General features: G+C 71.5%; 31 protein-coding genes and 1 tRNA gene (1 of these 32 cut by a window edge). 19 read left to right on the forward strand and 13 right to left on the reverse strand.

What is annotated here, in order from left to right; genetic code table 11:
* The 3 genes from AB0M83_RS21530 to AB0M83_RS21540 all read right to left on the reverse strand — a co-directional run.
* Window positions 1-238: the start of an ABC transporter substrate-binding protein gene (locus AB0M83_RS21530; RefSeq protein ID WP_364519580.1), read on the reverse strand. The gene continues 788 nt to the left of window position 1, outside the view; only the first 238 of its 1,026 coding nucleotides appear in the window; it begins with the start codon at window positions 236-238; its stop codon lies off the left edge, out of view.
* 97 nt (window positions 239-335) lie between these two features.
* The gene (gene panD, locus AB0M83_RS21535) at window positions 336-746 is read right to left on the reverse strand and encodes an aspartate 1-decarboxylase (protein ID WP_285478569.1); all 411 of its coding nucleotides are present in this window, start codon (window positions 744-746) and stop codon (window positions 336-338) included.
* Window positions 746-18,916 (reverse strand): amino acid adenylation domain-containing protein, encoded by an 18,171-nt coding sequence (locus AB0M83_RS21540; RefSeq protein ID WP_364519582.1) that lies wholly within the window; start codon window positions 18,914-18,916, stop codon window positions 746-748. Before AB0M83_RS21540 ends, panD begins: the two co-directional genes overlap by 1 nt.
* 136 nt (window positions 18,917-19,052) lie before the next feature.
* Here AB0M83_RS21540 and AB0M83_RS21545 point away from each other — a divergent pair, with 136 nt between their 5' ends.
* The 4 genes from AB0M83_RS21545 to AB0M83_RS21560 all read left to right on the forward strand — a co-directional run bounded on the left by AB0M83_RS21545 (window position 19,053) and on the right by AB0M83_RS21560 (window position 22,514).
* Window positions 19,053-20,090 (forward strand): iron chelate uptake ABC transporter family permease subunit, encoded by a 1,038-nt coding sequence (locus AB0M83_RS21545; protein ID WP_364519584.1) that lies wholly within the window; start codon window positions 19,053-19,055, stop codon window positions 20,088-20,090.
* 1 nt (window position 20,091) lies between these two features.
* Window positions 20,092-21,144, forward strand: a complete 1,053-nt coding sequence (locus AB0M83_RS21550; protein WP_364519586.1) for an iron chelate uptake ABC transporter family permease subunit — start codon at window positions 20,092-20,094, stop codon at window positions 21,142-21,144.
* 5 nt (window positions 21,145-21,149) lie between these two features.
* Window positions 21,150-21,953, forward strand: coding sequence for an ABC transporter ATP-binding protein (locus AB0M83_RS21555; RefSeq protein ID WP_364519588.1), 804 nt, complete (start codon window positions 21,150-21,152; stop codon window positions 21,951-21,953).
* Between the two features lie 75 nt (window positions 21,954-22,028).
* Window positions 22,029-22,514, forward strand: coding sequence for a DinB family protein (locus tag AB0M83_RS21560; RefSeq protein WP_364519590.1), 486 nt, complete (start codon window positions 22,029-22,031; stop codon window positions 22,512-22,514).
* Here the strand turns inward: AB0M83_RS21560 and AB0M83_RS21565 are convergent.
* Window positions 22,501-23,811: a lysine N(6)-hydroxylase/L-ornithine N(5)-oxygenase family protein gene (locus AB0M83_RS21565; RefSeq protein ID WP_364519592.1), complete on the reverse strand. Its 1,311-nt coding sequence runs from the start codon at window positions 23,809-23,811 to the stop codon at window positions 22,501-22,503. The two genes, AB0M83_RS21560 and AB0M83_RS21565, sit on opposite strands and share 14 nt — an antisense overlap.
* A 113-nt stretch (window positions 23,812-23,924) precedes the next feature.
* Between AB0M83_RS21565 and AB0M83_RS21570 the strand changes: the two genes are divergently transcribed.
* Window positions 23,925-24,869, forward strand: a complete 945-nt coding sequence (locus AB0M83_RS21570) for a methionyl-tRNA formyltransferase (RefSeq protein WP_364519636.1) — start codon at window positions 23,925-23,927, stop codon at window positions 24,867-24,869.
* Window position 24,870: 1 nt separating this feature from the next.
* Here the strand turns inward: AB0M83_RS21570 and AB0M83_RS21575 are convergent, their stop codons facing one another.
* The 3 genes from AB0M83_RS21575 to AB0M83_RS21585 all read right to left on the reverse strand — a co-directional run bounded on the left by AB0M83_RS21575 (window position 24,871) and on the right by AB0M83_RS21585 (window position 28,241).
* Window positions 24,871-25,935, reverse strand: coding sequence for a hypothetical protein (locus AB0M83_RS21575; RefSeq protein ID WP_364519594.1), 1,065 nt, complete (start codon window positions 25,933-25,935; stop codon window positions 24,871-24,873).
* 165 nt (window positions 25,936-26,100) lie between these two features.
* Window positions 26,101-26,607 (reverse strand): GNAT family N-acetyltransferase, encoded by a 507-nt coding sequence (locus AB0M83_RS21580; protein ID WP_364519596.1) that lies wholly within the window; start codon window positions 26,605-26,607, stop codon window positions 26,101-26,103.
* A complete protein-coding gene (locus AB0M83_RS21585; protein WP_364519598.1) occupies window positions 26,604-28,241 on the reverse strand; it encodes an ABC-F family ATP-binding cassette domain-containing protein in 1,638 nt (545 codons plus the stop codon). The genes AB0M83_RS21580 and AB0M83_RS21585 overlap by 4 nt, the downstream gene beginning before the upstream one ends.
* A gap of 143 nt (window positions 28,242-28,384) precedes the next feature.
* Here AB0M83_RS21585 and AB0M83_RS21590 point away from each other — a divergent pair, with 143 nt between their 5' ends.
* From AB0M83_RS21590 to AB0M83_RS21625, 8 genes are all read left to right on the forward strand, one after another.
* Complete coding sequence (locus AB0M83_RS21590) at window positions 28,385-29,296, forward strand: PaaX family transcriptional regulator C-terminal domain-containing protein (RefSeq protein WP_364519600.1); 912 nt, start codon at window positions 28,385-28,387, stop codon at window positions 29,294-29,296.
* A 2-nt stretch (window positions 29,297-29,298) separates the two neighbouring features.
* A complete protein-coding gene (locus AB0M83_RS21595; RefSeq protein WP_364519602.1) occupies window positions 29,299-30,078 on the forward strand; it encodes an enoyl-CoA hydratase/isomerase family protein in 780 nt (259 codons plus the stop codon).
* Between the two features lie 121 nt (window positions 30,079-30,199).
* Entirely contained in the window at window positions 30,200-32,455 is a 2,256-nt protein-coding gene (locus AB0M83_RS21600; protein ID WP_364519604.1) for a glycosyl hydrolase family 18 protein, read from the forward strand.
* A gap of 169 nt (window positions 32,456-32,624) precedes the next feature.
* Entirely contained in the window at window positions 32,625-33,797 is a 1,173-nt protein-coding gene (locus AB0M83_RS21605; protein WP_364519606.1) for an alginate lyase family protein, read from the forward strand.
* A 117-nt stretch (window positions 33,798-33,914) separates the two neighbouring features.
* A tRNA-Pro gene (locus AB0M83_RS21610) sits at window positions 33,915-33,988 on the forward strand.
* Window positions 33,989-34,396: 408 nt separating this feature from the next.
* Window positions 34,397-34,573, forward strand: coding sequence for a hypothetical protein (locus AB0M83_RS21615; protein WP_364519608.1), 177 nt, complete (start codon window positions 34,397-34,399; stop codon window positions 34,571-34,573).
* A 61-nt stretch (window positions 34,574-34,634) separates the two neighbouring features.
* Window positions 34,635-35,531, forward strand: coding sequence for a class I SAM-dependent methyltransferase (locus AB0M83_RS21620; RefSeq protein WP_364519610.1), 897 nt, complete (start codon window positions 34,635-34,637; stop codon window positions 35,529-35,531).
* Between the two features lie 73 nt (window positions 35,532-35,604).
* A complete protein-coding gene (locus tag AB0M83_RS21625; protein ID WP_364519612.1) occupies window positions 35,605-36,408 on the forward strand; it encodes an SAM-dependent methyltransferase in 804 nt (267 codons plus the stop codon).
* Here AB0M83_RS21625 and AB0M83_RS21630 read toward each other — a convergent pair.
* The 3 genes from AB0M83_RS21630 to AB0M83_RS21640 form a co-directional block, all read right to left on the reverse strand.
* Entirely contained in the window at window positions 36,405-36,749 is a 345-nt protein-coding gene (locus tag AB0M83_RS21630) for a ClpX C4-type zinc finger protein (RefSeq protein WP_364519638.1), read from the reverse strand. The genes AB0M83_RS21625 and AB0M83_RS21630 overlap by 4 nt on opposite strands.
* A gap of 31 nt (window positions 36,750-36,780) precedes the next feature.
* Window positions 36,781-37,170 carry a hypothetical protein gene (locus tag AB0M83_RS21635; protein ID WP_364519640.1) on the reverse strand — a complete coding sequence of 130 codons (390 nt, stop codon included), beginning with the start codon at window positions 37,168-37,170 and terminating at the stop codon, window positions 36,781-36,783.
* 91 nt (window positions 37,171-37,261) lie between these two features.
* A complete protein-coding gene (locus AB0M83_RS21640; RefSeq protein ID WP_364519614.1) occupies window positions 37,262-38,461 on the reverse strand; it encodes a GDSL-type esterase/lipase family protein in 1,200 nt (399 codons plus the stop codon).
* 187 nt (window positions 38,462-38,648) lie between these two features.
* Between AB0M83_RS21640 and AB0M83_RS21645 the strand changes: the two genes are divergently transcribed.
* On the forward strand, window positions 38,649-38,972 hold the full coding sequence (locus AB0M83_RS21645; RefSeq protein ID WP_364519616.1) for a hypothetical protein: 324 nt from the start codon (window positions 38,649-38,651) through the stop codon (window positions 38,970-38,972).
* Here the strand turns inward: AB0M83_RS21645 and AB0M83_RS21650 are convergent.
* The 3 genes from AB0M83_RS21650 to AB0M83_RS21660 all read right to left on the reverse strand — a co-directional run bounded on the left by AB0M83_RS21650 (window position 38,921) and on the right by AB0M83_RS21660 (window position 43,879).
* Window positions 38,921-39,760: a GH25 family lysozyme gene (locus AB0M83_RS21650; RefSeq protein ID WP_364519618.1), complete on the reverse strand. Its 840-nt coding sequence runs from the start codon at window positions 39,758-39,760 to the stop codon at window positions 38,921-38,923. The two genes, AB0M83_RS21645 and AB0M83_RS21650, sit on opposite strands and share 52 nt — an antisense overlap.
* A gap of 91 nt (window positions 39,761-39,851) precedes the next feature.
* Complete coding sequence (locus AB0M83_RS21655; RefSeq protein WP_364519620.1) at window positions 39,852-41,300, reverse strand: radical SAM protein; 1,449 nt, start codon at window positions 41,298-41,300, stop codon at window positions 39,852-39,854.
* Window positions 41,300-43,879 (reverse strand): glycosyltransferase, encoded by a 2,580-nt coding sequence (locus AB0M83_RS21660; protein WP_364519622.1) that lies wholly within the window; start codon window positions 43,877-43,879, stop codon window positions 41,300-41,302. The genes AB0M83_RS21655 and AB0M83_RS21660 overlap by 1 nt, the downstream gene beginning before the upstream one ends.
* Window positions 43,880-43,994: 115 nt before the next feature.
* Between AB0M83_RS21660 and AB0M83_RS21665 the strand changes: the two genes are divergently transcribed.
* The 5 genes from AB0M83_RS21665 (at window position 43,995) to AB0M83_RS21685 (ending at window position 51,314) form a co-directional block, all read left to right on the forward strand.
* The gene (locus AB0M83_RS21665) at window positions 43,995-45,077 is read left to right on the forward strand and encodes a sensor histidine kinase (protein WP_364519624.1); all 1,083 of its coding nucleotides are present in this window, start codon (window positions 43,995-43,997) and stop codon (window positions 45,075-45,077) included.
* Entirely contained in the window at window positions 45,074-45,718 is a 645-nt protein-coding gene (locus AB0M83_RS21670; protein ID WP_364519626.1) for a response regulator transcription factor, read from the forward strand. The genes AB0M83_RS21665 and AB0M83_RS21670 overlap by 4 nt, the downstream gene beginning before the upstream one ends.
* Window positions 45,719-45,817: 99 nt before the next feature.
* Window positions 45,818-46,210 carry a hypothetical protein gene (locus tag AB0M83_RS21675; protein WP_364519628.1) on the forward strand — a complete coding sequence of 131 codons (393 nt, stop codon included), beginning with the start codon at window positions 45,818-45,820 and terminating at the stop codon, window positions 46,208-46,210.
* Window position 46,211: 1 nt separating this feature from the next.
* Window positions 46,212-47,507, forward strand: coding sequence for a DJ-1/PfpI family protein (locus tag AB0M83_RS21680; RefSeq protein WP_364519630.1), 1,296 nt, complete (start codon window positions 46,212-46,214; stop codon window positions 47,505-47,507).
* Between the two features lie 153 nt (window positions 47,508-47,660).
* Window positions 47,661-51,314 (forward strand): family 78 glycoside hydrolase catalytic domain, encoded by a 3,654-nt coding sequence (locus tag AB0M83_RS21685; RefSeq protein ID WP_364519632.1) that lies wholly within the window; start codon window positions 47,661-47,663, stop codon window positions 51,312-51,314.
* Window positions 51,315-51,395 lie beyond the last annotated feature (81 nt).

A 51,395-nucleotide genomic window follows, 5' to 3' on the forward strand; every position in this document is an offset into this window, starting at 1 on the left:
CGCCGTAGTCCCACAGCGCGGCCGCGGAGCTGACGTAGGCCACGACGCGGGACGGGCGCTGGTCGCGAGAGGCTTTCTGCCCGCGGTCGTCGGTGAACTCCCACGGACCGGACGCGGCGGCGGGCTTCTCGCCGCCGCCGCTGCCGCACGCGGTGAGCGCCGCGGCCGCGACGAGACCGCCGGTGCCGATCAGGAATCCACGCCGGCTGAGCCCGGCACCGCCTTGAAACACGGACATGAGAACCTCTCGCCGAACTTTAGGATAGGCACACCTTATTTAGGTGAGGCTGCCGAAAGCAACCACTGCGACCTACCTGTGTCCACCCCCACCTGCGTCAATTCCTGCCCGACAACTGCGCCTCCGCGCCGGGAACCGGCTCGGCCGGGTCGTGGCCCAGGTGGACCTGGCGGTTGTCCGCGTCCACGTGCACCACGCGCGGCCGGTGCCCGGCGCGCTCGGCCTCGTCGACCTGGGCGTAGGTGATGATGATGACGAGGTCGCCCGGGTGCACCAGATGCGCGGCCGCGCCGTTGATGCCGATCACGCCGGTCCCGGGCTCACCGGTGATCGCGTAGGTCTCCAGCCGCGCGCCGTTGGTGATGTCGACGATCTGGACCTGCTCGCCTTCGACGATGTCCGCGGCGGCCATCAGGTCGGCGTCGATGGTCAGGGACCCGACGTAGTGCAGGTCGGCCTGGGTCACCGTGGCGCGGTGGATCTTGGCGTTCATCAGGGTGCGCTGCATCAGTTTCCTCGGGTTTCGGTCAGCAGGGCGGCGAGCCCGGCCGCGGTCGGGGTGCGGAAGAACTCGGCGATCGGGAGCTCGCTCCCGGTCCGTTCGGTGATCCGGTTGCGCAGGACCACCAGCAGCATCGAATGCCCGCCGAGGGTGAACAGGTCGTCGTCGGCACCCACGGTGCCCACGTCCAGGACCTCCGCGAAGATTTCGCAGAGGGTCTTCTCCAAGGGTGTTTCGGGTGCCCGGCCCCGCGTCTCGAACCCGGGTACCGGCAGGGCGGCCTTGTCGAGCTTCCCGTTGGGCGTCACCGGGAACGCGTCCAGGGGCACGATCGCCGCCGGCACCATGTACTCCGGCAGCGACCGGGCGGCGAACTCCCGCAGCCGCGCGGGATCCGCGGTCGCCGGAGTCGTGTAGGCGACGAGGCGCTTGTCCCGGTCCTCGCGGACGACGACGAGCGCCTGCTCGACGTCGTCGTGGCGGGCCAGGGCCGTCTCGATCTCGCCCGGTTCGATCCGGAAGCCGCGGATCTTGACCTGGTCGTCGGTGCGGCCGAGGTACTCGAGCTGCCCGTCGGGCCGCCACCGCACCAGGTCGCCGGTGCGGTACATCCGCTCCCCCGCCGGCCCGAACGGGTCGGCGACGAACCGGTCGGCGGTGAGCGCGGGACGCCCGTGGTAACCGCGCGCCAGCCCGGCGCCGGCCAGGTACAGCTCGCCGGGCACGCCGGCCGGGACCGGGGTCAGGCCATCGTCGAGGACGTACGCGCGGGCGTTGTGCACCGGGCGGCCGATCACCGGCCGGTCGGCGTCGCGGAAGCGGCCGACCAGGGCGTCCACTGTGGCCTCAGTGGGCCCGTAGAGGTTGTACGCCTCGGTGCCGGGCATCGACCGCAGCGTCTCCCACAGCGTCTGGGACACGGCTTCACCGCCGACCCCGACGACGCCGAGGGCGCACTCACCGTCTTCGACCACCCCGGCCGCGGCGAGCTGCGCGAAGTGCGACGGCGTCAGCTCCAGGAAGTCGAGCCCGCGGTCGCGCACCACCGCGGCCAGCCGGTCGGGGTCGCGGCGCGTGTCGTCGTCGACGACGTGCACCTCGTGCCCGTCGAGCAGCCACAGCTGCGGCTGCCAGGAGGCGTCGAAGAAGAACGCCCACGCGTGCCCGACCCGCAGCCGGCGCCCGCCCGCGGCCGCGACCGCCGGGCGGTACAGCGTCTCGCGGTGGCTGTGGAACAGGTTCACCAGCCCGGAGTGCGGGATCACCACGCCCTTCGGCTTGCCCGTGGAGCCGGAGGTGTACAGCACGTACGCCGGGTTCGCGGGTGACGGCGGTGTCAGCGCCATCCCAGTGTCCACAATGTCCTCGACGAACAGAGCCCCCGGAACCGGCGAAGCCAGCGCGCGGCTGGTCAGCACCAGCGCGGCACCGGCGTCCTCGAGGATCGCCGAGATCCGGTCGGCCGGCTGGTCCGGATCCACGGGCAGGTAGGCCGCGCCCGCCTTGAGCACGCCGAAGATCGCCTCGACGACCGCCGCGGACCGGGGCAGCACGAGCGCGACCACCTTCTCGGGTCCGGCACCGCGCGAAGTCAGCCAGCGGGCGAGGCGGTCGGTCCGCATCGCGAATTCGGCGAAGGTGACGCTGCTGGACGCGTCGCTCAGCGCAGTAGCGCCCGGCGTCGCCGCCACCTGCGCGGCCAGCCGGTCGACGACCGTCGGCGCGGACGTCGTCAGCGGCTCGCCACGCCCCCACCCGGCGACGATCCGGTGCCGTTCGGCCGCGTCCAGGACGTCGATCCGGCTCACCGGCCGGTCCGGGTCGGCGACGACGGCCGCCATCAGCCGCACCAGGCGCTCGGTGAGGGTCCGGGCGGTCGGCTCGTCGAAGAGGTCGAGGCTGAACTCGAGGTCGCCTTCGAGGCCACCGGGGGTTTCGACCAGGTCGAAGGACAGGTCGAACTTCGCCTGCCGCAGCCCGGTGTCCCGGTAGGACGCGTCGAGGCCGAGCAGCCGCTCCGGCTCCGAACCCGAGTGGTAGACCGCGAGCATGACCTGGAACAGCGGGTGCCGGGCCAGGGACCGGGCCGGGTTGAGCAGCTCGACGAGGTGCTCGAACGGCAGGTCCTGGTGGGCGTACGCCGCCAGGTCGGCCTCGCGGACGCGGTCCAGGAGCTCCCGGAACGTCGGGTCGCCGCCGGTGTCGGTGCGCAGGACCAGCGTGTTGACGAAGAACCCGGCGAGGTCCTCCAGCGCTTGGTCGGTGCGCCCGGCGACCGGTGTGCCGAGCGGGATGTCGGTGCCCGCGCCGAGCCGGGTGAGCAGGGCCGCGAGGGCCGCCTGCAGCACCATGAACGTGCTGGTGTCGCTGCCGTGGGCCAGCTCGCGCAGGCCGCGGTGGACGTCGGCGGGCACGGTGAACGGCACGGCGGCGCCGCGGTTGGTCGCCCGCGCCGGGCGTGGCCGGTCCGCAGGGAGCGCCAGCTCGTCCGGGATCCCGGCGAGGGTGTCTCGCCAGAACGCCGCCTGGCGGCCGAGAAGGCTGTCCGGATCGTCGGCGCGGCCGAACATCTCCCGCTGCCACAGCGTGTAGTCCGCGTACTGCACCGGCAGCGACGTCCACTGTGGACTCTCACCGCGGAGGCGTGCGGCGTAGGCGGTGTCGAGGTCGCGCTTCAGCGGCGGCAGCGACCAGCCGTCGCCGGCGATGTGGTGCACCAGCAGCACGAACACGTGCCGCTCGGGCCCGGCCGACACGAGCGCGGCGCGCACCGGGATCTCGGCGTCGAGGGTGAAGCAGTACGACGCCGCGGCGGTGACGCTCTCGTCGAGGTCGGTCGCCGGCACGGACTCGGTGACCAGCACCGGGTGCGCGCGGTCCAGCACGACCTGCCGCGGCGTGCCCTGCTCTTCGACCAGCAGCGTCCGGAGGACCTCGTGGCGCGCCACGACATCGTCCAGCGCGGCCTGCAGTGCGCCGGTGTCGACCGGACCGGTCAGCTCCCACGCCCACGGGATGTTGTAGGTCGCGGACCGTCCATCCAGGCGGTCGAGGAACCACAGCCGCTGCTGCGCGAACGACAGCGGCAGGACGTCCGGCCGCTCGGCCGGGACCAGCGCCGGACGGCGGCCCCGGCCCGGGTCCAGCGCTTCGGCGAGCCGGGCCGGGGTGGGCGCGTCGAACACCGCCCGGATCGGCACTTCGACGCCGAGCAGCGCGCGGATCCGGCTGACCAGCCGGGTCGCCAGCAGCGAGTGGCCGCCGAGGGCGAAGAACCCGTCGTCCGGGCCAACCCGCGGCACGCCCAAGACGTCGGCGAACAGGTCGCCCAGCGCCTGTTCGGCCGGAGTCCGCGCGATCCGGCCTGAAGTCCGGATCCCGGGGTCGGGCAGGGCGGCGCGGTCGAGCTTGCCGTTGGCGTTCGCCGGCAGCTCCGGCAGCACCACCACCGCCGACGGCACGAGATACTCCGGCAGCCGCGCGGCGAGCAGCGCCCGCAAGGCGACCGGGTCACCCGACGGCGCCACGTAAGCGATGAGCCGGTTGTCGCGGGCTATCACGGCCGCGCGCGCCACCGAGGGGTCCGCGGTCAGCACGGCTTCGGCCTCGCCGGGTTCGACGCGGAAGCCGCGGATCTTGATCTGCTGGTCGGCGCGGCCGAGGAACTCCAGGGCTCCGTCGGCGCGGCGGCGGACGAGGTCGCCGGTCCGGTACATCCGCTCCCCCGGCTCGAACGGCGAGGCGACGAACCGTTCGGCGGTGAGCGCCGCCCTGCCGAGGTAGCCCCGCGCGAGCCCGGCGCCGGCCAGGTACAGCTCACCGCGGACGCCCGGCGGCACCGGCCGCAGGCCTGCGTCGAGGACGTACGCGCGGGTGTTCGCGATCGGCCGGCCGATCGCGACCGGCCCGCAGACCTGGGCGAGGCTGTCGCCCGCGACCTCGGAGCAGCCGTAGAGGTTGACCAGCTTCGCCGACGGCCACCGCCGGGCCACCTTCTCGGCGAGGGCGGCGGAAAGCGGCTCACCACTGGTGATCCAGGTCGTCACGGTGGCGAAGGCGTCGGCCGGGGCGTCCTCGGCGAAACTGTCGAGGAGACTCGGGACGACGGTCAGCACCTGGGCACCGGACGTTCGCACGAGTTCGGCGAGCGCGTGCGGGTCGGTGGCCGTCGCGTCGTCGGCGAGGACCACCGGGTCGCCCGCGACGAGGCCGCCGAGCAGTTCCGTCGAGCCGTCGATGAACGTCAGCGCGCTCTTGGCCACGCGCACGCCTTCGGCGAGGTCCCGGCCCCAGTGCAGCCGGTTGGCCAGCGCGCGCTGGGTCCCGGCAACGGCCTTCGGGCGGCCGGTGGAGCCGGACGTGAAGATGACGTACGCCGGGTTGTCCGGGCTGATCGCCGGCCACGCCGTTTCGGGACCGGTGTCGCCGGGTCGCACCAGCCGATCCCCGAAGCCTTCCTCGGCGACGACCAGGTGCGGGGCGGCATCGGTGAGCATCAGCTCAACGCGCTCGGCCGGGTGGTTCAGGTCCAGCGGCAGGTAGGCGGCGCCGGTCTTGAGCACCGCCAGCAGGGCGACGACCAGCTCGGCCGACCGCGGCAGCGCCACGGCCACCACGCGTTCGGGCCCCGGGCCCCGAGCGAGCAAGGCCCGGGCGAGAATCGTGGCTCGCGCGTCGAGTTCCGCGTAGGTGAGACGCTCGGAGCCGAACACCAGCGCGGGAGCGTCCGGGGTCCGCGCGACCTGGGCGGAAAACAGCTCGGCGGCCGTCTCCGCGGGAAGCGGCGTCGCGGGGGCGGCGGCGAGCTGGCCGTGCTCGGCGTCGGTCAGCAGGTCGACCGCGCCGATCCGCGTGTCCGGATCGGCGACGACGGCCCGCAGCAGCGTCCGGAGCCGGTCGAGGATGGTCTCGACACTCGCGCGGTCGAAGACGTCGCTGTTGTACTCGGCCGTGCCGCGGATCCCGGCCCGGCTGCCGGGCCGCTCGCCGACGAAGAACGTCAGATCGGCGCGGGCGGTGCCGGTGCGGACCGGTTCCTCCGCGACGGTCAGGCCAGGCAGCGCGAGGTCGGCGACGGCGTTGTTCTGCCAGGCCAGCATCGTCTGGAACAGCGGGTGGTACGCGAGCGAGCGCACCGGGTTCAGCGCTTCGACCAGCCGCTCGAACGGCACGTCCTGGTGGGCGTAGGCGTCCAGGCTGCGGTCCCGCACGCGGGCGACGAGGTCCCGGAACGACGGGTCGCCCCCGGTGTCGACGCGCAGCACCAAGGTGTTGACGAAGAAGCCGACGAGGTCGTCGAGCGCCTGGTCGGTCCGGCCGGCGATGGAGGTGCCGAGCGGGATGTCGGTGCCCGCGCCGAGCCGGGTGAGCACGGCGGTGAGCCCGGCGTGCACGACCATGAACACGCTGGCCCCGCAAGCCCGGGCCAGCTCGACGAGTCCACTGTGGAGCTCCGCGTCCCAGCCGAACGCGAACTGCTCGCCCCGGTAGGACGCCTCGGCCGGGTGCGGCCGGTCGGTCGGCAGCTCGATCCGCTCGGGCAGATCCGCCAGAGCCGCACGCCAGTAGGCCAGCTGCGGTTCGATGACCGGCTCGCCGAGGACGTCGCGCTGCCACAGCGTGTAGTCCGCGTACTGCACCGGCAACGGCGTCCATTGCGGAACCTCCCCGGCCTGCCGGGCGGTGTAGGCCGTCGCGAGGTCGCGCCACAGGGGCGCGGTCGACCAGCCGTCCGACGCGATGTGGTGGAACACCAGCACCAGGACGTGCTCACGAGCGCCCAGCCGCAGCAGTTCCGCTCGCAGGGGGATTTCGGACTCCAGCTCGAACACCGTGCGGGCCGCTTCCGACACGGCGTCCGCGAGCGTGGTCTCGGTGACCGTGCGGGTCGGCAGCGGGATCGTGACGTCGTCGAGGACCAGCTGCCGGGCCTCGCCGTCGATCTCGGGGAAGACCGTGCGCAGGGCCTCGTGGCGGCCGACCACATCGGACAGGGCGAGCTTCAGCGCGGAGACGTCGAGCTCGCCGGTCAGCCGGACCGCGGTCGGCATGTTGTAGGTGGCCGACGGGCCCTCCAGGCGGTGGAGGAACCACAGCCGCTGCTGGGCGAACGACAGCGGCAGCACGTCCGGCCGCGGTTCGACCCGCCCCAGCGCGGGCCGGGCGGCGGAGGCATCTGAAGTGGACAGCAACGCGGCCAAGCCGGCGACCGTCGGCGTCTCGAACACCGACCGCACCTGCAGCTCGACACCGAACACCGCGCGCAGCCGCGCGACCAGGCGCGTCGCCATGAGCGAGTGCCCGCCCAGGGCGAAGAAGTCGTCGTCGACGCCGGCCGACGCGGTGTCGAGGACTTCGGCGAAGAGTCCGCAAAGGACTTCTTCGACCGGCGTGCGCGGCGCCCGGCCGGCCGGGACCGCCTGCTGGTCCGGGCTGGGCAGGGCCCGGCGGTCGAGCTTGCCGGACGCGAGCAGCGGCAGCCGGTCCAGGACCACGAACGCCGAGGGCACCATGTACTGCGGCAACCGGTCGCGGACGTGGGCCCGCAGGGCCGACACCAGCGCGCTCGTGTCCCGCTGCCCCGCCGGGTGGTTCCCCAGCGCTTCCAGGGCGGCCCGGGCCGGCCGGGCGCGGTGGACCCGCACCGGCTCGCCGGTGGTGAACACGACTTCGAGGAAGCCCGCGTCCCCCGGCGCCGAATACACGCGGTAACCCCCGCGTTCGCCGAGTTCCCGCAGCTCTTCCGGATCCACTCCGGACGGCTGGGCGGCCAAAGCGGACAGTGCCGCTTCCGCGTCGCCGTCGGCCAATGCGGCGACGGCGGCGAGTTCACCGGACAGGCGGGCGTCCGGCACGCCGGTCACCCGCAGCCGGCCCGGACGGTCGCCGAGGAGACGTTCCAGCTGGGCCCGAGACTCGAACGCGACGACGTCTTCCTCGACCGGCCCGGGCTTCGGGGCCTTCCGCAGGACGACGTCGTACCGGTGGCGGGTCAGCTCGTTGTGCGCCTGGCCGCGCTTCACCCACAGGTCGACGTCGTCGAAGCCGTCCAGCTGCCGGGCCAGCGCGGTGAAGAAGTCCGGATCCAGCACGAGTTCACCTTCACGCGCGATGGCCTGATCGACCGCGGCGACGTCACGGCGGCCGTGGCTCAGCTCGGTCGCCGTCCGGAACGCGCGCAGCGAGCGCAGGTTCCGGATGTCGCCCAGGAAGATCACGCCACCCGGGCGGACCCGCGTCGCGGCCGTGCGGACGACCTCGGCGAGGTAGCCGACGCTCGGGAAGTACTGCGCGACCGAGTTGATGATCACCGTGTCGAAGTCCGGCAGTTCACCCAGATCGTGCGCCGGGCGCGCGGCGAGGTGGACCTTGTCCGCGTACGGTGTCGCCGCGAGTTCCCGCCGGAGGTTGGCGATCGCCTTCTCGGACAGGTCGACGCCCCAGTACTCCTCGGCGTCCGGCGCGATCCGGGACAGGATCAGTCCCGACCCGACACCGATCTCCAACACCCGCTTCGGCCGCAGCGACCGGATCCGCTCGATCGTGGCCGCGTGCCACTCCCGCATCTCGTCGAGGGGGATTTCCGAGCCGTCGTAGCTGGAGTTCCAGCCGGTGAAGTTTTCCTCCAGCCCGCCGGACGCGGCTTCGGCGAAGACGTTCTCGTGCAGCTCCCGCCACTCGCCGACGTGGTCCAGCTCCGCCTCTTCGTCCCGGCCTGCCACCGGGACGGCGTAGGCGATGAGCCGGCCGTCCTGAGCGACGACGACCGACTGCCCGACCGCCGGGTGCTCGGTGAGCACGGCTTCGATCTCGCCCGGCTCGATGCGGTAGCCGCGGATCTTGACCTGGTCGTCCGCCCGGCCGAGGAACACCAGCCGCCCGTCCGGCAGCCACTTCACCAGGTCGCCGGTGCGGTAGAGCCGGCCACCCGAACCGAACGGGTCGGCCACGAACCGCTCCGCCGTCAGCCCCGGCCGCCCGAGATAGCCACGCGCGAGGCCCGAGCCGGCCAGGTACAGCTCCCCCACCACCCCCGGCGGGACCGGCCGCAGCCCGGCGTCGAGCACGTACGCCCGGGTGCCCGGGTCCGGGATGCCGATCGGGACGACGGTCGCGTCCGCCAGCTCGACCGGGTCGCTTTCGCCGAGCGTCGAGTTGGTGGTCGCCTCGGTCGGGCCGTACGCGTTGAACATGCGGCGTCCGGGCGCCCACCGCCGGACCAGCTCCGGCGACACGCGCTCGGTGCCGGCCAGCAGCACGCTGTCGCGCGGGAGGTCGCAGTCCGCCGGCATGGCGTCGAGCAGCGCGGGCGGGAGGATCATGAAGTCCACGCCGTGCTGGTGCGCGTACTCGGTCAGCGCGGGCCCGGCCACCCGGCGCTCGGCCGGGACCACGACGAGGCGGCCGCCGGAGAGCAGGCCGAGGCACAGGTCCCAGAACGCGACGTCGAAGCTCGGCGACGCGAACTGCAGCACCCGGCTGTGCGGGCCGATCCCGAACCGCCCGACCTGGGTGGCGACCAGCTTCGCGACGCCGGAGTGCTGGAGGACGACGCCCTTCGGCCGCCCGGACGAGCCGGACGTGTAGATCACGTAGGCCGCGTTCTCCGGCTTCACCACGACCGCCGGGTCCGCTGTGGACATCCCGTCGAGCCCCGGGTCGTCGAGGAGCACGCGAGGAACGTCCGCCGGGAGTTTCGCGTCGATCTCGCGGGTCGTCACGACGCAGACCGGGCGCGTGTCCTCGACCATGTAGGTGATCCGGTCGCCGGGGTAGTCGACGTCGATCGGCAGGTACGCGGCGCCGGCCTTGAGCACCGCCAGCTCCGCGACGATCATGTCGACCGACCGCGGCACGGCCAGCGCGACCACGCGCTCCGGCCCGGCGCCCCGCTCGGCGAGCAGGTGGGCGAGCCGGTTGGCGCGCGCGTTCACCTCGGCGTACGTCAGTTCGACGTCCTCGAAGACGAGCGCCACGGCGTCCGGTGCTTCGGCCACACGGCGGGCGAACAGGCCGGGGAACGTCTCGGTGCCCGCGGGTTCGAGCGACCCGGCCCACTCGGTCAGGACGCGCTCGCGCTCATCGCCTGCCAGGAGGTCCAGGGCGGTGACCGGGCGGTCCGGCTCGGCCAGTGCGGCGCGCAGCAGCACTTCGAGGCGGCGCAGGATCGCGTTCGCGCCCGGGTGGTCGAAGACGTCGGCGTTGAACTCGAGCACGCCCGCGATCCCGGCGTCGCGCTCGGTCAGCGAAATCGAGAGGTCGAACTTCGACGTCCCGGTGGTCACCGGGATCTCGGTGACGGTCAGGCCGGGCAGGGTGACCTCGGCGCGAGTGTTGTTCTGCCCGGCGAGCATCACCTGGAACAGCGGGTGGTACGAGAGCGACCGCGCCGGGTTGAGCACCTCGACGAGCCGCTCGAACGGGACGTCCTGGTGGGCGTACGCGTCGAGGTTGCGCTCGCGGACGCGCGCCACGAGGTCGCGGAACGACGGCTCGCCACCGGTGTCGACGCGCAGCACCAGGGTGTTGACGAAGAACCCGACGAGGTCGTCGAGGGCCTGGTCCGTGCGGCCGGCGATGGGTGAGCCGATGGGCACGTCGGTGCCCGCACCGAGCCGGGTGAGCAGGGCGGCGAGGGCCGCGTGGACGACCATGAACACACTGGCGCCGGATTCGCGCGCCAGCTCGGTCAGGCGCGTGTGGAGATCCGCGTCCCAGGTGAAGGTGTGCAGCTCGCCGCGAAAGGTCGCGGTGACCGGGTGCGGACGGTCGAGGGGCAGCTCGATGCGGTCGGGCAGGCCGTCCAGGGTGTCGCGCCAGTAGTCCAGCTGCGTGCTCAGCACGCTGTCCGGGTCGTCTTCGCTGCCGAGCAGATCCCGCTGCCACAGCGTGTAGTCCGCGTACTGCACCGGCAGCGGTGTCCACTGTAGATCTTCTCCGGCGCGACGGGCCGCGTAGGCCGTTGCGATGTCGCGCCACAGCGGAGCCATCGACCAGCCGTCGGAGGCGATGTGGTGGAACACCATCGCCAGGACGTGCTCGCGGTCGCCCAGCCGCAGCAACTCCACCCGCATCGGCGCCTGCCGCTCGAGGTCGAACGAGCCGCGGACCAGCCCGGTCAGCGCGGCGTCGAGATCATCGACGTCCCGCACCGGCAGGGCGATCTCGCCGGCCGGGAGGATGTCCTGGTACGGAACGCCGTCGTGCTGCGGGAAGCGGGTCCGCAGTGCCTCGTGGCGGGCGACCACATCGGACAGTGCGGTGCGCAGCGCCTCGACGTCGACCTCGCCTTCCAGGCGCATGATCAGCGGGACGTTGTAGGTGGCCGACGGGCCTTCGAGGTGGTGCAGGAACCACAGCCGCTGCTGCGCGCCGGACAGGGGCACGAGCGCGGGCCGGGCCATCGGGACCAGTTCGGGTCGCGCGGTCCCGGTGCCGGCACCGACCAGCGCGGCGAGGCCGGCGGCGGTGGGCGTCTCGAACACCGACCGGACTTCCAGCTCGGCGTTCAGCGTCGTGCGGATGCGGGCGATCAGCCGGGTGGCGAGCAGCGAGTGGCCGCCGAGGGCGAAGAAGCTGTCGTCCGGGCCGACCCGCGGCAGGCCGAGGACGTCGGCGAACAGTTCGCACAGCTGCCGTTCGACGGGGGTGCGCGGCTCACGGTCGGACGTCGGCGCGGCGGGATCGGGTGAGGGCAGGGCGCGGCGGTCGAGCTTGCCGTTGGCTGTCACCGGGAGCGCGTCGAGGACGACGATCGCCGAGGGCACCATGTGCTCCGGCAGCCGGTCGGCGGCGAGGGTACGCAGGTCCGCGGTCAACGTGCTGATCCGGCGGAAGCGGCCGGGGTTGCCGGTGTACGAGAGCAGCGGGTCAGGGCCGGGCCGGAACGCGCCCGCGGTCTCGCCGGTCGTGAACACGACATCGACGGAGCCGTCGCCCTCGGCGGACCAGGTGACGACCGTGCGGTAGCCGTGCGCGTCCCCGAATGCGTACCAGTCTTCGGGGTTCACCCCGCCCGGCGCGGTGCGGCCGTTCGGAACCCGTTCGATCCTGCTCGGACCGGTGACCTCGTCCACAGTGGAGAGATCGGTGCCCCACACGAGGACGGGGACCTCGGGTGCCACGGCCGAGCCGGGGCGCAGGATCACGTCGTAGCGGTACTGGGTCAGCTCGTTGACCGCCCGGCCGCGCTTGACCCGGATGTCCGCGGTGACCCCGTCGAGCCCGGCGAAGAGTTCGGGCGCGACCAGGAGTTCTTTCTCCCGCAGGAGGTTCTGCTCGACGTCACCCCCGCGCGCTTCGGCCACCGCCGTGTGGAAGGCGCGGACCTGGCGCAGGTCGCGGACGTCGCCGACGAACAGTGACCCACCCGGCACGAGGAGCCCGAGGGCCTTGCGCAGCACCTCCAGCAAGTACGTCCCGCTCGGGAAGTACTGGACGACCGAGTTGAGCACGATCGTGTCGAAGTACCCGGACGGCAGGCCGGTGACGTCGGCGGCGTCGCCGGTGCGCAGTTCGACGCGCCCGGCCAGCGCCGGGTCGGCGGCGACCCGCTCGCCCAGTGCGGCGATGACCTCGGCGGAGAAGTCCGTGCCCCAGTAGGACTCGCAGTCCGGGGCCAGCTCGGTCAGCAGCAGGCCGGTACCGACGCCGATCTCCAGCACCCGCTTCGGCTTCAGCGACCGGATCCGCGTGACGATCGCGTCCCGCCACTCGCGCATCTCCGCGCGTGGGATCGGCTCGCCCGTGTAGCTGGAATTCCAGCCGGCGAACTCGTCCTCGGCAGCCGAGTACATCGAGTCGTACAACTCGCGCCACTCGCCGACCTGCTCGGACTCCTCGGCCGGCGACGCGGAGGTGTCGGCGGGGACGACGTACCCGACCAGGCGGACGTCGCCCGGCCGGTCCTCCCGGGCCACGACCACGGCGTGGGCGACGTCGTCGTGCGTCGCGAGGGTCGCGGCGATCTCGCCGGGCTCGACGCGGAAGCCGCGGATCTTGATCTGCTCGTCGCCGCGGCCGAGGAACTCCAGGACACCGTCGGGGCGGAAGCGGGCGAGGTCGCCGGTGCGGTACATCCGCTCCCCCGGCTCGAACGGCGAAGCGACGAACCGTTCAGCGGTCAGCCCGGCCCGGCCCAGGTAGCCGCGGGCGAGCTGGACGCCGGCGAGGTACAGCTCGCCGGCGGTGCCGGGCGGTACCGGGCGCAGGGCGGCGTCGAGGACGTAGGTCCGGGTGTTCCACACCGGACGTCCGATCGGGACAGCGGGGTCCTCGACGGACGTCCGGTGTGAGGTGACGTCGACCGAGGCTTCGGTGGGACCGTAGAGGTTGTGCAGCTCGGCGTCCAGGACCTGGCCGAACTGGACGACGGCGTCGGTGGGCAGGGCTTCACCGCTGCACAGGACCCGGCGCAGGCTCGTGCACTCCCCCGCGGCCGGCTCCTGCAGGAAGACCTGGAGCATCGACGGGACGAAGTGGACGGTCGTGACCCCGCGGTCGCGAATCAGCCGGGCGAGGTAGGCCGGGTCCTTGTGGCCGTCCGGCCGGGCAAGGACCTCGGTGGCCCCGGTGATCAGCGGCCAGAGGAACTCCCACACGGACACGTCGAAGCTGGACGGCGTCTTCTGCAGCACGCGGTCGTCGCCGGTCAGGCCGTACTCGTCCTGCATCCACAGCAGCCGGTTGACGATGCCTTCGTGCGGCACGACGACGCCCTTGGGGCGGCCCGTCGAACCCGAGGTGTAGATGACGTACGCGGGGTTCTCCGGCCGGAGTGCGACGTCGAGCGGAGCGTCCGGAACTCCGTCGAGGAGGTCCGGGTCGTCCACGCGAACTGCGTGCGGCAGGTCATCGCCGGTCGCCAGCACGAGTGCCGGTGCGGCGTCGCCGAGCATGAACGCGATGCGCTCGGCCGGGTAGCCGGGGTCGAGCGGCAGGTAGGCCGCGCCGGTCTTGAGCACGGCGAGGATGGCGGTGACCAGGTGCGTCGAGCGCGGCAGGGCCAGGGCGACGACGCGCTCGGGCCCGGCGCCCCGATCGGCCAGCACGCGGGCGAGGCGGTTCGAGACGGCGTCCAGCTCGGCGTAGGTCAGCTCTTCGTCTTCGAAGACGAGCGCCGTGGCGTCCGGGGTCCGCGCGACCTGGGCGGCGAACAGCTCGGGCACGGTGACCGCGGGGACGTCTTCGACGGCTCCCGACCAGACCGCGGGCAGGGCGTCGCGTTCCGCCGGGGTGAGCACGTCGAGGCCGCCGAGCCGGCGGTCCGGCGCGGAGACGACCTGGCGCAGCAGGACTTCGAGGCGGTCGAGCAGACCGGTGACGGTCGTGTGGTCGAAGACCTCGGCGTTGAACTCGGCCTGGCCGTGGATGCCGTCGGCGCGCTGGGTGAAGGAGAACCAGAGGTCGAACTTGGCCGTGCCGGTGCCGACGGGCCGTTCGGTGACGGTCAGCCCGGGCAGCTCGACGCCGGCGCCGGGGGTGTTCTGCCACGCGAGCATGGTCTGGAACAGCGGGTGGTGCGCGAGCGACCGTGCCGGGTTGAGCGCTTCGACGAGGCGCTCGAACGGCACGTCCTGGTGGGCGTAGGCGTCGAGGCTGCGGTCCCGCACGCGAGCCACGAGGTCGCGGAACGACGGGTCGCCGCCGGTGTCGACGCGCAGGACGAGCGTGTTGACGAAGAAGCCGACGAGGTCGTCGAGCGCCGGGTCGGTCCGGCCGGCGATCGGGGTGCCGATCGGGATGTCGGTGCCACCGCCCAGCCGCGACAGCAGGGCGGTCAGGCCCGCGTGCACGACCATGAACGGGCTCGCTCCACACGCCCGTGCGAGGTCGGTGAGCCCGGCCTTCAGGCCGGCGTCCCAGGCGAAGGTGAAGAACTCGCCGCGGTAGGCCGACACCGCCGGGTGCGGCCGGTCGAGCGGGAGCGGGATGCGTTCGGGCAGGCCCTCAAGGGCAGTGCGCCAGTAGTCGAGCTGGCCGATCTCCTCGGTTGCGAGGAGTTCACGCTGCCAGAGCGTGTAGTCCGCGTACTGCACCGGAAGCGGCGTCCATTGTGGAGCTTCGCCGCGCAACCGGGCGCGATAGGCCGTGGCGATGTCCCGCCAGAGCGGAGCGAGCGACCAGCCGTCGGCGGCGATGTGGTGCACGACCAGGACCAGCACGTGCCGGCGCGGGTCGACGGTCAGCAGCGCGGCCCGCACCGGCACCCCGGCACCGAGGTCGAACACGCCGCGGACCAGCCCGTCCACAGTGGAGTCCACTTCGGACTCCGGTGTCTCGCGGACGGTCAGCTCCACCGCGGCTTCGGTCAGGACCTGCTGGTACGGCACGCCGTCGGCGGTCGGGAACACCGTCCGCAGCGCCTCGTGCCGGTCGAGGACGTCGTGCAACGCCGCCCGCAGCGCCTCGACGTCCAGCTCGCCCGCGAGCCGCATGACGAGCGGGACGTTGTAGGTCGCCGACCCGCCTTCCAGGCCGTGCAGGAACCAGAGCCGCTGCTGCGCGAACGACAGCGGCAGCCGCTCCGGTCGCTCGGCGACGCGGGTGAGCGGGCGCCGCTCGGTGCCGGCCACCGCCCCGGCCAGCAGCTCCGCCAGCGCGGCCGGGGTCGGCGCGTCGAACACCGCCCGCACCGGCACCTCGGCGCCGACCGCCGCGCGGATGCGCTGGATCAGCCGTGTCGCCAGCAGCGAATGCCCGCCGAGGGCGAAGAAGTCGTCGTCGGGGCCGACTGTGTGGATTGCCCCATCCCCACCCCATCCGAGGACGTCGGCGAACATCTCGCACACCAGCTGCTCGACGGGGTTGCGCGGCGCGCGTCCCGGCCCGGCGGCGAACCGCTCCGGGCTCGGCAGGGCCTTGCGGTCGAGCTTGCCCGAGGCGAGCACGGGCAGCTTGTCCAGCACGACGAACGCCGAAGGCACCATGTACAGCGGCAGCCGGTCGCGCACGTGCGCGCGCAGCGACGCCACCAGCGCGCCGGTCTCCCGCCGGGCCGCCGGGTTGTTCGCGTACGACGCGGGCGTGCCGGTCTGCCGCCCCGGGCGATAGGCGGGGGCGCCGCCGGCCGAGCGCCCCAATGTGGCATTGGGTGCGTCCAACGCACCGAACGCCACATTGGGTGCGTCAGACGCACCGAACGCCACATTGGGGCGCAGGAAGACGGCCTCGAGCGCACCACTCTCGGCGGCCCAGGTCACCGCCACGCGGTACCCGGTGCGGTCGCCGAGCCGGTGCAGAACTTCGACGTCGACGCCGTCACGGCGGTCGAGGGCGGCCAGCGCCGCCTCGGCGTCGCCCTCGTCCAAGGCGCGCACCGCCGCCAGCTCCCCGGCCAGCCGGGCGTCCGGGATCCCGGTCACGCGCAGCCGGCCGGGCGTCTCGGCGGTCAGGAACCGTTCCACCGAACCGAGATCGCCGAATGCGACGACCTGCTCGTCGACCGCGGCCGGCTTCGGCGCCTTCCGCAGGACGACGTCGTAGCGGTGCCGGGTCAGCTCGTTGTGCGCCTGCCCGCGCTTGACCCACAGGTCGACGTCGGCGAAGCCGTCCAGGCCGCGGGCCAGGGCCGGGAAGAAGTCGGGGTCGAGCACCAGCTCGCCCTCGCGCGCGATGGCCTGGTCGACCGCCGCGACGTCGGCCCGGCCGTGCCGCAGCTCGACCGCGGTGCGGAACGCCCGCAGCGAACGGAGGTTGCGGATGTCGCCGAGGAAGATCGTGCCGCCGGGGCGCACCAGGGCCGCCACGGTCCGGACGACCTCGGCGAGGTACTCGGCGCTCGGGAAGTACTGCGCGACCGAGTTGATGATCACGGTGTCGAACGGCTCGTCCGGCAGCTCGCCGAGGTCGTGCGCGGGGCGGGCGGCGAGGTGCACCCGGTCGGCGAACGGCGTCGCGGCGACCTCGCGCCGGACGTTCTCGATCGCGCTCTCGGAGAGGTCGACGCCCCAGTACGCCTCGGCGTCCGGCGCGATCCGGGAGAGGATGAGCCCGCTGCCGACGCCGATCTCCAGGACGCGCTTCGGCTCGAGCGAACGGATCCGCTCGGTGGTCGCCGCGTGCCACTCCCGCATCTCGGCGAGGGGGATGTCCGAGCCGTCGTAGCTGGAGTTCCAGCCGGCGAAGTTCTCTTCGATGCCGGTCGATCCGGCGAGCATCTCCTCGTGGACGGCGTGCCACTCTTCGACGTGGCCCTGCTCGGCCGCCTGGTCGCGGTCGGGCACCGGCACCGCGTAGGCGATCAGCTGCCCGTCCTGCGCGACGACGACCGACTGGCCGACGCGCGGGTGCTCGGCGAGCACCGACTCGATCTCGCCGAGTTCGATGCGGTAGCCACGGATCTTCACCTGGTCGTCGGCGCGGCCGAGGAACACCAGCCGCCCGTCCGGCAGCCACTTCACCAGGTCGCCGGTGCGGTAGAGCCGGCCACCCGCACCGAACGGGTCGGCCACGAACCGCTCCGCCGTCAGCCCCGACCGCCCGAGATAGCCACGCGCCAAGCCGGACCCGGCGAGGTACAGCTCGCCGACGACGCCGACCGGGACCGGCGCGAGGGACGCGTCGAGGACGTACGCGCGGGTGCCCGGGTCCGGAACGCCGATCGGCACGGCCGAGCCGGGCGCGATCTGCGGGTCGCAGAGTCCGAGTGTCGAGTTGGTCGTGGCCTCGGTCGGGCCGTAGGCGTTGAACATCCGGCGGCCGGGCGCCCACCGGCGCACCAGCTCCGGCGACACGCGCTCGGTGCCGGCCAGCAGCACGCTGTCGCGCGGGAGGTCGCAGTCGTCGGGGAACTCGGCGAGCAGCGCGGGCGGCAGGATCATGAAGTCGACGCCCTTGGCGTGCGCGTACTCAGCCAGCTCCGGGCCGGGAACGCGCCGCTCGGCGGGGACGATCACCAGGCGCCCGCCGGAAAGCAGGCCGAGGCACAGGTCCCAGAACGCGACGTCGAAGCTCGGCGACGCGAACTGCAGCACCCGGCTGTGCGGGCCCACCCCGAACCGCTGCGACTGCGTCGCGACGAGCTTCGTGACGCCGGCGTGCGACACCACGACGCCCTTGGGCCGGCCGGTGGAGCCGGAGGTGTAGATGACGTAGGCCGCGTTCGCCGGGACGATCGCCGCGGCCGGATCCGTGTCCGGCGCGGCACCGAGGTCGAGTTCGTCGAGGAGCACGACGTCGCCGTCGAAGCGGCCGGCGAGGTCGTTCGTGGTCAGCACGCACACCGGGCGGGCGTCGGTGACCATGAACGCGAGGCGCTCGGCGGGGTAGTCCGGGTCCAGCGGAAGGTAGGCGGCGCCGGCCTTGAGCACGGCCAGCTCGGCCACGATCATGTCCGGGGACCGGGGCACGGCGAGCGCGACCACCCGTTCCGGCCCGGCTCCGTGCCCGATCAGGACGTGGGCGAGCCGGTTCGCCCGCGCGTCCAGCTCGGCGTAGGTCAGTTCCTCGTCCTCGAAGACGAGCGCCACCGCGTCCGGGGCCTCCCGCACGCGGGCGGCGAACAGCTCCGGCAGGGTCGACAACGGCGTGTCGAGGCCGGTGTCGTTCCATTCTTCGAGGATCCGGCGCAGTTCCGGACCCGGCACCAGGTCCAGGCGCTCGACCGGCCACTGTGGACGGCTCAGGGCGTCGGCCAGGAGGTGCTCCAGATGATCGAGCATCCGATCCACTGTGGACTCGTCGAGGACGTCCGCGCGGTAGTCCGCGACGAGCGTGTCGCCGTCGACGGTCAGGTTCAGGTCCAGCGGCAGATCCGTCTCGGCGCCGAAACCGACGTTGACGACCACCGATCCCCCGCGACCGGGCTCCGGCCGCACTTCGGCGACCAGATCGTCGAAGGGGACTTCATGGGCGAAGGCCTCTTCGCGCGCCTCGCGCACGCGCGCGTCGACGTCCGCGAACCCGGGCGAGCCACCGAGGTCGACCCGCAGGGGCACCAGCGAGCCGAGGCCGAGGACGACGTCGGCGGTTCCCGCGTACCGGGACAGCAGCACCGCGAAGGCCGCGAGGAGGGCCGGCTCGTCGGCCGGCGGCAGCGGCCGGGTCAGCCGGGCCGGGACAGGCTCGGCGGAGTACGGCCGGTCGACCGGCAGGGCGAGCTCCTTCGGCGCCGAGGCGAGGCGGGTACGCCAGAAACCGAGCTCCGCCACCTGCTGCACAGCGTCACCGTTGCTCACCGGGAGACCAGCCTCCTGCTGCTCAAGACACCCTGAACCGGGTGTGGACTTAGGGCAACCTAACAAACCGAGGGTGAGAACGCACTGCTGTACCATCGGTTAGCCTTACCTAAAATGAGTACCAGTCGGAGGTGCGGTGCGAACAGACCCCGGAGGGATCGCTCTCACGCGACGCCCGCCACACACGGGCCGTGCGCTCGGCCTCTTGGCCGCCTTCGGTGTCCTGGTCCTCCTCTGCCTGCTGAGCGTCTGGCTGGGCTCCAAGGAGATCTCGTTCGGCGCCGTCTGGCAGGTGCTGTGGCACGACGACGGCTCCGCGGACGCCGTGATCATCCACAGTGTCCGGATGCCGCGGACGCTGCTCGCGGTCCTCGTGGGTGCCGGCCTCGGGCTCGCCGGCACGGTGATGCAGGCGCTGACCCGCAACCCGCTCGCCGACCCGGGCCTGCTCGGCGTCAGCGCCGGGGCCGCGTTCGCGATCGTCTTCTCGATCACCGTGCTGGGGATCAGCTCGCTCTACGGCTACATCTGGTTCGCCTTCGCCGGCGCACTCCTCGCCACCGCCGTCGTCTACTACCTAGGCACGCGCGGGCGGGCCGGGTCGAGTCCGGTCAAGCTCGCGCTCGCGGGCGCCGCCGTGACGGCCCTGCTCTCGTCCTTCACCAGCGCGATGGTGCTGTCGGACCCGGTGGCGCTCAACCGCTACCGCTTCTGGTCGGCCGGCTCGCTCTCCGGCGTGGACGCGACCGCGTTGCTGCAGATCCTGCCGTTCCTCGTGGTCGGCGTGGTGCTCGCGATCGCGAGCGGCCCGGCGCTCAACAGCCTGGCCCTCGGTGACGACGTCGCGATCGCGCTCGGCCGCAAGCTCGGCCCGCTGCGGCTGCGCGGCGCGCTGGCGATCACCCTGCTGACCGGCGCCGCGGTCGCCGTCGCCGGGCCGATCGTGTTCCTCGGCCTGATCGTCCCGCACGCGGTGCGGTTCGTGGTCGGGCCGGACCACCGCTGGCTGCTGCCCTACACCGCGATCCTCGCGCCGTGCCTGCTGCTCGCCGCCGACATCCTCGGCCGGGTCATGGCGCGGCCGAGCGAGATCCGGGCCGGCGTCATCGTCGCGTTCCTCGGCGCGCCGTTCTTCATCTACCTGGTCCGCCGCCGCAAGCTCGTGGAGTCCTGACATGAGCCTGCTGCAGGTGCGGCGCGACCGCGTCACCTTCCGCGTCGGTGCGGTGTCCGGCCGGGTCCGGCCCCGGCTGCTGCTCGTTTCCGTGGTCCTCGCGGTGCTCGCCTTCGTGCTGTTCTGCGTGGGCATGACCATCGGCGACGTCCCGATGACGGTGTCCGACGTGCTGTCCGGCCTGTTCGGCGGCAGCGACGGCGGAAACGGCTACATCGTGCAGGAACTGCGCCTGCCCCGGGCGCTGACCGGCCTGCTGGCCGGGCTCGCGTTCGGCGCGTCGGGCGCGGTGTTCCAGACGATCACCCGCAACCCGCTGGCCAGCCCGGACATGATCGGCATCAACGCGGGCGCGGCGACGGCCGTGGTCGCCGGGATCGCGTTCGGCTTCGGCGGCGGCCTCGGCACCACCACGCTGGGCCTGCTCGGCGGGCTGTGCACGGCGCTGCTGGTGTACGCGCTGGCGTGGCGGCGCGGGACCACCGGGTACCGGATCCTGCTGGTGGGCATCGGCATCTTCGCGATGTGCACCAGCCTCACCGACTACCTGCTCAGCAAGGCGCAGATCACCGAGGCGCAGGCGTCGATCGGCTGGCTGGTCGGCAACCTCGCCAACCGCGGCTGGGAACACGTCGTGCCGCTGTTCGCCGCGCTCGTCGTGCTGTTCCCGGTGGTGCTGGCGCTGTCCCGCTGGATGCAGACGCTGCTGCTCGGCGACGACGTCGCCGCCGGGCTCGGCACGCCGGTGCAGCCGGTCCGGCTCGGCCTGCTGCTGGCCGGGGCCGGCCTGGTCGCGTTCGCGACGGCGTCGGCGGGCCCGATCTCGTTCGTCGCGCTGACCGCGCCGCAGATCGCGCAACGGCTCGCCCGGCTCTCCTCGCCGCCGATCACGGCGTCCGCGCTCACCGGCGCGGTCGTGGTGCTGGGCAGCGACATCATCGCGCGCTCGCTGACGGCGTCGGCGCTCCCGGTCGGCATCGTGACCGGCGTGCTCGGCGCCCCGCTGCTGCTCTGGCTGCTGGCCAGGGCCAACCGATCCGGCTCCGGAGGCTGACCGAGATGACACCGTCCTTGCGGGTGCAGGACCTCCGCGTCGCCTACGACGACCGGGTCGTCATCGACGGCCTCGACCTCGACATCCCCCCGGAGCAGATCACGGCGATCGTCGGGCCGAACGCGTGCGGGAAGTCGACCCTGCTGCGCACGCTCGCCCGGCTGCTCACGCCGAAGTCGGGCGGGGTGTACCTCGACGGCCGCTCGATCCACGACCTGCCGACCCGCCAGGTCGCCCAGCAGCTCGGGATCCTGCCGCAGTCCCCGGTGGCGCCGGAGGGCATGACGGTGGCCGACCTGGTCGGCCGCGGCCGCGCCCCGCACCAGAGCTGGTGGCGGCAATGGTCCACATCGGACGAAGGCGCGGTCGCGTCGGCACTGGAGGCCACGGAGCTGACCGACCTCGCCGACCGCCCGGTGGACGAGCTCTCCGGCGGCCAGCGGCAGCGGGCGTGGATCGCGATGGCGGTCGCGCAGGACACCCCGGTGCTGCTGCTCGACGAGCCGACGACGTACCTCGACCTGGCCCACCAGATCGACGTGCTGGACCTGGTCGTCGACCTCAACCGCGGCGAAGGCCGGACGGTGGTCATGGTGCTGCACGACCTGCCGCAGGCGTGCCGCTACGCCGACCACGTGATCGCGATGAAGTCCGGGCGGATCGTGGCGTCGGGCAAGCCGGTGGAGGTCATCACGGAGGAGCTCGTGGACGAGGTCTTCGACGTGCGCTGCCAGGTGACCCCGGACCCGGTGAGCGGGACGCCGATGGTGATCCCGATCAGCCGCCACCACCCGGCACCGGTCGACTAGCGCTATCCTGGGCGTGGCCCGCCTCGTGCCGTTCCGAGGTCCGTCCGGCCACCACCCCACTCCTGGAGCTGACCTGTGTTCGTGCTGCCCGAAACCACCACCGGATCCGAGCGTCTCCTGCTGGAGGCGACGATGGACCGCCAGCGCCGCGCGGTCGCCGACACCGCGCGCGGCCTGCCCGAAACCGACGTCCGGCAGCGCCTGGTCCCGTCCCTGACCACGCCGATCGGCCTCGTCAAGCACGCCGCGATGGCCGAACGCCGCTGGTTCCAGCTCCTTCTGCTCGGCCTCGCCGAGTCCGAGTGCGACGGGCCGACGACCCCGGGCGACGCCAGTTTCGTCGTCGCCGAAAGCGAAAGCCTCGCCGACGTGCTCGCCGAGTTCGAGCGGGCGAGCGCGCGCTCACGCGAGATCGCGGCCCGCTTCGAACTCGACGACACGTGGACGCACGACGTCCTCGGCGAGGTCAGCCTCCGGTTCGTCTACCTGCTCCTGATCGAGGACTTCGCCCGGCACGCCGGGCACGGCGACATCCTCCGGGAGCAGCTCACCGCGCGCTGACCGCGTACTCGCCTTCGGGTGCGGCGACCACCCGGCGGTCCACAATGGACTGCAGGATCTCCCCCACCCGCACCGCGGTGTTCGACAGCAGCGACGACGTGATCCCGTGCGTGTGCTCGGTGCCGCCCTGCAGGTAGATCCCGCCGCGCAGGGGCGGCTCCGTCGTGAGCCGGTAGTCGCGCTCGACGCGGAGGCGGCCTTCGTCGTCCCGCAGGCAGCGCGGGCCGAGCTCGCCCAGCAGCGGCGTCGGGTCCGCCGGCCGGTAGCCCGTGGCGTAGATGACCGCGTCGGCCTCCAGCACCGTCTGCGCACCCGACGTCAGGGACTCGATCGTCACCGTCCCCGCGTCGGTGACCTCGACCGGGCGCGAGACGTTGAACAGCCGCAGCCGCTCCACGCCCAGCACCTTCTCGCGGTACATCCGGCGGTACAGCTCGTCGATCAGGTCGATGTCGACGGCCGAGTAGTTCGTCGCGCCGTGGTAGCGCATCAGGCGGTCCTTGACCGGCTCGCCCGCGCGGTAGAACTGGTCGACGGCGTCCGGGTCGAAGATGCGGTTCGCGAACGAGCTGTCGTCGGCCGGGCTGTAGCCGTAGCGCGCGAACACCGCGCACACCTCGGCGCGCGGGAACTCGTCGTGCAGCAACGCCGCGACCTCCGCCGCGCTCTGCCCGGCGCCCACCACGACGAACCGGCGGGGATCGGTGCCGCGCAACGCGTCCACGCGGAACAGCAGCTCGCTGTTGTGCCAGATCCGCTCGCCGGCGGTAACGCCCTCGGGCAGCTGGGGCCGCAAGCCCGTGCCCACCACCAGGTTCCGGGCGCGCAGCGAAGAGCCGTCCGAGGCCTCGACGTCGAAGTAGGCGACTTCCGGACCGTCGTACACCGGCTTCACCGCGACGACCTCGGTGCCGTAGGAGACGACGTCGTCGACCTTCGCGGCCGCCCACTCGAAGTAGTCGTGGAACTCGACGCGCAGCGGGAAGAGGTTCTTGTGGTTGATGAAGTCGACCAGCCGGCCGACCGATCGGAGGTAGTTCAGGAAGCTGAACCCGCTGGTCGGGTTGCGCATGGTGACCAGGTCCTTGAGGAACGACACCTGCATGGTCGCGGTGTCGATCAGCATCCCGCGGTGCCAGCCGAAGCGCGGTTGCCGCTCGAGGAAGTGCGCGGTCACCGGCTCGCCCGGGCCCGCGTTGTGCTCGGCGAGAGCGATGGCGAGGGCCAGGTTCGACGGGCCGAAGCCCACCCCGACGAGGTCGTAGATCGGGATCTCTTCGCCGGCCTCTGCAGTCATGGTGCTCCCTTGCGCGCTTCGGTACCGTTCAGGGAACCCTAACCTAACTTAGGCGAGCCTCGCCTAGTACGTTCGTGGTGATGTTCGTCCCCGATCACGAAGGGCACTCTCGAATGCGCGTGGCGATGTTCGGCTACCAGACCTGGGGGCACCGGACCCTCCAGGCGCTCATCGACGCCGGCCACGAGGTTGCCCTCGTGGTCACGCACCCGAAGAGCGACCACGCCTACGAGCGCATCTGGGCCGACTCGGTCGCCGACCTCGCCGAGGCGAACGGCATCCGCGTCCTGCTGCGCAACCGCCCGGACGACGCCGAGCTGCTGGCCGAGCTGAAGGCGGCGGAGCTCGACCTGATCGTGGCGAACAACTGGCGCACGTGGCTGCCGCCGGAGATCTTCGAGCTGCCGCGCCACGGCACGCTGAACATCCACGACTCGCTGCTGCCGTCCTACGCGGGTTTCTCCCCCCTGATCTGGGCGATGATCAACGGCGAGAAGGAGGTCGGCGTGACGGCCCACATGATGGACGGCGAGCTCGACGCCGGCGACATCGTCCTGCAGCGCGCGATCCCGGTCGGGCCCGCGGACACGACGACGGACCTGTTCCACCGCACGGTCGACCTGATCGCGCCGATCACGGCCGAAGCGATCTCGATGATCGAGACCGGCTACACGCCGGTGCCGCAGGACCGCACGAAGGCGAGCTTCTTCCACAAGCGCGCGGCGCGGGACAGTCTCATCGACTGGACGTCCCCGCCCGCGGACATCGAGCGGTTCGTGCGCGCGCTGTCCGACCCGTACCCGAACGCGTTCACCTACCACCGGGGCGAACAGCTCCGGATCCTGCGAGCCTCGGTGTCCCACGGGAACTACGGCGGCACGCCGGGCCGCATCTTCATCCGGGAGGGCGAGGGCGTGGTGATCGTGGCGGGCCCGGAGGCCCGGCGCGGTCAGTCACCGGGGCTGCTGGTGGAACAGGTCCGCACGGCCGACGGCACGGACCTGCCCGCGCACGAGTACTTCAAGACGATGGGCGGGTACCTCACCGACCGCCCCTGACTCAGCTGTCGTCCATTCCCGGTCCGGCGTCCAGCTGCGGCTTCGCCGCAGCTGGGAGCCGCGGCTTGGCGGCGCTCTCGACCTGCGGCCTCTCGGTGTCCACCGGTAGCACGCCGGTTGCGTCCGACGCGCCGGGCAGGGTCCTGATGATGGTGTCCTGGGCCCACCGTTCGCTGAACCCGGCCAGGAAGGACAGGCCGGCGAAGAACAACCAGATCTTTTCCGCCGCACCGGGCATCGCGATCGGCAACAGCCCGCCGGCCACGAGTACGAACAGAACCGCACCGAAGACCGCACCGATGATCGACCGGAAAGCACCCGAAAGAACGGTGACGAAGCGGCCTTGGTCGATGCCGACCTGCACCTTCCGCCGGTTCGTGATGCGCACCATCACGCTCACCATCGCCCCGAGCCCGCCACAGGCCAGGCACACCACGACCGGCGCCCCGTTTTCGAGCCTCAACGACAGGGCAGAGGCCGAGTACACACCGGCCACCACGACGAGCGCGCCCAGGAAGATGCCGGAGAGGTACCGGATCAACGCCGACTTCATCGCGGCGACGTAGGCGTAGCGCTCGATCTGCTTGGTTTCCTTCTTCGCGGCGCCGGCCGCACCCAGGATGCGCTTCGCCTCCACCGCGGTGCGGTCCCGCCCCGCGGACATCGCGTCGAGCACCGCCAGCAGGTGCGCCCCGGTGGTGTAGATGCCCTGGGTGAGGATCTCCTGGACCCGCCCGCGCAGAAGGACCGCGTACTTTCGTTCGACCCGCCGGGCGGAGCGGAAGACGGCGTCGAACTCGGGGGTACTCCGGCTCGGGTCGTAGAAGAGCCTGGTCTTGTAGACGACACCGCGGGACCAGCGGCCGCGCTTCTGCGCGACGAGCAGCAGTGCCGCCGGGAAATTGAGGGCGTAGTACTCCTCGAGGATGCGTCCTTGGTTCTTCTCGAACGCCGCGCGCAACCGCGCGAAATTCGGCCGTTCCGGTTCCTGGTGCGCGACGATCAAATCGTGCACCGACGGTGTATCGACGATCTTCGTCGCCTTGTTCCGCGGTGGATCTTCCATTGTCTCAGCCTCCCCGACCGATTTATCGCAGAATCCCCCGACGCCGGCTGCTTGTTACGGAGTGCGAGAAACGCGCCGAGATACCGCCCTTTCGGACGAGCCGGGTAACGCCCTCCGGCTCGACGAGGACGACGTCCCCACCCGATCACCACCGGCATCTGCCGCTCACTTTCCCGGGAAAGTGCCGCCCGTGAGGTCCTTGACCATGGTGTCGGAATCCGCGGAGCCCGCGCCCACGATCTCGTAGCCTTCCGCGAGGTAGAGCCGCTGCGCGAAGTTCTTCCGTTCGACGCTGAGCCCGATCCGCCGGATGCCCGCCTCGACGGCCCGCGCTTCGAGAGCGCGCAGGAGTGTCCGCCCGACCCCGCGGCCGCGCCAGGGGGCGGCCACGCCGATCGTCAGCTCGGGCACGTCGGCGGCGACGAACCCGTACCCCGGTTCCTCGGGCGGGAAGAAGCGCAGCCACGCCGCGCCGACGCGCTCGCCGTCCACTTCGGCGACCACGCCCAGGTCGTCTTCCCGTGGCCAGCCCGCGATGTAGTGCGCGGTGTTCGGCGCCGCCAGCACCCGGCGGCGGCTCTGCTTCTTCCATTCGGGCGACCAGTTGACGGCCGCCACGAGCATGTCGGCGAGGAAGTCGCCGTCGTCGCGGCCCGCCTCGCGGACGATCACCGTTCGCTGACCTTGCCGCCGTCGACCTCGAGGCGGCGCGTGACGTGCACGGCGTCGAGCATCCGGCGGTCGTGCGTCACCAGCAGGAGCGTGCCCGGGTACTTGTCCAGCGCCGCTTCGAGCTGCTCGATCGCCGGCAGGTCCAGGTGGTTGGTCGGCTCGTCCAGCACCAGCAGGTTCACCCCGCGGGCCTGGAGCAGGGCCAGCGCGGCCCGCGTGCGTTCGCCCGGCGAGAGCGTCGCCGCGGACCGCAGCACGTGCGCGGCCTTCAGCCCGAACTTGGCCAGCAGCGTCCGGACTTCGGCGTCGGGCAGCTCCGGGACCTCGCGTGCGAACGCGTCGGCGAGCGGGACGTCGCCGAGGAACAGCCGCCGTGCCTGGTCGACCTCGCCGACGACGACGCCGGGCCCGAGCGTCGCGCTGCCTTCGTCCGGGGCGAGCCGGCCGAGCATCGCGGCCAGCAGCGTCGACTTGCCCGCGCCGTTCGCGCCGGTGATGGCGACCTTGTCCGCCCAGTCGATCTGCAGGTCGACCGGCCCGAGCGTGAACCCGCCGCGCCGGACCACCGCGCCGCGAAGGGTCGCGACGACCGCGCCCGCCCGCGGAGCCGCGGAGATCTCCATCCGCAGCTCCCACTCCTTGCGCGGCTCCTCGACGACGTCCAGGCGCTCGATCATCCGGTCGGTCTGCCGCGCCTTCGACGCCTGCTTCTCGGTGGCCTCGGTGCGGAACTTGCGGGCGGACTTGTCGTTGTCGGGCTGCTTCCGGCGGGCGTTCTTGACGCCCTTCTCCATCCACGCCCGCTGCATCCGCCCGCGCGCTTCGAGCGCGGCCTTCGTGTCGGCGAACTCCTCGTAGTCCTCCCGCGCGTGCCGCCGCGCGACCTCGCGTTCTTCGAGGTAGGCCTCGTAGCCCCCGCCGAAGACGTTGACCTGCTGCTGCACGAGGTCCAGCTCGACGACGCGGTCGACGGTCCGGGCCAGGAACTCGCGGTCGTGGCTGACCAGCACGGTCGCCGCCCGCAACCCGGACACGAACCGCTCCAGCCGGGCGAGGCCGTCCAGGTCGAGGTCGTTGGTCGGCTCGTCGAGCAGGAAGACGTCGTAGCGGCTCAGCAGCAGCGACGCGAGCCCGGCGCGCGCGGCCTGCCCACCCGAGAGCGACGTCATCGGCTGGTCCAGGTCGACGGCCAGCCCGAGGTCGGCCGCCACTTCGGCGGCCCGTTCGTCGAGGTCGGCGCCGCCCAGGTCGAGCCACCGGTCGAGAGCCACCGCGTAGTGGTCGTCCGCGCCGGCTTCGCCCGCGGTGAGGGCCTCGGTCGCCGCGTCGAGGTCCGCCTGCGCCGCCGACACGCCGGTGCGCCGCGCCAGGAAGGCACGCACCGACTCGCCTTCGCGCCGCTCGGGCTCCTGGGGCAGGTGCCCGACGGTCGCGGTCGGCGGATTCAGCCGGATCTCGCCGTCGTCGGGTTTCGCGAGCCCGGCCAGCGTCCGCAGGAGCGTCGACTTGCCGGCGCCGTTGACGCCGACCAAGCCGACGACGTCGCCGGGCGCGACCACGAGATCGAGGCCGGAGAAGAGGATGCGGTCACCGTGGCCCGCGGCCAGGTCCTTCGCGACGAGAGTTGCGCTCATGAGGTAGCCGAGTCTACGGGCCCGTGGTGAACTGTCAGATCATGGTCAGAACCACCGACTGTGTGTGTCCGGTGGCGCTTTGATCACTCAGTGTGGGTAACCTGTTCGGTTGTCGATACCCCCGAGCAGTGAGGTGAAACAGCATGGGCGAATCCGCTCCCCCGGTCACCCTCGGCCGCAGGCCGAAACCGAGGGAAGGCCGCCCGTCCGCGCCCCGGCCCACGGTGAGCCGGCGCCGCGAGGTCAGCCACGCCAGTGCGCGGTCGCTGCTGATGACCGTGCTCGGCGAGTACACGCTGCCGCGGGACAAGCCGGTCTGGACGTCGATGCTGGTCGAGGTGCTCGGCGTCCTCGACATCGAGGAGAAGTCGGCGCGGCAGGCGCTGGCCCGCTCCGCCGCCGAGGGCTGGATGGTCTCCGAGCGCGTCGGGCGCCGTGTGCGCTGGTCGCTGACGCCGCCGGGCCGCCGTCTCCTGACCGAAGGCGCCGAGCGGATCTACGCGTTCGGCCGCGAAGAGCGCCCCTGGAACGGCCAGTGGCTGATGCTGATCGTCTCCGTGCCGGAGGCCAAGCGCGACCTGCGGCACCGCCTGCGCACGCGCCTGACCTGGGCGGGCTTCGGCTCGCCCGTCGCCGGGGTGTGGGTCAGCCCGGACCTGAGCCGTCAGCGCGAGGCCCAGCAGATCGTCAGCGAGCTCGGCCTCGACGCCCAGGCGATGTCCTTCACCGCCACCTACGGCGAGGTCGGCGAGCAGGAGACGATGGTCGCCCGGTCCTGGGACCTGACCGAGCTGAAGGACCGCTACGAGGACTTCATCGACCGGTTCACCGGCCTGCACCCGACCGGCGGCCGGGCGGTGCTGCGCGCGCAGACCGAGCTGGTGCACGAGTGGCGGCGGTTCCCGTTCCTCGACCCGCAGCTGCCCGCCGAGCTCCTGCCGGCGAAGTGGAGCGGGACGAAAGCGGCGGAACTGTTCCATCACAAACACGTCGACTGGCGCCCGGAGGCCCAGCAGTATTGGGACGACCTCGTCTCCGCCGAAGAATCAGGGTGACCATGACCGACCAGGCCCGCCTCGACCGTGACGGCGGGCTCGCCGTCCTGACGATCGACGCTCCGCCGTTGAACCTCTACACGGCTGCCCTGCAGTCTTCGCTGTCGACGGCGATCGATTCGCTGGAGGAGGCGCCCGCGCGGGCGCTGCTGATCCGCGCCGAGGGCAAGGTCGTCAGCGGCGGGGTCGACGTCTCGCTGTTCGACGCGCAGGGCTCGCCCGCCGAGGCGAAGGTGCTCTTCGACGAGATGCTCGCGGTGCCGGACCGGATCGCGGCGCTGCCGTTCCCGACGGTGTTCGCCGCGCACGGCCTGTGCCTGACCTGGGCGTTCGAGGTGGCCGTGGCCTGCGACATCATCTTGGCCGCGTCGCGCGCGAAGTTCGGGCTGGTCGAGAAGGTCGTCGGGCTGACGCCGACCATGGGCGGCACCCAGCGGCTCGCCGCGCGGGCGGGCATCGGCCGCGCCAAGGAGTTCGTGATGACCGGCGACACCTACGACGCCGCGACGCTCGAGCGCTGGAACGTCGTCAACCGCGTCCTGCCGGACGAAGGCTTTGAAGACGCCGCGCGGTCCTTCGCTGTGCGGCTCGCCGAAGGCCCGACGCGCGCCCACGCGGCGACCAAGCGCGTCCTCGACCACTTCTCCGCCGGCGGCGTCCCGGAGGCGAACGCGCACATCACGTCGATCGCCGCGGAGCTCTTCGAGACCGAGGACCTCCGGGGCGCCGTGAAATCGTTCCTCGCCGACGGGCCGGGCAAGGCGACGTTCTCGGGGCGTTAACAGTCCGTTCGGACAGCGGTTTCCGCCGTTCGGTCGTGCGCGGTTCTCCTCGCACCGGGTTACATTCGGACGTGGTCTAGACCACCACGTCCGTCTGCTTCGTGTCGCTTGGAGAACCGCCATGAGACGCACTCCCGCACGACTACGCTCCGCGCTCGCCGCCGTACTGATCGCCGCCGGCGGTGTCGCGGCGCTCGCCCCGCCCGCCGCCGCGGCCGGTTCGCTGACCGCGACCCTCGCGCTGAGCGGCACGACCGGCACCTACACCGTCGCCAACACCGGCACCGCGTCGGTGACCAACTGGGCGATCACCTTCACCCTGCCCGCCGGCGTCACCGCCTCGACCGGCGAAAACGGCACGGTGACCCAGAACGGCACGCAGGTCACGCTCACCCCGGCGTACTACATCGCGACGCTGGCTCCGGGCCGGAACACCTACCCCTACAGCCCGACCTTCCGGCTCAGCGCGGCCGCGACGCCGGCGCAGTGCCGCGTCGACAACGCGAACTGCGACGGTTCACCGGACACTCCCCCGAGCGCGCCGGCGAACCTGCGGCTGGTCGCGAAGACGACCAAGACGGTCGCGCTGGCGTGGAACGCCTCGACGGCCGGTTCGCTGCCGGTGACCGGTTACGACGTCTACCAAGGGGCCTCGCTGGCCGCGTCGGTCACCGGGACGAGCGCGACGATCAGCGGGCTCACACCGAGCACCGCTTACTCGTTCACGGTGAAGGCCAAGGATTCGAAGGGAACCGCCTCGTCGGCCAGCGCCGCGTTGGCCGTGACCACCAACAACCCGGCCGACGACACCTCTCCGCCTTCGACACCGGCTGGGCTGCGCTCGACGGCCGCCGACGCGACCTCGGTGTCACTCACGTGGACCGCGTCCACCGACAACACCGGCGTCGTCAGCTACGACGTCTATCGCGGTTCCTCCCTGGCGACGACGGTGACCACGACCTCCGCTGTCGTGACCGGGCTGGCACCGTCCACTTCGTACACCTTCACGGTGCGCGCCCGGGACGGCTACGACAACGTGTCGGCGCCGAGCACCGCCGTGACCGCGCGGACCGGTGACATCGTGTCCGGGTACGCGAAGGTCGGCTACTTCGTGCAGTGGGGCATCTACGGGCGCCAGTACTTCGTGAAGAACCTCGAGACTTCGGGGGCGGCTTCCCAGCTCACGCACCTGCTGTACGCGTTCGAGAACATCGACCCGGTGAACCTGACGTGCCTGTCCGGCGTCACGAAGGGCACCACGGCGAACCCGCAGGACCCCAACCAGGGCGACGGCGCGGGTGACGCCGAAGCCGACTATTCACGGCCGTTCTCGGCGGCGCAGTCGGTGGACGGCGTGGCCGACACGGGCTGGGAATCGTTGCGGGGCAACTTCAACCAGCTCAAGAAGCTCAAGGCGAAGCACCCGAACCTCAAGGTGCTGGTCTCGCTGGGCGGCTGGACGTATTCGAAGTACTTCTCCGACGTCGCGGCCACCGACGCGGCGCGGAAGAAGTTCGTCGCGTCGTGCGTCGACACGTGGATCAAGGGCAACCTCGCGTCCTACGGTGGCGCGGGCGGCCCGGGCACGGCGGCCGGCCTCTTCGACGGCATCGACCTCGACTGGGAGTGGCCCGCGAGCGCCGACGGCCACCCGGGCAACCACTGGAGCCCGAGCGACAAGGACAACCTGACGGCACTGCTGGCCGAGTTCCGCGCACAGCTCGACGCGTACGGCGCGACGACCGGCAAGCGGTACCAGCTGCACGCGTTCACCCCGGCCGACCCGGCGAAGGTGGCGTCGGGCTGGGACCTGTCCCGCGTCTTCAGCTACCTGGACGTCGCGAACGTGCAGGGCTACGACTTCCACGGCTCGGGCAGCGACAACTCGTGGGAGCCGAACCGCACCGGTCACCAGGGCAACCTCTACGCCGACGCGGACGACCCGTACAACTTCCACTTCAGTGCGGAAAGCGCGATCAACGCCTACACGAACGCGGGCGTCGATCCTCGCAGGTTGACTCTGGGCTTGGCGTTCTACGGCCGTGGTTGGCAAGGTGTCGCCGACGGCGGAAAGCACGGCGAGTGGCAGTCGGCAACCGGCGCGGCACCGGGCCAGTTCGCCGAGGAAGCGGGCACCCGGGGCTACGCGAACCTCGTGGCGAGCGTGCCGGCGTGCACGGTTTACCACGACACGGCGGCGGTCGCGACGTCGTGCTACACGGGCAACGGCGGCCAGTGGTGGACGTTCGACGATGCCTGGTCGATCGGGCTGAAGACGACCTGGCTGAAGCAGCGCGGCCTGCTCGGCGTGATGGCGTGGGAGATGTCGGGTGACACCGGGACGTTGATGAACGCGGTCAGCGCGGGTCTCGGTTAGCGGTACGGCTATTCAGCCCACTGAACGGAAGTTGCTTTCCGTTCAGCGGGCTGAACAATTCCCGTCTCTTTTCTTCAGGAGCCGAAGAAAGGCCTCCCCACTTCTTGACGAGTGATGGTCTGGACCATAACTGGCCGGACCCCCAGACATCGTCGTCTCGAGGAGAGCCATGTCCCGCTTGAGAAGACTCTTGACTTCGGCCCTTTCGGTTCCACTCGCCCTGGGCCTCGTCGCCACCCCGGCACCCGCGGCGCCGGCGACGTTCACGCACCCGGGCGTGCTGGTCAGCCGCCCGCAGCTGGACTTCGTGAAGGCGCAGGTGAAGGCCGGCGCCCAGCCGTGGAAAGCAGCGTACGACCAGGCCGCGGCAAGCTCCTACGCATCCCTTTCCCGGACCCCGAAACCGCGCGCGGTCGTCGAATGCGGCTCGTATTCGAACCCGAACTACGGCTGCACGGACGAGCGCGAGGACGCGATAGCGGCGTACACGGACGCCCTGATCTGGTACATCTCGGGCGACGCGCGCTACGCACAAAAGGCGATCGCCTTGATGGACGCGTGGTCGGCGACGATCACGAGCCACACCAACAGCAACGCGCCGTTGCAGACGGGCTGGGCGGGCTCGTCCTGGCCCCGCGCGGCGGAGATCATCAAGTACACGTACACGAGCTGGCCCAACTCGGCCCGCTTCGGCACGATGCTGAGGGACGTGTACCTGAACAAAATCATCAACGGCAGCAACAGCAACGGCAACTGGGAACTGTCCATGATGGAGGCCGCGGTCGGCATCTCGGTGTTCCTGGAGGACAAGACGAGCTTCGACAAAGCGGTTTCGAGGTACCGCAACCGCGTCGCAGCGTATGTCTACCTGTCTTCGGACGGCGCGTTGCCGAAGACGGTCCCCGGCAGCGGCCTGTCCACTCGCGACCAGATCGTGGGCTACTGGCAGGGCCAGGCAACGTTCGTGGACGGCCTAACACAGGAAACCTGCCGCGATTTCACCCACACAGGCTATGGAATCGCGTCGATCGCAGACGTGGCGGAGACGCTGCGCATCCAGGGCCAGGACGTGTACGGAACGGACGTGGGCGAGCGCCTGCGCCAGGCGCTGGGGTTCCAGTCGAAGTACCAGCTGGGCACGGCGGTGCCGTCGTGGCTCTGTGGCGGTCACCTGAACCTCGGCCTGGGTCCGGTGACGGAGGTGGGCTTCAACGCGTTGCACACCCGCTTGGGCATCGCGATGACGAACACGCAGACCCTGACGGAGCGCCAGCGCCCGGCGGGCTCGAACAACCTGTTCGTGGCATGGCAGACCCTGACCCACGCGTCGAACCCGGCTTGATCTTGACGCGATCCGCCTGACCTGCGTTTCCGCAGGTCAGGCGGATGAGGCCCCCGCGTGCAGGGCCGTCTGGCGGGCACGCTAAAGTACTTCTCACGCACTCAGCGAGTGCGGGTCCGGGCTGTGGCGCAGTTTGGTAGCGCACTTGACTGGGGGTCAAGGGGTCGCAGGTTCAAATCCTGTCAGCCCGACGGACACACTTGCAGGGCCCGTGAGCAGCATAACCGCAGCTCACGGGCCCTTTGTGTTGCCGCGCCTCGCTCCCTCCGTGATCATCCGCCCGACGCATCGCGGCCGCGATCATCGCCGGCGGGATCCGGTACCCGCGGCATCTCCACGACGGGCGAATGGCCTACTTCGCGTCCGCGAGCTAAACCACCCACCGAGTGATGCGTGGGGAGGTCGAAGGTCGCTTCGTCCAGGGCCGGAGGAGCAGATCCGGTGGCAGTCGAAAGGGCGCGAATGAGGAAACCCTGGAGAACCATCGTCAGCGTGGCGGTCGCTGCAGTCACCGTCGTCTTCCTGCCAACGCCCCCAAGAGCGCGAACGAAGCATCGGAGGGAAACCTTGGCACGCGCCACTTCTCCAACGGCTTGAACGTGGCCCGCCACATCAGCTCGTACGTCATCAAAGCCGGTTCCGGATGTTCCGTCACCTTCTGGGACCAGACGGGCTTCAACGGCAACAGCGTCTCCTGGAACCAGAACTGCGAAAACCTGACCAGGTGCTTCGGTCCCTACTTCAACGACCGCGCACTTTCGCTCGCCGTCACCTGAGCGGCTGGTGATCAGCGAAATTCAGTCGCTCGGCCGGACACACGTCGTTAGCCTCCGCCGGGTGATCCACGAAGACCCACGTGCGTACCTGCTCGGGCTTGAAGGCATTGCCTTGCTGCGCGCGTTCACCGGAGAGTTCGACCGCGACTTCGTGGAGGCCCGGATCGCCGAGATCCGCGGGATCCTCGCGGATCAGGCGTTGGCGAACGCGGCCGTGGAAGTCGACCGGGTCGACACGGTTGCGGGCTACCGGCGGTGGTCGGCGACGTACGACCGGCCCAACTCGGCGTTCGACATCGACGAGCCCGTCGTCGAAGAGATCGTGAACTCGCTGCCCGTGGGGGTCGCGCTGGACGCCGCGTGCGGAACCGGTCGCTATGCCGGACTTCTGGCCGGGCGTGGCCATCGGGTCATCGGCGTGGACAGCTCGCCCGACATGCTCGCCCGCGCGCATGTCCGGGTACCGCAGGCCGAGTTCCTGCTCGGTGATCTGCATCGACTCCCGGTCGCCGACGCCGAGGTCGATCTGGTCGTGTGCGGCTTGGCGCTGACCCACATCCCGAGGCTCGAGCCGGTGCTGGCGGAGTTCGCCAGGGTTCTGCGCCCGGGCGGACACCTGGTGATCGCCGACATGCACCCCGAGCGTGTGGCACAAGGCGCGATTCCACCCGTGCGCAGTGCCGAGGGTCGACCTGGACGCCTGAGCTCCCACCGCCACTCGATCGGGGACTACCTGCGCGCCGCGCTGCCGGTGGGACTGCGGGTGCGTCGCTGCGAGGAACCCCCGGTGCCGACCGGCGAACGGCCGGGGCCCGCGGATCGGACAGTGCTGGGGCCGTGGGAACTGTGGCCGTGGTGTCTGGCCGACATGGTGCCCGAAGCGGCACAAGCCGTCAGCGCCGGTACGCCGGCGATGGTCATCTGGCATTTCCGGCTGTCCACGAGGGAAAGGGAATGACCGCGGTGCCGGCCACGCTGGATCCGACGACCGGACCCGGTAGGGTGGTCCGAGCCGATTCGAGGGGGAAGCGATGAGCGATCAGGAAGGTGCGGACTGGATTCCGGCCGGGGCCGACCTTTCCCGGCCCAGTGCCGCCCGGATCTACGACTACCTGCTCGGCGGGGCCCACAACCTCGCCGCCGATCGGGACGTCGCCCAGAAACTCGAGGCCATCCAGCCTCAGGTCGCCGCCGTGGCGCGGCGGAACCGGGCCTTCCTGCGCCGGGTCGTGCGGTTCATGCTCGAGCGAGGCATCCGGCAGTTCCTCGATCTCGGCTCCGGGATCCCGACCGTCGGCAACGTGCACGAAGTCGCCCAGGCGGTCGATCCGCGGTCCAAGGTCGTCTACGTCGACCACGAACCCGTCGCCGTCGCGCACAGTCTCATGCTGCTCAAGGACAACCCGAACGCCGAGGCCCTCGAGGCCGATGCCACCGACACCGCGGCCGTGCTCGGCTCCGAGCCCGTCAAGAAGCTGCTCGACCTCGAGGAACCCGTCGGGCTGCTGGCCATCACGCTCGGGCACTACCTGCCGGACGTCAGCCGGATCTTCGCCGCCTACCGGGACGCCCTCGCGCCCGGCAGCCACCTCGCGCTCACCCATCTCACCAACGACTTCGCCGTCCTGCGCGACCCCAAGATCGCCGAGACCATGCGGTCGACGCAGGACTCCATCTACCCGCGCTCGCGTGCCGAGGTGCTGGCCCTCTTCGACGGCTTCGAACTCGTCGAACCGGGGCTGACCACGTCCGCGAACTGGCGGCCGGATCGGCTCGCCGCCGTCGTCGACCCCGAAGAAGACGGCCTCTACGCCGGCGTGGGCGTCAAACCTTAAGTCTCACTGGCGAAGCGCTCCCACGCCGACTGGCGGGTCATGCCCAGCGCGTCGCCGATCTGCGCCCACGTGCCGCCCAGGGTGCGCGCCTTGCCGACCCACGCGGCGAGGTTCTGCTGCACCTGCGTGGTCGCCGCGGCGACCGGGCCGAGGTTCTGCAGCACCTGTTCGAGCGGCAGATCGTGCTCCCACGGCGCGATGAGCGGCGCGTCCGCCGGCTTGCCGTCGATCACGGTGACGCACAACTGGACGCACCCGTCGCAGATGAACACCCCCGGACCACCGACGAGCGTCTCCACTTCCGTGTTCGGCTTCGCGCAGAACGAACACCGTGCGATCACTGCCATGAGACCTCCCTTGTCAGGACGGACCTTACGCGCGTAAGGCGGATCCTGACAAGCTCAAGAACGCGGAAGTCCACTCGGACAGCTCTGTCATCCGCGCGGTCAGCTCCTCGATCTCGGCCCAGCGGCGGTGCTCGCGTTCCAGGTCCGGCACCAGGAAGTCCTCGACCAGCTGCAGCAGCGTGGCGATCTCGTAGGCGACGTCGGCGAGCTGCAGGAACGGCCGGTACTCGGCCTCGGCGCCGGTCCCGTTCCGCGTGGCCCAGTCGCGGGCGCCGTGCCCGGCGGTCCGGCACACGGTGACGACGGTGCGCCGGAGGTCACCTCGTCGGGACTCCGGCCGCCCTTCGGTCAGCGGGGCGACGTTCCAGGCCACCGACAGCAGGCAGCAGCCCGCGTCGTCCATCGAGTTGTTCATCACCGGAGGTACTTTGGGGACCCTCGGGCACAGTCCGGTCGCTCCGACTCGCGGAGTCACGCCATCGTGTGAAGAACCCGCCCGGATCGGGTCATCGGCGCGCGGAGCCGGCCAGCATCGGCAGGGACACGAAGTCCGCCAAGGCCTGCTGGCCCGCCGCGTTCGCGTGGATGCCGTCGCCGTTGTCGTAGGCCGGGAGGATGCTGTTCGGCTTCAGCGGGTCCTTCAGGACCTCGTCGAAGTTCACCACGCCGGAACACGTGCCGGCGCACGAGGACCAGCGGGAGACGAACAGCGCGATCTCGTGCCGCGCCAGGTTCGCCGCGTCGTTGTACCCCGGACGCGGCGTGCTCGGCGTGACGTAGACCGCGATCCCGGCCGCGCGCAGCCGCTGGAACACCGCACGGTAACTGGACAGGATCGTCGCCGCGTCGCAGCCGTACGCGAGGTCGTTCGTTCCGTAGTAGTAGATCACCGACGTGACGCCGTGCAGCGCCAGGACGTCGCGGTCGAGGCGGCTCGCCGCGTCCAGGCCCGCCACCGACGGCGGCATCCCAGGACACGACGCCGCACTCGTCGTCCCCGAGACGCCCGCGTTGGCCACCGCCAGCTGGGCCGAAGCGGGCGACTCCGCGACGATCCGCCGCGCCAGGTCGTCGGTCCAGCGGCGGTCCGCGCCGAGCTGGGTGCAGCCGGACCCGCAGTTCGTGCTGCCGATGCCGTCGACCACCGAGCTGCCGAACGGGACGACGGTCCCGTGCAAAGAAGCGTTGTGCACGTCGACGGCGCTGACCACGTAGGTCGAGCCGACGGTCGAAGTGAACGCCCCGCCGGAAGCGTCGGCGGTGTGGTCCCCCGAGCCCGGCGCGCTCAGGTAGTTGTCCCGCAGCGCCGCACCGTGACGGCCGGGTGTGGCCGTGCCGTCCACGAACATGCTCACCGCGAGGTTCGTGTCCGGACGGGTCACGAGCCGCGTTTCGTCGCTCCAGACGTCGCCGCCGACGGGAATCGTGACGGCGGACCGGCCGGCGAAGCTCAGGTCACGCACTCCCGAAACCCCGGCGCCCTCGGTACTGAGCCCGGCGGTGGCGTGCCCGATGGTCAGCGGCCCGGTGCCGAACGTGTTCTGGAGCCGGACGCGTACAGCGTCTCCGCCCTGACTGAGGTGGGTGATCATCCGCAGCGACTGGCTCGACACGGCTGCGTCCGCGTGCCCGTCCTGCGACTGCGCCCACGACGTGAACCAAGAGCGCCCCGCGCCGTCCGCGACGGGCGCCGAGGCGACCACCACTGCGGAAACCGTGGCCAGAAGGGCGATTCGATGGGCTGCTCGCACGGTGCCTCCCGGTCCACAAAGGACTTCGTGGTGACGTCGGGCGCCACCACTCCCCGACCGATCGTAGGGAGGCGGTCACGAAGGCGGCAAGCAGCTTGTCCGATCTTGTCAGCGGCCCGGTTTTCGAGTTGCATGAGCAGGCATGACGCTGCGAGGCCTGCCACGGCGAGGCGAAAGCACCCCACGGATCTTCGGCGAGCCGTACGAGACACCCGACGGCACGACGGTGATCACCGTGACCAGCCCGCCCGGGGTGTTCGCGATCCGCGAGGGCCAGGCCAAGTTCGAGCCGGCGGTCGACGCGACACGGGTCGCGCTGCTGGCCGTGGGAACCGGTCTGGTCGCCGCGACCCTCGGTACGCTCGCCGTGCTGCGCAGGCCGCCGTGGCCGGACCTGAGCGGTCGCTGGGAGCGTCAAGCCGCTCCCCCGGCCAGCGCCACGACGCGGCCGAACGGGCCGTTGTAGTAGTTCTGGTCGCCCGGGAGGCCGCCGCCGCGCGCGAACTGCCAGATGCTCTGCTTGTCCCAGCCCGCCGGGAGCTCCCCGACCTCCGGGCCGTACCGCGCGAGCCACAGCGGGTTCGTGTTCCCGAACTTCGACGCGTTGCCGGTGCACTGCTTCCACCACGCCGTGCTGGTGTAGATGAGGGCGCTGCGCTTGACCTTCGCCAGGTAGGTCCGGGTGAAGTCGGTGATCCACGCCGTCATGTCGGCCTGGTTCTTGCCGTAGCAGACGTCGCCGTACGGGTTGTATTCGATGTCCAGCGCGCCCGGGAGCGTCTTGCCGTCGGAACGCCAGCCGCCGCCGTGGGCGATGAAGTACTCCGCCTGCTCGGCGCCGCCCGAGATGTCGGGCCGGGCGAAGTGGTACGCGCCGCGGATCAGGCCCGCCGCGTGCGCGCCGTCGTACTGCTGCCCGTACTGCGGGTTGACGAACCCGGTGCCCTCGGTCGCCTTGACGTAGGTGAACTTCGCGCCGCCGGCCGCCGCGGCGGCCCAGTCGACCGGGCCCTGGTGCCCGCTCACGTCGTGGCCGAGCGTCTGGTCGGTCGTCTCCGCCCGGGCGGAGCCCGGAACGACGCCTTCGTGCAAAGCGATCTGCGTGCCCGCGAAGTTCGTGCCGGCGAGCGAGTAGTCGGGCGCCGCTTCGGCGGGAACGGCGACGACCACCGAGGCGAACGCGGCCAGCGCGCCCGCCCCGGCGAGCCTCGCCCGCCACCGTCGTTCGTCGTGTCCGGCAACGGTTCGGCTCATCGGGGCTCCGATCTCGGTACGGGCACGGGCAAACCCCATGGTGCCTGCCCCTATCGCTCCCCGCGAGCGATGTGTCACTCGATGTAGTGATCTATAGCTCGGTGGTGATGATCGCCTCGACCAGTACCTCCCCCGTCCGGGTGAGGGCGACGACGCCGTCGTCCGGCCGCAGCTCGACGAGGCCCCGCGCGGCCAGAGACTGGAACTTCCCGAGCCACGGTTCCGCGAACAGCGAACGCCCCGGGAACCGCGCCGCGTGCAAGGAGTCTCGCAACGGCTGCAACGTCGTCAGCGCCATCTTCACCGCCCGCGCCTCCTGGGCCTCCGGCGTGAACCGCGTCGCCGAACCCAGCGGGATGCGGCCGGCCGACACGGTTTCGATGTACCGCTTCGAGTTGACGTCGGTGATCGCTTCGGACGCGCGGCAGCTCGAACTGCCGCCCAGGCCGATCGCGACCTCGGCCTCCTGCTTGTCCTGGTCGACCATGATGGCCTTCCACTTCTCGGGCCCGAGGCCGGCGCGCGCGAAGTACATCGTCGGGTGCTCGGTGTAGCCCGCGCCGCGCAGGCCGTCGGTGAGGAGCTCGCGCATCTGGTACTGCTCGCCGAGCGTCGGCCAGCGGTGGCCGTCGCGCACCAGCTTGTCCCGGTACGCCGGCAGCTGCCACGCCGCCGGCTTCTCACCGGTGACGCCGGTGCGGGTGTCGCTGTAGGACGCCAGGTGCAGCTTCGTGCACACCACGGCCGTGACTTCGTTCTCCAGCACGACGTCGAGGTCGCGGCGGACGCTGTCGAGGGTCTGGTCGAGCAGGCCGTACATCAGGTCGATGCTGACCCACTCGAAGCCGAGCGCGCGTGCGTTGCGGACGAAGTCGACGCACATCTCGGCACTGTGCTCGCGGCCGCACATTTCCAGGACGTGGTCGTCGAACGACTGGACCCCGCTCGACAGCTTGGTGCACCCCAGCTCGCGAAGGAGCGAAAGCTTGGCCGGGGTGAACGTGCTCGGGTCGCCCTCGAACCGGATCGTCGTGTCCGGCGTGAACCCGAACTCCGCGCGGTAGAACTCCAGGAGCCGGCGGATCTCCGGCTCCGGCAGCAGCGACGGCGTGCCGCCGAAGACGTTGAACTCCCCCACCTCCGCCCCGGCCAGGTTCGGCACGGCGTCGAGCCACAGCCGGGCTTCGGCGATGTTGAGGTCGACCCAGTGCTTCGCTTTCTCGTACGCCACTTCGGGTTTTCCCTTGACCAGCACCACGGGGTACTGGCAGAACCGGCAGCGGTACGCGCACGTCGGGATGTAGGACCACAGGTGGATCGGCCTCGACGAAGCCAGCTGCGCGTCCAGGTCGCGCAGGAACTCGGCCGGCGTGCCGGGGACGTTGCCGGGGAAGACGTGCGCCCCGAACGGGTCCTCCTGCACGAAGTCGAGGAGGTGCCGGTTCTCCGGCGCCTCGAGGACGTCCAGCACGGCGGGCCGCGGCCACGCCGGGTCGAGCGTGTGCAGCGAGCCGATCGCCTCTTCGTAGGCGAGGGTCATCAGAACACCCCTCCGTTGCCGAAGTAGTTGTGGGCCTCTCCGGATTCCCGGTCCTCGCAGTAGTAGTGGACGAACTCCGCGAAGCGCTCCGCCGGGATCTCCGCCAGGCACGGCGGCAGCGGCGGCGGGAAACCGATGTCCTCGCCGACGTGCTGCCGCAGGCAGGCGAACAGCTCGTCGGCGAACTCGAAGTACAGCCGGTACGACGGCGTCTTGTACGCGTGGATCGGCGTGAAGTCGACGACGCGCATCTCGTCGCGGATCTCGGCGATCCGCCGGGCGAGCCGCGCCGCCAAGTCGGCGCCGAAGAACGCGATGACGGCGTCGTCCTCCAGGAGCGCCGGGGTCAGCAGCACCGGGAGGATCGTGTTCTTCGGCGTGAAGTCCTTGATGGAGAACTCCCACGCCTGCCGCGCCTCGGCCTCGGTCAGGTCCGCGGCGACGGCCGGAGTCGACGGCCGGATGTCACGCATGACGATGATGCCGTCGGAGCCGTAGGCCCGGCCGGCGATCACCTCGTCGATGGCATGGTCGACGCGGCGCGGGTTGATCTCGACGCGCGAGCGCGGCGCGTACGTGATCGCGTCGCCGCCGCTGGCGACCTTGATCCCGAAGTCCCAGTCGTCGGAGAGGTGGCTGACGAACTTCCCGTCCTGCAGCTGGTAGAAGATCTCGATGCCGCCGGCGCGCTCGTAGGCGTCGCGCTCGACGGCGAAGCCCTTCCCATCGGGAAAGCCGCCGAACAGCGAAAACGTGACGGCACGGCAGCGCAGGGTCCGCTGGATCGCGTCCCACAGCCGGGGCCGTCCGGTGAAGTGTTCGGGGTTGTAGTAGTAGTCGCAGACGCCGATCGCGGCTTTGCTCGATTCCATGGCGGCGAACAGTTCGCTCAGCCAGTGCGGGTCGACGCGGCAGTCCGCGTCGGCCGACACGAGGTAGAACCGCTCGCCCGGATCGGTGTCGGGCCGGTTGCGGCTGCGCGCCGCGGCGAAGTCCATCCCGGCCCGTCGCGCGCACGAGACGCCCTGCTCGGGCTCGTGGATGACGTGCAGCGCCAGATCCGGGTGGGCGGCCGCGAAGGCGCGCGCGACGGCCACGGTGTCGTCGGTCGAGTTGTTGTCGACGAGCACGACCTCGTACCGGCTCTTGTCGAGCGGCTCGTCGCCGTCTCGCTGGTCGTGCAGCGTCCGCAGGACCGCCGGCAGGTTCGCGGCCTCGTTGTAGACCGGCAGCACGACGGAAAGCCGCGTACCGGCTCCCATCGGCGGCGGGTAGAGCCGGTCGACGAGGTCGTCGACGACCCGCGTCCCGAAGTGCGCCTGCCCGAGTTCGGAGTTCGCCCGCACCACTTCCGCCCGTTTCCCTTCGTCGGTGATCAGCTCGGAAACCTCGCGGGCGAACGCCGCGTCCGGCAGGTCGCGGGCCCGGATGTCCAGCACCGGCGCCCGGAACCCCTTGCGGCCGTAGACGACGTCGTACAGCTCGTACCCGCTGGTGACGTACGGCGTCCCGGAGGCGATCGCCTCGCTGACCGGGTTGCCGTAGCTCTCGTAGTCGTAGGAGGTCAGGAAGGACACGACCGTCGCGTGCGCCAGGAGATCCCGCACCGAGTACCGGCCGGGCACGGCGGTGTCGTACGGCGTCAGCCAGCCGCCGAAGACGACCCGGTCGCGGACGCCGAGCCGGGTCGCGAGGTCCGTGAGCCGCGCGTGCTCCGCCGGGGTCTCGTCGACGTCGCCGGCGACGAACAGCCAGGCGCCGGGCAGCAGCGCCAGCAGGTGGAGGTCCCGGTCGATGCGCTTCTGCGGGATGATCCGCGTGATCCGGGCGAGCAGCGGGACGTCGTCGGGAATGCCGTGGTCGCGCCGGAAACCCGCGTTGCGCTCGTCGACGCGGGCGGGCGCGATGGCGAACGCGTTGGGCAGGACGTCGATGGCCCGCAGGTCCGGCACCCACTCCAGGGTCTTCGCCTTCGCCTGCTCGTGGAGCGCGAAGTAGTGGATGTGCGGCGAGTTCCGCGGCGCGGGGACGCCGGGGTAGGGGAACCGGCCGTACTTGGCGATGCCCGGTTCGCTCTGCCACATGAGGTCGTGGTCGCGCCAGAACACGAACCGGCCGAGGCGGTGGCGGGCGCCGTAGCGGTCGATCGCACGGTAGAGGGCTTCGGTGTAGGTGAGGTTTTCGGGCAGCGTGCCGTTCTCCACCATCACCATCGTCACGCCGAGGCGTTCCCAGGTGGCCACGATCTTCCCGGCCAGCTCGCCCGCGATCCGGTCGATCTCGGGACGCAGTGTCCCGGCGCCGTCTTGGACGACTTCGCGCAGGACCCGCTCGACGAAGTCCCGGTCGTAGCCGGGGATTTCGTCGACGCCTTCGACGCGGTCGAGCGTGACCCACCCGGGCAGCAGCTCGGCTTCGTCGCGGTAGGGCCGGAAGAACGCGCCCTTGTCGGCTTTGATGTCGTAGCCGAGGTCGAGGTGGACCCGGTGCCCGGCGAACCGGCGCGCCGTCTTGAGGAACTCCACCACGACCCCGGACAGCGGAATGGCGTCGAAGGACACGCCCCAGAGGACTGACATCGATGTCGGACTCCCGTCTCGGCTTCGCCGTCGTCCCCAGCGTAAGCGGCGGAGCCCGGGGCGGCCGCGTGAGCGAGTGGTTGACCGCGGGGGCCGGACGCCCCAGAGTGACCTCATGAACCGGGCCCTCGGGGTGCTGACCTGCGGCGCCTTCCTTTCGATCGTGCTCGGGGTCCTCGGGTCCGGGGAGCCCCTGCTCGCGTTGATTCTCGGCGCGGTCTTCACCGCGTTCGCGACGCTGGGCTTCGGCTGGGTGCGCGGCCGCGAGGGGTGGGCGTGGCCGGCCGCGTACGTCGGTGTCCAGCTGCCGCTGGCCTTCGTGACGTTCACGATCAGCGCCGGGGTCGGGGCGACGTTGTTCCTCGTCGTGCTGGTCAGCCAGTGCGTGCTGCTGCGCCTGCCGCTGCCGGTGATCGCGCTCGTCATCGCGGTGGTGCCGCTGGTGCACCTCGGGATGTCGCTGGGCGAAGGCCTGCGGGAGGGACTCGGCACCCTGGTTTCGGTGCTGTTCGCGGCCGTCATCACCGAACTGCTGCTGCGAGAACAGCGCTCGCGCGGCGAACTCGCCGAAGCCCACGAAAAGCTGCGCGACTACGCCACTCAGGCCGAACGGCTGGCGACGGCGCAGGAACGCAACCGCGTCGCGCGGGACATCCACGACGGGCTCGGGCACTCGCTCACCGTGGTCCAGATGCAGGTCAAGGCCGCGCGGGCGGTGCTGCCGACCGACCCGGGCAAGGCCGACGAGGTCCTCGCGAAGGCGCAGGAGCAGGCCGAGAACGCCCTCGCCGAAGTTCGCCGCTCGGTGAAAGCGTTGCGCGAACCGCGGCCGGCGCCGTTGCCGGAAGCGTTGCGGGCGCTGGTTTCCGAAGCGGGGGTCCCGGCCGAGCTCGCGGTCTCCGGTGCCGAGCGGCCGTTGCCGGAAGAACACCGCGAAGCGCTGTTCCGGACGGCGCAGGAAGGGTTGACGAACGTCCGCAAGCACGCCGGCGCGGACCGCGTCGAGCTGGTCCTGGCCTACGCGGACGCCTCGGTCCGGGTCGTGGTCCGCGACGACGGCGCCGGTTCGGATGGCGGCGCGTCCCCCGGCTTCGGGTTGCTGGGGCTGCGGGAACGCGCCGAGCAGCTGGGTGGCAAGCTCGACTTCACCTCGGCGCCGGGCGAGGGCAGCGCGCTCAGCATGGAGGTTCCGGGATGACACCGGTCCGCGTCCTGCTCGTCGACGACCAGGCGCTCTTCCGCGAAGCCCTCGGCACGCTGCTGGCCACCCACGACGGCATCGACGTCGCCGGCGAGGCGGGCAACGGCGAGGAAGCGCTGCGCCAGGCTGCTTCCCTGCGGCCGGACGTCGTGCTGATGGATCTGCGCATGCCGGTCCTCGACGGCGTCGCCGCGACCCGCCGGCTGCGGCTGGAGCACCCGTCCGTGCGGGTCATCGCGCTGACGACGTTCGACGACGACGAAGACGTCTTCGCCGCCCTGCGCGCGGGTGCGGTCGGGTACCTGCTCAAGGACGTCTCGTCGGCCCGGCTGATCGAGGCGGTGCTGGCCGCCGCGCGCGGTGAATCGGTGCTGCAGCCGTCGGTCGCCGCGAAGGTCGTCGCGCGGTTCGCGCAGCTGCCGGAACCGGCTCCCCGGCCCCTGGTGGTGCCGTTGTCCGAGCGGGAGCGGGAAGTGCTGCGCCTGCTCGCGGACGGCCGCAGCAACCGCGAGATCGCCGCGAAACTGTTCCTCGCCGAGGGGACGGTGAAGAACCACGTGACGAACCTGCTGGGCAAGCTCGGCGCCCGCGACCGCACCCAGGCCGCGCTGCGGGCCCGGGACCTCGGCCTGCTCTGAGCGGTCACATGACCCGGGTCATGACTTCCGGCACGTCCCCGCGCGGCCGGCACCCGCGATTCTCGTCCAGGAGCGAAACCGCACTGGAGGGAACCCGAGATGACCACCACCGCCGCCCCACCCCGCACCACCGTCCGCAAGCTCGCCCGGTTCACCGGGCACTACGCCGAGATGGTCGCCGCCATGCTCATCGGCATGATGGCGCTGCACCCGCTCTGGCCGGCCGCCTGGCTGGAACGCGCGGACGCCGACGCGCTCGTCATGGCCACGGACATGACCGTCGCCATGACCGCGGCCATGCTGCTGCGCAGGCATTCGTGGCCGCGGATCGCCGAGATGGCCGCCGCCATGTACCTGCCGTTCGTCGCGCTGCTCGTGCCGTTCTGGCTCGGGGCGATCGGCGGCGGCACCCTGATGGTCGCCGGGCACCTGCTCATGTTCCCGCTGATGCTCGCCGCCATGGTGTGGCGCCGCGCCGAGTACTGGCACTGACGTGCGGACCGTGCTGAAGTGGTTCGCGCTGGTCGTCGCCGTGCTCGCCGTCCCCGCCGTCGGCGCGACCCTCTCCGCGCTGTCGGCGTTCGGGGCGCTCTACTCCCCCGGCCCGGACCGGCCGGTGCCCGCCGCGGCACCGCCCGTCCACGACCCGGCCAAGCCGACCGCGGTCGTCGTGGTCGGCGACCGCGGGGCCGTCGTCTCCGATGCTCTTGCGCCGTACGAGATCCTGGCCGCGACCGGCCGGTTCAACGTCTACGCCGTCGCGCCGGAGCGGGAGCCGAAGCCCCTGACCGGTGGCCTCGACCTGATGCCCGACCTGAGCTTCGGCGATCTCACCGCCCTGCTCGGCCCGAAGGCGCCCGACCTCGTCGTCGTGCCCGCGTTGCCGGACGTCGGCGAGCCGAGCACCGAGCCGGTCAAAAGCTGGCTTCGCACACAGGCCGCCCACGGCGCGAAGCTGCTGGGCGTCTGCAACGGCGGCGGGGTGCTCGCCTCCACCGGCCTGCTCGACGGCCGGCCGGCCACCGCGCACTGGCTGAAGCTCGACGCCTTCGCCGGCGACTACCCGGCCGTGCGCTGGGTGCGCGGGCAGCGGTTCGTCGACGACGGCGACGTCGTCACCACCGCCGGGATCCTGTCCGGCATCGACGGGACGCTGCACTGGGTGGAACGGCTGGTCGGCCGCGAGGTGGCGGCGGACGCCGCTAAGGCGATCGGCTGGCAGCGCTACGGCACGACGGTCCCGGTGCACCCGCCGGCGTCGATGCCGGACGCGGCCGCGATCGTCAACGCCGGCTTCCGCTGGCACCCCGACGAGATCGGCGTGCTGCTCACCACCGGCGTCGGCGAGATCGAGCTCGCGTCGGTGTTCGACACCGAAGGCCAGTCGCTGTCCTCGCGCACGCTCGCCGTGAGCGTCGACGGAGCTCCGATCCGGTCGCGGCACGGCCTGACCTTCGTGCCGAGGGGTTCCCTGGCCACGGCGGATCTCGACCGGTTGGTCGTGCCGGGCGCGACGCGCGGGGTGACGACGCCGCCCGGCGGCCCGGCCCCGGAGTACGTCCACGACCGGCCCGGCTTCGCCTACGAGACCGCGGTCGGCGCGCTCTCGCGCCGCACGGACGTCGCGACCGCGCGCTGGACCGCGAAGGTCCTGGAACTGCCCACCGACGGCGTCGTCTTCGAAGGCCGGGCCTGGCCTTGGCTGCCCACGGCGCTGCCGATCGCCCTGGTCGTGCTGGGCGCGGCGGTGGTCACGGTGGTCGTCCGACTGCGGAAGCGACAGTCCTAAAACGATTTAGGATTTCCCTGATCTTCGAAGCGATTCACCAAGCGTGCGTCCCGGTGGAGTATTGCCAACGTGTGATTTCGTGATTACAGTCACGTATCGCACCTGGTTGAAACGTTTTAAATCTCGTCCCGTCCCCGCCGTAAGGGAGCCCGCATGCTGCCCTCGAAGCTCTGGCGCGCGACCACCACCACGCTCGCCACGATCCTGGTCCTGTCCGCCGCCGCGGTTCCGCCGGCCGGCGCCGCTCCACCGGTGGAACTGGGCGGTGCGCACTGGATCTGGTACCCGGAAGGGGACGCCCGCGTCTCCGCGCCGGCCGCGACCCGGTACTTCCGCACCACGTTCACCGTCCCCGCGGCCGCGGTCAGCGACGCCCGGTTCGTCGTCACCGGCGACGACACCGCCGACGTCTGGCTCAACGGCAAGCCCCTCGCCTCATCGGCGCGCACCACGGACTCGTGGCGCTCGGCGCTGACGGTGGACCTCCGGCCCGCACTGGCGCCCGGGGTCAACACCCTGGCCGTCGCCGTCCGCAACGCCGGCGGCGCGGCCGGCCTGCTCGGGCGGGTGCGCGTGACGACCGCGTCGGGTACCACCGACGTCACGACCGGAGCCGGCTGGAAGAGCGCGGCCACCGCGCCGGACGGCTGGGAACAGCCCGGCTTCGCCGACGGGAGCTGGGCCGCCGCCCGGGACCTCGGCACCTACGGCACCGGCCCGTGGGGCACGCGCGTCGGCACGCCGAGCGCCTCGGCCAAGACGCCGCTCTCCGTCGCGAGCGCCACCGTCGGGCAGCGCGTGAACCCCCTCGGCGTCGACCCGGCACAGGTCCGGTTCGGCTGGAAGCTCGCGTCTTCGGCCGCGCAGCAACGGCAGTCGGCCTACCAGTTCGTGCTGTCCACCGGCGGCAAGGACGTCTGGGACAGCGGCCGCGTCACGTCCGCGCAGCAGGCCGACGTCGCCTACGGCGGACCGGCGCTCACCTCGCTGACCGCCTACACCTGGAAGGTCCGCGTCTGGGACGGCGAAGGCCGGATGAGCGACTGGAGTGCCGTGCAGCGCTTCGAAACCGCGCTGCGCGACCCGGCCGCCGAGTGGACCGGCGCCTTCCTCGGCCGCGCCACGGCCGGCCCGGACCTCGCCGGCGCGAGCTGGGTCTGGTACCCCGAAGGCGATCCGGCCGGCGGCGTGCCCCCGGCCACCCGGTTCTTTCGGAAGACCTTCGACCTCGCCGCGGCGCCGGCGAAGGCCACCCTGGTCGTCACCGGGGACGACACCGCCACGGTGTGGGTCAACGGCACCCGGGTCAGCGACTCGCCCCGCGTCCCCGACTCGTGGAAGACGGCCGCCGTCGTCGATGTCGGCACTCTGCTGACCGCCGGGACCAACACGATCGCCGTCAGCGCGGAGAACACCACGCAGAGCCCGGCCGGGATGATCGCGAAGCTGACCGTCCAGGGTGGACCGACCGTGAGCACCGACGGCACGTGGAAGGCGAGCCAGAGCGGCCCGGACGGCTGGCAGCAGCGCGGGTTCGACGACAGCTCCTGGCCGGCGGCACGGGCGCTGACCGCGTACGGCACCGGGCCGTGGGGCGCGAACGTCGCCGTGAGCGCGCCCGCTCCCCTGCTGCGCAAGAGCTTCACGGTGTCGAAGCCGGTCGCGAGCGCGCGGCTGCTCACCACCGCGCTCGGCCTGCAGGAGACCCACCTCAACGGCGCCAAGGTCGGCGGCGAGGTCCTGGCCCCGGGCTGGACCGACTACGCGAAACGCCTGCAGTACCGCGTTTCCGACGTCACCAAGCAGATCAAGCCCGGCGAGAACGTCCTCGGCGCCCTGGTCGGCAACGGCTGGTACTCCGGCAGCGTCGGCATCGCCGGCAGCCAGAAGTACGGCACCGAACCGTGGTACTCGGCGCAGCTGAAGCTGACGTTCACCGACGGCACGACGGCCACGGTCGCGACCGACGGCACGTGGAAGACCGGCGACGGCGCGATCCGCGCCGACGACCTCTACCAGGGCGAGACGTACGACGCCCGGCTCGCGACCGGCTGGGACCGGCCCGGCTTCGACGACCGCGCCTGGGCGGCTCCGCGCGTCAAGACCGGCGCGAAGCCGAACCTCGTGTCCCAGGTGGACAACGGCGTCACGGTGCAGCAGGAGTTCAAGCCCGTCTCCTGGACGCAGCCCAAGCCGGGCGTGTGGGTGGCCGACCTGGGCCAGAACTTCAGTGGCTGGAACAGGCTGTCCGTGACCGGCCCGGCCGGCACCACGGTCACCATGCGGCACGCCGAGGTGCTCAACCCGGACGGCACGATCTACACGACGAACCTGCGCGCGGCGCAGGCGACCGACCGGTTCACCCTGGCGGGCACCGGGAGCGCGGAGACGTACGAGCCGCGGTTCACCGTGCACGGCTACCGGTACGTCGAGCTGACCGGCCTGCCTTCGGCGCCGACCGCGGCGACGTTGACGGGCCGGGCGATGTGGACGTCCGCCGCGCAGCCCGGCACGTTCACGACGTCCAACGCGCAGGTGAACCAGCTGCAGCACAACATCCTGTGGGGTGAGCGCTCGAACATGCTGTCCGTGCCGAGCGACTGCCCGCAGCGCGACGAGCGGCTCGGCTGGACCGGGGACATCGGGATCTTCGCCGGCACGTCGACGTTCAACCTCGACGTCGCGAACTTCCTCGGCAAGTTCAGCGACGACCTGGTCGACGCTCAGCACGCCGACGGCTCGTTCACCGACGTCGCGCCGGGCGTGCTCGACGGTTCGGGCTCGGCGGGCTGGGGCGACGCGGGCGTCATCGTGCCCTACACCCTGTGGCAGCGGTACGGCGACACGAGCGTGATCGACGAGCACTTCGCCGCGATGGTCAAGTGGGTCGAGTACCTGCGCTCGACGTCCGGTGCGGACCTGATCCGCGACCACCAGACGTTCGGCGACTGGCTCAACGTCACCGACGAGACCCCGCACGACCTGATTTCGACGGCGTTCTTCGCGTGGTCGTCTCGGCTGGTGTCGCGGATGGCCGCGGCCACCGGGCACGCGGACGAGGCCGCGAAGTACGGGACGCTCGCCGACCAGGTGGGGGCGGCCTTCACGAACCGGTTCGCCGCCGCCGACGGCACGGTCGGGTCGAACACCCAGACCGGGTACGTGCTGGCGCTGGCGTTCGGGCTGCTGCCGGCCGACCGCGTCCAGCCGGCGGCGGACAAGCTGGCGGCTCGGGTCGCCGCCGCGAACGGGCACCTCACCGTCGGGTTCCTCGGCGTGGAGAACCTGCTGCCGGTGCTGGCCGCGCACGGCCACGCGGACGTCGCGTACCAGGTGCTGCTGCAGCCGGACTTCCCCGGCTGGGGCTACATGATCGGCCACGGCGCGACGACGATCTGGGAGCGCTGGGACGGCATCAAGCCGGACGGCTCGTTCAACGACCCCGGGATGAACTCGTTCAACCACTACGGTCTCGGCTCGGTGGGCGACTTCCTGTACCGCTCGGTCGGCGGGCTGTCGCCGGCCTCCCCCGGGTACGCGTCGCTGCTGGTGGCGCCGTGGCCGGGCGGCGGGTTGACGTCGGCGAAGTCGGCGTACGAGACGCCGTACGGCAACGCGGTCAGCGACTGGTCGATCTCGGCCGGGAAGCTGACCCTGCGGGTGACGGTCCCGGCCGGCGCCTCGGCGACGGTCCAGGTGCCGACGTCCCGGCCGGGCTCGGTCGTGGCGCCGCCGGAAGCGGTGCCGTCCTCGTCCGGGTCGTACTTCGTGCCCGCGGGTACGTACGTCTTCACCGCTCCGGCGTGACCGGCTGACCAGCGCCCCAATGTGGCGTTCGGTGCGTCTGACGCACCCAATGTGGCGTTCGGTGCGTCAGACGCACCGAAC

It is taken from the genome of Amycolatopsis sp. NPDC051106 (assembly GCF_040682775.1).
GTDB lineage: Bacteria > Actinomycetota > Actinomycetes > Mycobacteriales > Pseudonocardiaceae > Amycolatopsis.

Coding starts and splice junctions, on each gene's coding strand:
- AB0M83_RS21685 (WP_364519632.1), top strand. CDS start 47,661: ATGCTGCCCTCGAAGCTCTGGCGCGCGACCACCACCACGCTCGCCACG.
- AB0M83_RS21660 (WP_364519622.1), bottom strand. CDS start 43,879: ATGTCAGTCCTCTGGGGCGTGTCCTTCGACGCCATTCCGCTGTCCGGG.
- AB0M83_RS21650 (WP_364519618.1), bottom strand. CDS start 39,760: ATGAGCCGAACCGTTGCCGGACACGACGAACGACGGTGGCGGGCGAGG.
- AB0M83_RS21585 (WP_364519598.1), bottom strand. CDS start 28,241: ATGAGCGCAACTCTCGTCGCGAAGGACCTGGCCGCGGGCCACGGTGAC.
- AB0M83_RS21590 (WP_364519600.1), top strand. CDS start 28,385: ATGGGCGAATCCGCTCCCCCGGTCACCCTCGGCCGCAGGCCGAAACCG.
- AB0M83_RS21645 (WP_364519616.1), top strand. CDS start 38,649: ATGACGCTGCGAGGCCTGCCACGGCGAGGCGAAAGCACCCCACGGATC.
- AB0M83_RS21655 (WP_364519620.1), bottom strand. CDS start 41,300: ATGACCCTCGCCTACGAAGAGGCGATCGGCTCGCTGCACACGCTCGAC.
- AB0M83_RS21670 (WP_364519626.1), top strand. CDS start 45,074: ATGACACCGGTCCGCGTCCTGCTCGTCGACGACCAGGCGCTCTTCCGC.
- panD (WP_285478569.1), bottom strand. CDS start 746: ATGCAGCGCACCCTGATGAACGCCAAGATCCACCGCGCCACGGTGACC.
- AB0M83_RS21665 (WP_364519624.1), top strand. CDS start 43,995: ATGAACCGGGCCCTCGGGGTGCTGACCTGCGGCGCCTTCCTTTCGATC.
- AB0M83_RS21575 (WP_364519594.1), bottom strand. CDS start 25,935: ATGGAAGATCCACCGCGGAACAAGGCGACGAAGATCGTCGATACACCG.
- AB0M83_RS21595 (WP_364519602.1), top strand. CDS start 29,299: ATGACCGACCAGGCCCGCCTCGACCGTGACGGCGGGCTCGCCGTCCTG.
- AB0M83_RS21635 (WP_364519640.1), bottom strand. CDS start 37,170: ATGAACAACTCGATGGACGACGCGGGCTGCTGCCTGCTGTCGGTGGCC.
- AB0M83_RS21600 (WP_364519604.1), top strand. CDS start 30,200: ATGAGACGCACTCCCGCACGACTACGCTCCGCGCTCGCCGCCGTACTG.
- AB0M83_RS21675 (WP_364519628.1), top strand. CDS start 45,818: ATGACCACCACCGCCGCCCCACCCCGCACCACCGTCCGCAAGCTCGCC.
- AB0M83_RS21625 (WP_364519612.1), top strand. CDS start 35,605: ATGAGCGATCAGGAAGGTGCGGACTGGATTCCGGCCGGGGCCGACCTT.
- AB0M83_RS21565 (WP_364519592.1), bottom strand. CDS start 23,811: ATGACTGCAGAGGCCGGCGAAGAGATCCCGATCTACGACCTCGTCGGG.
- AB0M83_RS21550 (WP_364519586.1), top strand. CDS start 20,092: ATGAGCCTGCTGCAGGTGCGGCGCGACCGCGTCACCTTCCGCGTCGGT.
- AB0M83_RS21555 (WP_364519588.1), top strand. CDS start 21,150: ATGACACCGTCCTTGCGGGTGCAGGACCTCCGCGTCGCCTACGACGAC.
- AB0M83_RS21605 (WP_364519606.1), top strand. CDS start 32,625: ATGTCCCGCTTGAGAAGACTCTTGACTTCGGCCCTTTCGGTTCCACTC.
- AB0M83_RS21570 (WP_364519636.1), top strand. CDS start 23,925: ATGCGCGTGGCGATGTTCGGCTACCAGACCTGGGGGCACCGGACCCTC.